Here is a 57,671-nt window from a genome sequence, read left to right on the forward strand (position 1 = left end):
ATCCTTTTACGTGGTTTTTCGCAAATTCTATTGTAAAAGGATGCTTTTATTTTGTAAAGATTTATTTCAAAATTTCCAGTAAAAATAGGAATTTATTGATTTCTACCTTATCTTAATCTAATCTTGTGAATCCAAGGGCTATCGCCCATTAAAATTTTTGAGATGCGAAACTTCTGATATCTACACACTACACTTCAAAATTAACATTTATTTCATGGGTTAATGAAATACTATCTTTTTTTACACTACATACTAGGGCCTTTATAATGACTCCTTCATTATAAGCCTTTACTAGTGCCTGGGAAAATTCTTTATCCATGTCCCAGTTAGGCATAAAAGTATTAGCATCCTGTCTCTGTATAACAAATATAACACCTGTATTTATTCCTTTTCTATTTGCATGTATTAATTCATTAATATGTTTTGTTCCCCTCTTTGTTGGGGCATCGGGAAACTTGGCAACACCATTTTCTACTAAAGTTACACACTTTGCCTCAATAAGTGTATTCCCATTTTTTCCTATAAGTCCAATGTCAATTCTACTGTTTCCATATGTAACCTCTTTTTTAACTATATCATAATTTCCCCAAAATTTTAAGTCCCTTTCTTTAAAACCTTGATAAAGAAGATAATTGGGTAACTTAGAATCTATGGAAACTAATATGTTATTATGATATACCATAAGAAGGTCATACTTAGTTTTTCTCTTTATATCGTCAACAAGTCTAACAAGTACTTTTACTCCCTTTACTAGTAACTCTTTCATTCTACCTGTATTGGGAACGTGACTAATTTCTATTTTACCATTGACTTCAATTTCAGCCACAAATCTATTAATCCTTTTTACAAAATAGGCTTCTAGTATATGTCCTTTTATGTCCATAAATTATCACTCCACAGATTAGATACCCAATTTATTAATAAATTATCAAATAATTTCTTCAGCTATTGCCTCATATGCTGCAACTACATCATCAAACTCCGATTGGTCCTCAATATTAACAAGTATTGGTTCTCCATTGTCATCTGATTCAATCCTTAGGATATATGCTTCTTCATCATTTTCATCTACTGGAAATAATACAGCATAGTCCCTATCGTCTACTTCAAATGTAGCCATAACTTCAAACTCCTGCTCTTTTCCATTTTCATCTATCAATAATATTATATCTTCATTTTTAGCCATAACTTACCACTCCTAATCGATTTTTTCTAAATAAGACTGCAATATATATGTTGCAGCCACTTTGTCTACAACCTGTTTTCTTTTTTTTCTACTCATATCGGCATCTATCAATGCCCTTTGGGCTGAAACTGTTGTCAACCTTTCATCTTGTAGATTAATTTCTAACTTAAAAGCTTCTTTTAACTGATCAACAAACTTTAATACTTTTTCTCCCTGGGGACCTATTGTGTTATTCATATTTTTCGGTAACCCCACTACTATAGTATTAACTTCATAACTATTTATTATCTCTTCTAATTGTTCTAAATCGTATTTTAATCCCTTACGTCTTATTGTAGTTATTCCTTGAGCTGTTAATCCTAAGGGATCACTGATAGCCACTCCTATTGTTTTATCTCCTACATCTAAACCCATAATTCTTTCCATAGTTACCTCCATTTAAATTACCTTTATACAAAATTCTGGACAACTTTTAGCACAATAACCACAAAAAACACATTTATCATATACTGGCTTGGCCTTATTGCCTAGTATTTGTATGCCTCCGTGGTTACAAACATCAACACATTGACCACAACCTATGCACCAATCAGCTATATGTAGTGATCTTTTTTTAGTTCCTATACGCTTTTTAATATTATCTGGTATTTTTCCTGTATTTATTAAACTTATATTACCATCTATTTCATCAAAGGATTGCATACCTATAGCTATGGAATGAATATATGGTATATCCCTTACAAAATTAAAGGCTTCTTCTACACTATTTATAAGGTGTCCTCCCCCTAAAGGTTTCATACCATATATCCCCTTGCCTTTATTATATGCTACTTTAATAGCCTCTAACATTTCATTTATATTTCCATCCTGTATTCCCAGTCCAGACTTATTTACTATTGGATGAATAATTTCAATTTCATTATATTTATTAGCAGCCTCTACTCCTTCTATTTTATGAGTAGATATTCCCAATGCTCTTATTATTCCCTTTTCCTTAGCTTTTAAAAAATATTCTATCGCTTCATAATGACCTTTTATTGTATGTTGACTTTCCTGTTCATGTAATAGAAATATATCTATATAATCAGTATCTAACTCTGTTAGCGCTTTCTCTAAACTTTTCTTTGCTGTTTCTTCTGAATAGGAATAGGATTTTGTAGCTATAACAAACTCTTTTCTTTTTATTTCCCTAAGAGCATGATTAATATGTATATAATTATTATAAAGTTCGGCGGTATCTATAAAGTTAATCCCTTTATCAAAGGCATACTTAATTAATTTGGCCCCGTCAATTGGGGATAAATTTGCTTGCAATGGACTTAAGGTCAAAGATCCAAAACATAACCTAGAGACTTCAATACCTGTATTTCCCATTATTTCAGTTTTCAATGTATCACATCCTTAGCTAAATGACTCTATTTCTATCACACATTATAACATATATTATGCTAGTTGTTATAAAAACATTTGCTATAGATGATAAAACAATTCCAGAGTCATTAACCAATAGTCCTACTAAACTCCCTAGCACACCACTTATTAATCCTATTGCTAAATATTTTTTTACCATTAATAACTTTTTAATTTTATCTTTAAATACAAATAATAATGTTGACATAGTTAAAATCAAAAAATATAAGGTATTAGACCACATAGATACCTTTATAAGTCTTATGTTCACTTTCATTTTTCTAATCATTATATTTATAATGTAAAAAATGCCTTTTTCTTTAATCATCAATATGGTTCTCCCTAAATGGGAAGGACTATTATTGTTTATATATATATCAACAACAACCATTAAATTTAAAATAATAAATACTATTGCTACTCCAAGTATTATTTTTTTTCCACTTATTTTAATATTTAAAGCTTTAATAGTAAATATCAATCCACAGAAGGTAATAGAAATGGTCCCACCAAGATTTGCCCCTAATCTGGGGCTTGCAACTATAACTACTGTTATGAATAATAATATTAATGAATATATAACTCTATTTAACTTATCTATAAGAATACCACATACTAAGGGCAATGTCCCCAATAATACACCTACAAGTTCATTTCCAATTCCAAAATATCTAGCTCCAATTATGGGATCATAACCCAATACAGAAAACTTTATCATATCCCCTGATAATATTATATCTAAAATTATTAATAACAAACTAATAGATAGAGTTAATAATAGTTGCTCTTTTATCTTTAAAATATGTAAAAGGACTAAATATCCAAAAAGGATTAATAAAGTATATATAATAAAGTAAAACTTGTTAGGTACCTCTAGTAACCCATTAACTAATAATATACTGGGCAAAGATAATATAACTAATAAAAACATTTTATAGTATTTTATCATTTTATTTTTATATAATTTCTTATTAACTAAAATTATAATACCTATTGTAATAAAAATCATAACTAGCATAGTATAACCTCTTAAAATTTTTCCCCTTAGATTTGAAACTATGTTAGTTCTGGCATTTAACTTTTTTATATATTGAAGATTATTAACTTTATCAACATCATAAATACTCCGTCCAACAAAATGTTTATCAGATGCTCTCAAATATCCAGTTATAGTAGGTCCAATATCCATATTGGAAACTAAGCCTTCCCGTCTTGTAGTACTAGATGTCAAAATCCCCCTATCTATTTTATCGCCGAAAATAATTAATGGGGACAATTTACTAACATCTATTTCACTACTGGGTCTATTGGGACTTACTATGAAAACCAATGAGTTACTTTTATCAATTTTTTTTATAAAATTCCCTATAAAATTATCAATATCATTAATTATTTTTTTACGATATTCTAGAAACTCTTTAGTTGTTAACCTCTTACTATATGTATGTAACCTATTTAAATCACCACTTTCAATAACTGAAAGTGACACCTTATTTTTATATTTTTCAATTTCAGAAAGTAACTTATTATAATTTGTTTTTAACTTATAAGGATAATTAAAATTATTTTCTAAAATATTATCGATTTCTCCATAATCTATAAATCCATTTTCATCCATTGCAATTAAGCAATTAGTTCTAACAATAAGGTCAGCAGTATCTGAATTACCAAATACTGCTGTTTTATATCCACTATCATGAAGATTTTTACCTAAAGCACCTATAAAAGAGGTGTAATCAGACTTATTATTTAATAGTATTAACTTGTTAAACTTTATATTTACTATATTTCCCTCTATATCATCCAAATTCTTATTATTAAGCTCAATAAACTTCATAGTATCATCATTTACCAGTGATTTATTTGAAGTGTTTATAGTAATATAACCATCTTTTTTATCATATCCTAGCACACCTCTAGTATTCATTAGTCCTATAGAACCCTTGTTTATAATTTTTTTTAGATTATTCATGTAATCTATATCCTTTAGACTAAGACCATTGGCAATTATCATATATACTTTTTTATCTTTTAAAGCATCACTAGCAAATCCTTTTGAACCTATAAAGGGAAATAATAACATAAATAGTATCATTACTATTATACTTCGTTTAACAAGTTTCAACTATACCTCTCCTATTCTTGTGTTTTTAAATAATTTTTTAGTAATTCTTCTAATAGCTCATCTCTTTCTAGCTTTCTAATCAAGCTTCTAGCATTATTATAGCTTGTTATATATGTAGGGTCCCCTGATAGTATATATCCTATCATTTGATTAATGGGGTTATACCCCTTTTCCTCTAAAGATTTGTAAACATTAAATATTATTTCCTTAGCCTCATTTACATTTTCTTTCTCCACTTTAAACTTCATAGTTTCATTTGAAACACCAGACATTAAAATACCCCCTATTATATTAAATATTAATTGATTGGGGGATTATAGCTCCCCCAACAACTTATTTTATTTGAGATTTAATCAAACCATCTACTTTTGAAAGTGCCTCTTCTATCTTTGATGGATCTTTACCTCCTGCTTGGGCCATATCTGGTCGGCCGCCGCCACCACCACCAGTTATCTTAGCCACTTCTCTTATTATATTTCCTGCATGGATACCTTTAGTAACTAAGTCCTTTGTTGCCATAGTTACAAAGTTTACTTTATTTCCGTTTTGGGTACCCAAAACAATTAATACAGAATCCATGGCATCCTTTAACTTATCACCCAACTGTCTTAATCCATTTACATCAATTCCATCAACTTTTTTTGATATAACATTTACACCCTCTACTACGTACTTCTCTTTTATTATATCATCTAATTTCGATGATGCTAATTTTGATTTTAATTTTTCTATATCTTTTTGTAGTTTTTTATTATCATCACTTAAAGATTTAACTTTATCAACCACATCTTTTTTATTAGACTTTAAGGTATCCGAAATATTCTCAATCTGCTTTTCCATATTTAACATATGCTTATATACTTCTCCTCCAGTTATAGCTTCGATTCTTCTAACCCCTGAAGCGATTCCAGACTCACTTACTATTTTAAATAAGCCAATATTACTTGAATTTGGTACATGGGTACCCCCACAAAGTTCCTTACTATAATCTCCTATTTTTACTACCCTTACATTATCTCCGTATTTTTCATCAAATAATGCAGTAGCACCTATTTTTTTAGCCTCATCTATATTTGTTTCTATAGTCTCAACTTTAAGTCCCAATAAAATCATATCATTTACTCTTTTTTCTACTTTTTTTATTTCATCCTTTGTTAGCCCTTCAAAATGAGTAAAGTCAAACCTTAATTTGTCGGGTAAGACAAGGGACCCTGCCTGATTAACATGTTCTCCTACTATCTCCTTTAAAGCTTTATGGATTAGATGGGTAGCTGAGTGATTTCTAGCAATAGCCATCCTTTTATTATCATTTACTATAGCATTAACTTTTTCCCCTATTTTAATACTACCTTCCAAGACCTTTATAAAGTGAAGTATTATATTATTACCGGTTTTCTTAGTATCAAGAACTTCTCCTTTGAAACTTTCATTATTTATCGTTCCAGTATCTCCAACTTGCCCTCCACTTTCACCATAAAATGGAGTCTTATCTAATATTACTATTCCCTCATCACCTTCATATATTTCATCTACTTTATTATCATTTTTGATTATAGTCAAAACTTTAGAGTTTACTTCTAATGTATTATATCCCCTAAACTCTACTTTTTCATTAATATGGATATCTAAAATACTATCCTTATTCCATGCACTATTATCTCCCTCTTGTCTTGCCCTTCTAGCCCTTTGCCTTTGCTTTTCCATTTCGTTATTAAATTCCTCTTCATTAACATCTAGCTGTTGCTCTTTTATTATCTCCTTAGTTAAATCAAGGGGAAAACCATAGGTGTCATAAAGTTTAAATGCCTTAACTCCCGATAAAACTTTACTGTCATTTTTTTTCATATCTTCAATATATTCATCTAATATATTAATACCTTGATCTATAGTTTCTTGGAATTTCTCCTCTTCTACCTTTATAACTTTCTTTATTTGTTTCTTTCGTTCTTCTATTTCAGGATACACTTCTTTCCACAGCTCTATTACTTTTTCAGATAATTTATTTAAAAAGTGTCCCTTTACCCCTAACAATTTACCATGCCTAGCTGCTCTTCTAATAAGTCTTCTAAGTACATATCCTCTACCTTCGTTGCTAGGTATTACTCCATCCGACACTAAAAATGTGGTAGCCCTAACATGGTCTGTTATTACCCTTATGGACATATCATCTTTATCATTATTTTTATATTCTTTACCGCTTATACTCTCAACTTCTTCTAATATAGATTTAATAGGTTCTATTTCAAATATATTTTCAGTCCCCTGTAGCACGGTAGCTATTCTTTCAAGTCCCATTCCTGTATCAATATTTGGTTTAGGAAGAGGAGAATAATTACCTTCCTTATCCTTATCATACTGGGAGAAAACTAAGTTCCAGACTTCTACATATCTCTCACAATCGTCACATCCCGGTAGACAATCTTCTTTTTCACATCCATATTTTTCTCCTCTATCAATATATATTTCAGAGCAAGGTCCACATGGTCCAACCTCTAGACCCCAGAAGTTGTCTTCTTTACCCAGTCTAACTATTCTATCCTTATTTATTTTTATATTATCTTTCCATATATTATATGCCTCATCATCATCTTTATATACGGTAACCCAAAGCTTATCCTCTGGTATATCTAGCCTTTCTGTCATAAACTCCCAAGCCCATGCTATAGCTTCTTCTTTAAAGTAATCTCCAAAGGAAAAATTTCCTAACATTTCAAAAAATGTACCGTGCCTTGAGGTTACACCTACATTTTCTATATCCCCTGTCCTAACACATTTTTGACATGTAGACATTCTATCCTTTGGTGGAGTCTCTGTACCAATAAAATATGGTTTTAAAGGGGCCATACCTGCATTTATTAATAATAAGCTTTTATCATTTGCAGGAACTAATGAATAACTTGGTGCCACTAGATGGTCTTTCTCCTTAAAAAAATCAAGAAATTCCTTTCTTATTTCATGTAATCCTAATTTCTTCATCTTAAATCACTCCTTATATATAAATAAATTAATTTTAAATACAAAAAACCCGCCCCAAAAGGTTAGGGACGAGTTTTACCGCGGTACCACCCTATTTACAAAATAGTCTCTCTTAAATATAACGGATTATCCGTGAATCTCTACTAACTTTTCAAGATTCAAGCTCGAGGACTGCTTCAATATACTCCTCTAAGTATCTTCCAGCCTAGGATACTCTCTCTGTAAGATTATATATATTTACTATTTCCCTTCATAGCGTTTAAGTTATTCAATTAATAATATATATATGGATTATATTTAAAATTTTATAACTTGTCAATATTCTATACCTTAGTTAATTTTTCAACAACAAAGGAAGTTATAATTCTTATTATAGCCGCCACTGGCACGGCTAATAGCATTCCTAATATACCTAGTACATTTCCTCCTATTATCAACGATATTATGACAATAACTGGATGCAATCCAACACTCTCTCCAACTATTTTAGGTGATAATATATTTGATTCTATTTGCTGTACCAGTATAAACAATAATATAACCCATATTCCCTTTATTGGATCATCCAATAAGGCAAAGGTTAATGCGGGAAATATACCTATTATAGGTCCAAAATAAGGTATTACATTTGCCATTCCAGCTATTAATCCTATTGTTAAAGCAAAGTCTACTCCTATAATCAAAAGACCAATAGCAGTATTTATTCCTACAAATGTAGCTACTATTAATTGTCCCCTTATAAACTTTCCTAACACTCCATCTATTTCCCTTGATATTCTTATGGTTTCATTTCTCATATTTTTAGGTATAGTTAATATAATTTTCTTTTTAAAGAAATCCTTATCTTTAAGAAAATAAAATGTTAGTACAGGTATTATTATAAAGCTAATTATCTTCGAGAACATATTTATAATAGATGACGTTATAGATTTAAATGACGAAACTAAATAGTTTTGTAATCTATCAAAATTTTCTCTTATTACTTCATTTATACTTTGGAACTCTTCTGGTAACTTATCTAGATTTTTAGAATAATCTTCGTATATATTTTTAAAGAAAACAGACATATCTTCAAAATAATCAGGTAACATCTTAATAAGATTTTGCAACTCACCAGCTACTTTAGGAAATATGGATACTGATATCAGTATTATTGCCACTATTAAAATAACATAAACCAATAAAACTCCCCATAGTCTTTTTAAACCTTTGTTTTCTAAAAAATTAATTAAAGGATTTAATAAATAAGCAAAAACGATAGATGTTATCACCGGTCCCATTATTTCACTCATTATGGAAGAGGCAAAGAATAAATAGTAAAAAGTGGCTAGTCCTAATAATGTTAATAAAAAATATGTAATATGTTTTTTAGTTATTCTAAACTTCTTTTCCTCATCTAAAAATTTATTCCCGATATTAACAAGAAAATAAATTAATAAACCAAGTAAACTCACTATAAATATAATTTTTAAGTATGATAATAAATTAATAAAATACTCCATTATTTACCCCCTTTCTCTTATTATAATGGTTGGGGGATTAAGAATCCCCCAACAACTAATAAATGAATTAATAATCCTTAATAAATGAATTAATAATCCCTAATAAATGGCTTGAGAATCCCAAATGGCTAATAAATAAATTGGAAATTCATCAATAATTAATAAATAGATTAGAGATTCATCAATAGCTAATAGATTGTAAATTTTTTAGTAATTAATCACGAATATATTAGTAATTTGTAAAATCTAGCATTGCTGCCTATTAAAATAAACCTATACCATCCACAACATTGTCTAACATTCTTCTACTGGTTTTCATAACCTTTCTTCGTTGTCTTGGACTCATTCTAGACGCAGCATACATTCCAGCTGTTATTCCAATTAAACTACCTGTTACTATTCCAGACATAAACCTACTTCTCATTATATTCACTCCTTTTTTGATGTCTATACTACTATTGTGTTTATTTTTTCCTATTCTAATTCTAGAAGTTTTTTGAAGTTTTCCTTATTTCTATCAAATTGACCCTTTATATTATCATCAATTATTAAGGCTTCATCTCCAAATTTTATTCCTTTAATATATGGAAGAACGTTTCTACCGTCTTTAATATCTTGAATTATCCCATCGGTTAACATAAATCCAAATATTTTTCCACTATCATGGTCAAACACTATATCTTGAATCCAACCTATGCTTTCACCGTTTTCTGTTAAAACCTGTTCTCCCATTATTTCTTGTTTGTTTTTGAGGAGTGTATCTATCTCTGGAATAGTATCTGCTTTAATAATTATATTTCTTGAACTCACCATAACAGCATCTATTCCTATTTTATCAATATTTTTATATTCAATTATTTTAGCTTCTTTAAAGAAGGAGCTCTCTTCAACTAAAAAAGCTAAAATCCTAAATTTGTTTTTTGAATAAATAACTTTCTTAATAGTAGCTATTTTACTGCCATCTAGTTTATTGATTACTGGAAGACCAACAACTTCACTTTCCCTTTTCACATTTAAAACTCTCCTTTTTGTTATAGTTGACAGTGGACAATTGAGAATTGACAGTTAAGGCGATTTTATTCACTTTGTTGATATGCTAAAATAAAACTATATATATATTATTATTTCACTTATTTTTATTAATATAAACTATTTTTTTATTATAGTTCCTCCACCGACTAAGATATCATTATCATAAAATACCACCGATTGTCCTGGAGTAACTGCTCTAACTGGTTTATCAAAAACAACTTCAACTTCATTATCATTTATAGGATATACAGTTGCAGGTTGTTCAGTAAAATTATACCTTATTTTCCCTTTAATTTTTATGGGTTCTGTGAGTTTTTCTATCGATATTAAGTTAATATCATTGGCTATTAATTTTTTTTGAAACACTTCATCATTATCTCCAACAACTACTATATTTTTCTTCGGATCTATATCTACAACATACACTGGCTTTCCTAAAGCTAGTCCTAATCCCTTTCTTTGCCCAATGGTATAATTAGTTATTCCCTTATGCTTCCCTACAATATTACCCTTTGTGTCTACAAAGTTACCAGGTCTAATGTCATAGGTTGCCTTTTCTTCTATAAACTTTCCGTAATTATTATCTTCAACAAAACAAATTTCTTGGCTATCAGGCTTATCAGCAACAATAAGATCTAGTTTTTTTGCAATATCCCTTACCTCTTCCTTAGTATCAAAGTTACTAAGGGGCATTAATGTATGTTTTAATTGCTCCTGTGTCATATTATACAGTGCATATGTCTGATCCTTACCTACTGTTTCAGATTTTTTAAGTAAATATCTACCATTTTTTTCATTATAGATTATTTTTGCATAGTGTCCAGTGGATACATAATAGGCGCCTAACATATTGGCCCTTCTTAATAATTCTTCAAACTTTATATATCTATTACATGCTATACATGGATTTGGTGTTCTACCTACTCCATATTCATCTATAAAATAATCTACAACTTTCTTTTTAAAGATATCTTTAAAATTCATTACATAATGGGGAATATCTAATTTATTAGCCACCATTCTAGCGTCATCAACAGCTGATAAAGAACAGCAACCGCCTTCCCGTTCTTTTCTATTTGGATCTTTTTCCTCCCAAATCTGCATTGTAACTCCAATTACATCATAACCTTGTTCCTTTAGTAGATAAGCAGCTACAGAACTATCCACTCCTCCGCTCATTCCAATTACAACTTTTCTTTTGTCCATATTTTCACCTCTAAACTTCTTTAATATATTTAATTTATCACTATTTTATTAGTTTTTCAATTAATAATTTTAGAGAATAGGAGTGTCTTTGGCACTTCCATGCTCTGTGCCGGAATTTTATAACACAATAATATACGTAGGGATTCAATATATTGAATCTTTTAAGTCTTCTTCTAGAAGACCTATTGTGCAAAATACTATACTTTTCAATAAGCTGTGGGATTACGAATCCCCCAGCAACTAAATTTTATTATCGTTCTATACTATATGCTTTAAAACTAGCCTGAATATATTTAGGCCCTACATAAAATATACATAGTTGATATGAATTTTTTATAAAAATCAACTTCCTTCCACAACAAAAGCTACTGTAAAACAGTAGCTTAAATAGCACCGGACAGGGCATGCCCTGTCCTTACACATAGGGAAGCCCAGCTTACCTATATTTTTTCTTCTTTCTTCTTTAATTTAAAGTAGCTTCGACTTCAGTCGAAGGTCACTTTATCTATTCTTTATTCTCTATTATTTATTCTTTGATTTTAAGTGGATTAATGTTCGTGAACATCTTCATTTGGATCAAAGTCTTCTAAGCCTTCAATCTCTATGTTATTCTTTTTAGCATAGTCATATAAAGCTGATTTAACTGCCTGTTCTGCAAGTACTGAACAGTGCATTTTTATTGCTGGTAATCCATCTAGAGCTTCTGCAACAGCTTTATTTGTAACTGCTAAAGCCTCATCAATAGTCTTGCCCTTTATCATCTCTGTTGCCATACTTGATGATGCTATAGCCGAACCACATCCAAATGTCTTAAATTTCACATCGGTAATAATATTATCATCTATTTTTAAATATATCTTCATTATATCTCCACATTTGGCATTACCTACTTGACCCACACCATCGGCATTTTCAATTTCTCCAACATTTCTTGGATTAGTAAAATGATCCATAACCTTTTCAGAATACATATTATTTCTCCTCCTTTACATTTTCATATAGTGGTGACATTTGCCTTAATCTATCAACTATTGTGATAAGGTTTTCCACTACATAATCTACTTCTTCCTCTGTATTAAAATCACTTAGAGAAAGTCTTAAAGAGCCATGGGCTATTCCATGGGGTAGTCCTATTGCCAGTAATACATGGGAAGGATCCAGTGATCCAGATGTACAAGCAGACCCACTTGATCCAGCTATACCTACCATATCTAAACTCAATAATAGGGCCTCTCCCTCTATAAACTCAAAGGAAAAGTTTACATTTCCCGGCAATCTCTTTTGTGAATGGCCATTTAATCTAACATGACTAATTTTATCCATTACATCTTTTATTAGTTTATCCCTTAGTCTCATAACATGATTATTATGTTCTTCTAAATTTTCATATGCTAACTCAATAGCTTTAGCCATACCTACTATTGATGCAACATTTTCAGTCCCTGCTCTTCTATTTTTTTCTTGAGCCCCTCCATGGATATAAGGATGTATCTTAACTCCTTTTCTTATATATAAAGCCCCTACTCCCTTTGGTCCATGGAATTTATGAGCTGAAATCGATAACAAGTCCACATTTAAATCTTTAACGTCTATCTCAATATTTCCTATTGCTTGAACAGCATCGGTATGGAAATATATATTATTTTCTTTGGCTATTTCACCTATTTCATTTATAGGTTGTATAGTTCCTATTTCATTATTTGCATACATTATCGTAATTAAAATAGTTTGATCCGTTATTGCACCTTTCAACTCATCTAGATTAATAAGTCCATCTTCATCTACATCTAAATAAGTAACCTCAAAACCATTTTTTTCTAAATATTCACAGGCATGTAGTACTGCATGGTGCTCTATCTTTGTAGTAATAATATGATTTCCTTTATTTCTATTTGCTAAAGCAACACCCTTTATTGCCCAGTTGTCAGCTTCACTTCCGCCTGATGTAAAGTACAATTCCTTTGGATCTGCACCTAATATATTAGCAATTTTATTCCTTGATTGATCTAAAGCCTTTTTCGATTCCCTTCCTAATCTATAGATGCTAGAAGCATTCCCATACTTCTCTGTAAAAAAAGGTATCATTTCATCTAATACTTCTTTTTTAACTGCAGTGGTAGCAGCATTATCCATATAAACATTCATTATTGGTTTCCCTCCTCATTATAACAATATATTTAAATATAATACATATAGCCTCTATCATTATTAAGTCTTTCATGATCATCAACCATATCTTGAAGAGTTATAGAGTCTATAACTTCATTTATACTGTCTCTAATCTTCTCCCAAACTATTTTTGTAACGCACTGCTTCTCTCTGTTACAGGTCAAATCTTCATCATCAGCAACACAGTCTGATGGAGCTATGGACCCTTCCAAAACTCTTATTATTTGTCCCACTGTGATATTGTCAGGTTTTTCACTTAACATATACCCTCCTTGGGCACCTCTTACACTATTTACTAAGCCATTTTTCCTTAATGTAGCTATTAATTGCTCTAAGTAGTGTTCCGAGATTCTCTGACTATCTGCTATATTTTTTAATGGTATTGGACCTTTGCCATAGTGAAGGGCCAATTCAAACATGGCCTTGAGACCGTATCGCCCTTTAGTAGACAGTTTCATTTTATCACCTCTTTACAATCCCTACTAAAATAGTTGGTTTTCAATCTTAAGTATAATATACCCTAGTATTCCTGTCAACATTCAATATAATTTTATATTTATAATTTTTCTATCAATATTATGTCCATAGTACTACTAATAAACTCCTTTATCAGTAAATATTACATAAAGGTTTTAACAAATTTTTATTGAATTTAAATATTTGTAACATATTATTTAACAGGGAGATGATTATATTGACAAATAAAAAGAAAATATTAGGTTTAATCACGGGATCGTTGGTGTTAATATCCTCAAATACCATAGCCTTAGCCGACATAGTTATAGATAATAATGACTATTCAAATTCCTATGGGTATAGTATTAAAAGAAACACTACTATTGAAAACTCTATAAATGAAGATAACAATAAAAATACAATAATAGAAGACACCAATAAAAAAGAAAATAAAGTTACTATCCCAAATAATAATCAGAATATAAACTCTAACTCCTATTATATAAAGTCCTATAACCCCTACAGCTATGGTTCTAAAAGCTATTCCCTAAATGATGCTAAAAATAAATCCTATAGCATAAGTCCCGACGGGGAATCTAATGCTAATAATAACAATGAAATCAACCAAGATTCCCAGTTACAAATATCAACTAAAGAACGTATTTTATTAGATTTGATTAATCAAGAAAGGGAAAAAAGAGGACTAAATCCTCTAAAGATAGACAAAACTTTATTTGAAGTGGCACAAACAAAATCTGAAGATATGTATAACAATAACTATTTCTCCCACACTTCCCCTACCTTTGGAAAAACATATTCCTTAATTAGAGAAAAAGGGGTAAAATACATACGTTCTGGAGAGAACATAGGGAGAACTTATAGTGTATATAGAGCCCATAATGGCTTTATGAACTCAGAAGGCCATAGAGCTAATATTTTAAACCCTAATTTCACTCATATTGGGATAGGTATTAAAGGAAACTATTACACTGAAGTCTTTATTCAAAAATAGCAAGAAAGAGGGGTTTTCCCCTCTTTCTATTATTCTGGATAAATATCTTCAAATTGTGGTGGGAAGAAATCTGGAAACTCTTGATACTCAAATTCTTCACACACATCTCCATCAGGACTAAATTCTTCGCATGCCGGTGGAGTTGGGCAGAATCCAAATGCTGGTATTAGTAGTTGAACCCTTCCTACTACTTTAACTATAATAAATACTCCTACTGGGAAATTAACTATACAATTACTTTGAATAGGATCAGTTAAAACTTCTGAGCTTGTTTCCACTACTATTCTAAAGTCAAATTCATCTCTTGCTGGTGGTATAAACAATACTATATCTTTAAGTATATCCGGTAAGAACCCCTCTATAACGTCCCCTTCACTGGTTGTAATTTCAAATGGTATTCTTAATGTAAACCTAACCCTTTTAAAGTTTGGTCTATTGGTAATATCTGTAACATTCAGTGTTCCATCAACTATAAATCCTTCTTTAAATCTTATGCTATCTCTATTTACAGTTCCGCAGTCAGCTCCTAAGTCCACTTGTATATCTGTAAAACACTCACGCTGCTGACAATGAGCATATACTTTATCAGTTATTATACAAACTGATTCTGTTATATAGCTTAAATCTTCAGGTGTAAAAGGTTCGCCTGGACTTGGATCATTATATCCATTGTTCATAATATTTCCCCCTCTTTTTAATTAATATTATAAAAATATCTTTACTTTTATCTTATGAAGAAGTTTCTATTTGGTGAAAAAATTTTTAAAATTTATATAAATATATAAATGACCTATATTTTCTATCAAGTCGTTATAATATGCCTCTATACATCATAATATGGAATATAGGTGTTTTTGTGAACTGTTGTGGGAGGTGTGCTTATGAGTATCTATTCAAAACAAAGTTATCTAATTAGAATTTCTGATGGTAATTACTATAGATTTCACTTATCTGGTAACAATAAATTGACTTACAGTCTTTATGATTCCACTGGACATCAAAAAGAAGTCCGTAACTTCGGAGAATATGTTTTGGATTTTTCTATTGATATTGATACTAAAGATAGAATTCATATAATATTTATTTCCAAAGAAGGAAACCTTATTTATGGTATTTACTCCAATAAAAATTGGGTAAAGAAGGAATTAACTAAATTAAATATAAAGTCAAACTCTTATAAATACTTAACCTTAAAAATAATAAACAAAACCATTCATATATTCTATAGTTATTGTAATTTTCTCAATAAAAATATTTGGACTATAGACCATATTTGTAACCTAAAGGAAAAATGGCAAAAAAGAAATGTAATAACCCTAACTCCCGGACAATTTATGAGTCCTTTTTACGTAGAAAATGATAAAAATGAAAATATACATATGGTTTATAAAAGCAAATCCTATGATGAAGAAGATATATACCACATAAAATTTAATTCTTTTATACGCAAATGGGATAAATCTCCAAAACAAATATCGGATTCTAAAAATAGTAATCTACATCCCTATTTCTTTATCGATAACAAAGAAAATGCCCATTTAGTTTGGTCCATATTAAACAATAGCAATCTAAAACTTGTATACAAAAAATTACACTATATAACAAACGGTAAATCAAAATGGCAGAATATAAGTCTCCCTAATTTTAATGGTAATAACAGCCATCCTATTATTTTTGAAAACCAAGGAACTCTAAAAATATTATTCAGACAAAACAATATTTTAAAATGTTTGTCTTCCCACGATTATGGTGATAACTGGAATAAAGAAGATATCTCTAGTAACATATCTATAGATAATTCTAATTTTATACGATATATTTCTAATTTTACTGGAGATAGGATGAGGGCAAAAGTAAGACATTTATATGGTAATATAGAGAAAAAAATAACACTATATAATTTTTTTTCACAATTACCCCATACTTCAAATATAGAGTCTAGTGATTTACATATGGGGCCTTTTTCTCAGAAAAATAATAACCCATCTTCTCCACCAGATGACTTTTATCCAAAGGATACCTTTATTTTAAATAATGTAAGAAATAATATAAATAAAAACTCTACAGAAGAAAACATTGACGGATATAATAATACTACTTCTGTATCCTTTTACACTAATGATGAGCCTGCATATAGTTCTGACGATATATCAATAGTTGATAAATTTAGTAATATTAATGACAGTAATATTAAAAATTTTATTGAAAATATAGAGTCTGATCTCGAAGGAATATTATTAGAGCATAAAAACATGGAGCTTTTAAAGAAACAAATATACAATTCAATTTATAGAAACTCAAAAACTCTAGAGGAAAGTATATTTAATAATAAAAATTCACTTAACGAAATAACTAATCAACTAAACACATTGGAGGACTTGATATCTCAATATAATGATAAAACAGTTGAATTTTCAACATTATTATCACAATTAAAACAGCAACACAGCGATGAAAAACTGGACTTATCTAATATACAAGACTATATTGACCAAATGAAAAAAGAGATTGAAACCAATTCTAAAAAAAATATTATACAGCGTATAATTAATATGTTTAAATAATCTCTTCTATTTCTTTTATGTGATTTTTGCCGTCTTTTCTTTCTACAAAGTAGATGCTACCTATGGGTGTTTTATAATTATTTGTTTCCACCTTTAATTGTTCTAAATCTTTAAGGTTATTAAATTTTATTGAATAACTGCAACCACCTTTTATTTTACATGGTGTAGATACCAACAAAAAATTGTTATAACCCTTTTTTTCAAGCTTATAATATAATAATATAGCATGATTTTTAGAATTAAATACAGCCAAATAATATTGTTTATTATTAAAAGCTTTATACTTCACCCTATCTCCTCCCTTTTAACTCTTTATATCAATATATTATAAATAAAAAAAAATGTTACACATAATTATGTGTAACATTTTTCTATTGTTTAGAAATATTGATTTTTTATAAATTAATAAATATATTGAACCCCTACATATATCATTATTATCCTCCGTTACATATATTTATAGTATCAACAAATAAATACAATAACCTTATCTACCAATGAAAGGAGGAAATATCTTGCCTTTAGAATTCTACAAAAATAATATGATCAAAAACCCGGTAAATAAATCTATTAGTGGCACTTCAAAACTAAAATACTCTAAAGGACAATATAAAAGATCAAATTTTAGACCTAATGGTGTTTCAATAATTACTTGTACCAATAGACTTGACTATATGGAAAATATATTAAATAATTATAAAAGCCAAATATATAATAGTAAGGAATTAATAATAGTACTAAATAAAAACTCTTTAGAACTAGAACGATGGAAAGATTACTTTAAAGATATAGAAGAATTCAAAATATTTAAACTAGATGAAAATATTTCATTAGGTGAATGCTTAAACTTTGGAATTAAAGAATCTGAGTATAATATAATAGCCAAATTTGATGATGATGATTATTATTCTCCAAAATATTTATCTGAATCTATCAAGGTCTTTGAGTATACCGATGCCGATGTTATTGGGAAATCCACCACATATGTCTACTTTAAAAAAAATAAAAAACTAGCAATAAGAAATCCTCGCCGGGAAAATAAATATGTCTATAGAGTAGAAGGACCTACACTAATTATGAAAAAACGTATATTGGATAAAATAAAATTTAGTAATAAATCTCTAGGAGAAGATGTGCAATTTTGTAAAGATTGTTATGATAATGGAATAAAAATCTATTCCACCGATAAATACAATCATGTATATATAAGACATGGCTCAACCCATAACCATACCTGGGGTATAACCGATGATTACTATATGAAATTATGTGATGTCATAGGAAAAATAGAAAATTACAAAAACTACGTCACAAAATAGCAATAGACTTTGATATGCAAATTCTTAATGCCTAGTTACCATCTTCCTGAAAGGAGGTAAAATTTTGCCCAGTAAAGATATTATTATAAAAAAAGAAATCCCATTTAATACTAACCCCCTTTATTCTTCAAAGCCTAAAGACGTAAGACCTCCAGTAAATAAAACTTATAAAAAATATACTAAGAAAAAAAGATCTAGTACTAGTAATGAAAAAAAGGATACCAATGGTGTATCAATTATAACTTGTACAAAAAAAGATTGGTTTATAAATAATGTTTTTAATAATTTCACTAGACAAAAAATTGAAAAAAAAGAATTAATTATAGTGCTAAACACAAATAAAATTGATATCAATAAATGGAAAGAAAGGGCTAAATCCTATGATAATATCAAGATTTTTCAGTTAAGTGCAAACAAGTCTTTAGGAGAATGTCTGAATTATGGAATCAATAAGTCCAAATATAATATAATAGCAAAGTTTGATGATGATGATTACTATTCTCCCGATTACTTAATCGAATCAATAGATGCACTTAAGAAAAAAAACTGCCACGTAGTGGGAAAAGGTACCACTATTGTATATTTTAAAAGTAGTAAAATATTAGCTCTTAGAACACCTGGTCTTGAACATCGCTTTGTTAAGTTTATTAATGGTTCAACACTAGTCTTTAATAAAGAAATATTTAATAATATTAAGTTCCATAATGTGAATACTGCTGAAGATGTTAAATTCTGCAGAGACTGTAATAGACGGGGAATAAAAATATATTCTACAAGTAAATATAATCATGTGTATATAAGATATCAATCTAAAACTACACATACTTGGAGAATAAGTGATAAACAATTGTTACAAAAACATTGTAGTATTATTACAAACACTGATGATTATATATCCTATGCTGATAATAATAATTTATAGACTAGCTATCTTAAGTTTATAATATAGGTTTATTGCCTGGGTAATAGTCAAATAGCGACATTGATAATGTTTATTGTCTTTTTAAATAGTTTTATGTTATTAAATGTAAGAACAATGGTCCCTTTGACATTTCTTTGTTCTGTACAGAGTGCTGGAAAAAGTACACACAAAAAGCGACCAGATTAAAACTGGTCGCTTATAATTTATTTACCTAATTTAATTTTTAATTTTTCAAGCATATCCTTAGTCATGGCATCTAGGTCATACTTAGGATTCCAGTTCCACTCTTTTCTTGCAGCACTGTCATCTAATGCATCTGGCCATGAATCTGCTATATTTTGTAATGTATCATTTACATCATAAGTCATTTCAAAGTCAGGCATTTGCTTTTTAATTGATGCAAATATATCTTCTGGTGTGAAGCTCATAGCTGTAACATTAAAGGCATTTCTATGTTCAAGTTTTGATCCATCTGCTTCTGCTAAGTTAATAATAGCATCAAGGGCATCTGGCATATACATCATGTCCATTCTAGTATCTTTGCTTAATGGACAAACAAACTTTCCTTCCTCTATAGCCTTGTAATAAATTTCTACTGCATAGTCAGTAGTTCCTCCACCGGGAAGAGTTTCGTAAGAGATAAGACCTGGGAAACGTACTCCCCTTGTATCAACCCCAAATTTTTGATGGTAATAATCACAAAGAATTTCTCCAGAAACTTTCGTTACACCATACATAGTTGTTGGTCTTTGAATAGTATCCTGTGGAGTGTTAATCTTAGGAGTGTTTGGACCAAAAGCAGCTATTGAACTTGGTGTAAATACTGCCGTATTAAATTCCCTTGCAACCTCTAGTATGTTGACAAGACCTCCCATATTTACATCCCATGCTAGATTTGGCTTTGATTCTCCAACGGCAGATAAAATAGCAGCTAAGTTTATAACTGTGTCTATTTTATGCTTTTTAACTGCATCAGCTATTTGTTGTGGATTTGTAACATCTACAATTTCAAAAGGTCCTGCCTTAACCACCTTTTCTGATCCATCTTTAGCACTTCTACTACTAGCTATTACATTATCATTACCATATATATCTCTCATTTTCATTGTTAATTCTGAGCCTATCTGTCCTAATGCCCCTGTTATAAGTATTTTTTTCATACCTGCACCTCCAAATTTTATTTTATAAATAAAAACTTATTATGTACAACAATAATTGAGATTTCAAGGATGCAAACATTTTCAAACTCCTATTAGAAACCTACTAATTATTATAACACATTTTTAGAACTTTAAAAACGAAAACAAATATTTATTAAATAAAGTTTAAATTTCTACTAAATAAGCGACCCTTATGGGGTCGCCTTTATATCTACATATTCTTTTACTCGATTTAATAACGTTGCCATTTGTCCCCTTGTTATTTCTTTTTCTGGTTTAAAGGTATTATCTGGATAGCCTTTATAAATTTCATTTGATGTCATATTTTCAATAGCTTCATATGACCATCTATCATTGCTAATATCAGTGAAGTTAATATGAGCCTGTTGATTTTCTATGTCAATTATTCTATTTAATATTGTTGCCATCTCTTCTCTACTTATTGGTTTATCCGGGATAAAGTTATTATCACCTATACCTTCGATAATCTTATGCTCTTTGGCTATAATTATGGAATCATAAGCCCAATAATTCCTCTTCACATCACTAAATTGTTCTATGTTGTTCTTCTTCTCCAAGTCTAGTATACGAACAATTGCAGTTGCTGCTTGAGCTCTAGTTAATGACTTAGATGGTCTAAACTCCCTGTCATTAACACCTATCATTAGACCTTCCTTATAAACTTCTAATATATCCTTCTTAGCCCAATGATTATTAATATCATCAAAATAATTATCATCTATCCATTGATTAAAAAATTCCCAAGTGTTGGGAAGTTCTTGCCCTAAGCTCCAAGTAGCCGTTCCCCTTATATCATATTTTTCTGCCAATTGTAGTTTGCTTTTTATTGAACGTTTATCTTCATACCACATTTCATATTTACCAGATTTTAATTCATTTCCAAAAACATAAAATGGTTTATCCTCTGTTATGGTAAATGTGGCTTTAGGGGACATCTTTTCTTGATCAAACTCTATAATCCCATCATACTCTTCTATTATGTCTTTTACACTAGTCAAATGTATTCCCCTACCACCTACTGTATCATTCTCTCTCCAGTATCTTCCATAAAGAGGTATCCCTAGTATTATTTTTTCCCTAGGAACATTATCAAGGGCATATCTAATTGATTTTTCTACAAAACTATAACTTGCTATAGCCCCTGGTTCTGAACCATAATAACTTTCATCATATGCCATAATAACAATAAAGTCTGCATACTCTCCAAGTTTTTCATAGTCATATGAACCATGCCATCCCACTTTTAACCCATTGGGATTAGCTGCAACTGCTACCGATAATTCCTTGCCTTCAGGTAAATGTTTTTTTACTAACTTAGTGAACTCCAGATATTCATCCCTATCAGCACCTGTTAAATTTTCTAAATCAATATTTACTCCATCTAAATCATAATCTCTAATAGCTTGACCTATTTCCTTAGCTAGTTTTTCTTTATCTTCTAAAGCTTTTCTTCCCAACTCTCTATCCCAATGATTACTTAAAAAAGGGATAACTTTAATATTTCTGTCATGCATCTCTTTTATAAAATCTTCTTCTAATTTTTCTGTGATTTTCAAACTGCCATCACTATTTAGATCAAAATAACTGGGAGATATAACTTTAACAGCACCATCTGTAACCTCTACTTTATCGATATAATTATCAGGACTACCAAAATATAAGTAAGACATATTAAATTTTTGTGCCTTAGCTTCAATTTTTCTCGGTTGGTTTAAAGTTATAATTATAGTTAAAACTATTATTGCTAAAAATATCTTAGTTACCATACTATATTTCTTCACATAAAATCCCCCTTCCTTATTAGATTAAGGGATTTTATGTGCCTTTTCAACGAACAATATATGGGAACATTACCTATTATGAATTATTCTATTATTTATTTTTTAGATAAGTCTGTACTGATAGATCGGGAGATTCATATTGTATTCTTTTAATAGTTATACCAGGCTCTTTCATAAGGTCAATATCTAATTGTTCTATCCTAGTAGCTTTCTGTCTTATAACCCTAACCTTTGGTCTTAATGGAAAGTCAGGGACAACACTATCTACAACCCCATAATCTCCATTACTAAGTTTCACCAAAGTGCCCACAGGATAAGGTATTACCCGTTTCATAAATGCCTTTATGATATTATATTCAAAGTATACTCCACTATAGGCCATCATATATTCTAAAGCATCATTAGGAGAGATTCCTGGTCTATTTGGTGTATGGGATGTTAGAGTATCATAGGTATCTGCAACGGCTACTATTTTTGATAACTGGTTTATTTGTTCATTTTTTAATTTATTTGGATATCCCGTTCCATTTAGTTTTTCATGATGTTGCAATACTATAATCCGAGACACGGCATTTATATTTATACTATCCTTTAAATATTCATATCCATTTATAGTATGATGTTTAATTATTTCATTTTCTTCTTCAGTAAGTTCTTCCCTATTCTTCATAACTATATCTTTTGATATAAGAACTTTGCCCACATCATGTAACATTGTTCCCACAGCTAGGTTAAATAGTTTATCCCTATCTAAATTAAGTTCTATTCCTATGGCTAGTGCTAATGTTGTTACATTTACAGAGTGTTCATATATATAATTATCATAACTCTTTATATCCACTAAATTTATAAAAAGATCTTTATTATTAAACATATCATCTAAAATATGATTAACAGATACTTTTATTTGCTCCATAGACTTGTATTTGGTTTCTATAGCTTTTTTTCTATTTAAATTTTTCTTCTTAGAATCTACGATTCCTTTAAAATTATCCTTTGTGACTTTTATTGCTCTTTGGCGTATTTCTGGTTTAATAACATCTTCTATTTCACTATCACTATATTCATCATTTATATATATAGACATTATTCCATTTTCTCTTATTTTATTAATTAATCCTTCTGTTAACTTCACATCCTTTGATAATAAAACCCTACCTTCTATATTGTAAATTGTTTTTCCTAATCTAGTTCCCTCTCTTACACAATTAATGGGCACTAATCTCATACCTTCACTACCTTCCAATGCTATAATCTCTAGTCAATACATTACTTAAGTACTATAATTATATAGTACAATTATACTATATAACTAATTTTAAAGCCATAGTTTATTATTTTCGACATTTTATTTATTGTAGTATTACAATATTCTTAACGTATAAAGAATGTAGTTAAAGAAATAGTTGGAGGATCAGGTAGCCTCCAACTGTTTTTATTTATATTCTTACATCCACTTTTTTCCCAAGTATAAATATGGTTGTTATTAATGCCACAATTGAAATCGGCAGTACTAAATAAATAGATAACCCAAATCCTGCTGGTATATATCCGAATAATATAGTAATAATTCCCACTGTAATAGCATAATACATTTGGGTCTTTGTATGTTCTATGTGATCACAGGCAGTTCCCATAGACGATAATATAGTTGTATCAGAAATTGGAGAACAATGGTCTCCAAAAATAGCGCCGGTTAACACCCCACTGGCAACCACTATTACATAGCCGTTTTCCGGAGAAATGGCATATGCAAGTGGGATAGCTAAGGGCATTAATATCCCCATTGTTCCAAATGATGTTCCCGTTGAAAAAGATATAACAGATGCTAATATAAATATAATGGATGGTAGTATAAATTTAGGTATAGTTTCAGATAAAATAGACACCAGATAATCAGCGGTTCCTAGCTCTGTTATAACACTACTTAGTGACCATGCTAATAATAAAATAACCGCTGTTATTATTAGTGATTTTACTCCCTGCATCCAATAGTCTATAGCCTCCTGTAGTGTAAATATTTTCTGAACTACCCCCATTATTATGGAAACTATTCCAGCCAGTAATGCCGATTGAAACAATACAATACTAGCATCTGCTACTCCAAAAGTAACCCTTAATGCTTCAAATGAGTAGGGATTATTTTTTAATAATTCAATTAGCCTGCTATTATCTCCATTTAATATTGCATTATACCCATTGTAATAAAAACCTATTAATGCTCCAAATATTAATACAGAAACGGGTATAATAGCATTCCAAATATTTAATTTTATTCCTTCTTTAGGTTCCACTTCTGTCATTTCAGAGGATGCCATTGGACTAGCTTTCTTAGATAACACTTCTCCCGTTTTTTGAGCTCTTCTTTGGGCCCTTAACATTGGTCCAAATTCCCTTAATGTTAAGGATGTAACAACGATAAAGATTAACATTAATATATTATAGAATCTAAATGGTATTGTTTCAATAAATATGTTATAAGCATTAACATCTTGTCCTATAATATCATATCCTTCTTTTATCAAACTAACCTCATACCCAATCCAAGTGGATATAAGTGCTAATCCTGCTATTGGTGCTGCAGTTCCATCTACAATAAAAGCTAGCCTTTCCCTAGAAATTTTCAACTTGTCTGTAACTGGCCTCATAATAGGACCCACTATTAAAGAATTGGCATAATCATCAAAAAACACCAGTAGCCCTAAAAGCCAAGTTATTATCTGAGCACTTCTTGGTCCCTTTGCCCGTTTTGATAATTTTTCTGTTATAGCCTTTGCTCCTCCCATTTTAGTTATTAGAGTGATTACTCCACCTATAGCAAGACATTGTAGTATTATACCAGCATTCCAAGGATCTGATAAAGATCCTATTAATTTGTCTATTATCAATAAAAAACTATCCACTATAATAATAAGTATATTAGAATTACCTAAACTTAATAAAATAGCTCCTGTAAATATTCCTATAAATAAAGATATTATAACATTTTTTGTTATAAACGCAAGTAATATAGCTATAAGGGGTGGCAAAATAGTTAAAATTCCAAACCTTTCTGCGGTTTCCTCTACTCCATCTGCTGCGACAGCTATTCCTGTACTTGAAATAAACATTAATAAGACTAAAACTAAAATAATTTTTTTATTCATAACTTCTCCTCCTCTTCTTTTTATGAGAAGAGTCAACCACAGTATTGCTTATTTTAATAAGTGCATATAGTTTTATATATCTAAATTTAACAACAAAAAAGACCCTGAGCATTATCAAGGTCTAAAATACAAAATAACTATATTTTAATACAATGGTAGCTCTCCACAAAACATCTTGTGACAGTTCTGCATATATTTTATACAGAACCAGATATACACCCTTAAAGCATCAGATGTATCCTTCGGCAATCTTTCCTTTCCTATTACTTCACAGCGCTTACCTCCATAATAGTACTGATAAATATTGCACCTCTACATTTTTATTTAATTATTATCGTAGGATATTATACAACATATATTTCTTTAAGTCAATAGATTATTCGGTTTTATAAGGCCAGTCAATAATACCTCCCAAATCATAAACATTATTATATCCTAGTTCAAGTAAAATATTGGCAGCCTTTTTACTTCTTCGCCCCGACCTACAATAAACGATAATCTCCTTGTTTTTATCTTTGACTACTTCATCTATTTTTTCTTCTAAAACATCCAATGGAACCAATATACTACCCTCTATATGTTTTTCATTATATTCTTCCTTAGTTCTAACATCAATAAGGAACACATCATCATTTTTTTCTAACATTTTCTTTGCGTCCTCTGGAGTTATTTTTTGATAATTTCTATCCTTTCCATTGATTGTGGCTAAGGATATTATTAATATTAATACTAGAGCTATTGCTATAATAATTAATCTTTTCATAAACAGTCTCCTCTCCTATTATTAATATATCCTTTATACCCATAATATATAATATATAAACAATTAATAGTGTACATGAACTAACCAAAACTTTATCCCCTTATTACTCCACCCTAAGTCCCAAGGAACCCTGTATCTATCTGTATTATGGGAGTTAACTAAAGTATACCCCTTAGAGTCAGCTCCCGATACTACAGATATATGGGTTACCTTACCATTTTTGCCATAGGCGACAAAATCTCCTGGAAGTAGCTTATAGGCAGCCTTATATACTTTTTCATATGAACCACTGGCCACTACAGAAGCCCTACCACTATAAATCATATAACTTTTAAATCCATGGGCATTTACCCAGGCTTTACTTCCCCCTCCATCATATTTCCAAGTATAATTCTTTTTAAAACCCCCACCTTCATATAACATTTGGGATGCAAAGTTAGCACAATCGCCACCTAGAGGGTTGTAGTCCTTATACTTTTTGTTATATTTATAACCGTACTCTTCATCACTGGCAGCACCACAGTATTTATCAATATATTCTAATGCCTTTTTCCTCCTATTATTTATATTTGATAAATCCCTTGATTTATGATTAACTATATATTCTTTTATTTTTTCAGCTTTGATATCATTCAAATTTAATGAATCTGCAAATGGGTCTGTGTACCACTCTCTAGTTATAACCCATTTATCCTCTTGTTTTTCTAAATCTATAGAATGGTATGTTCCAATCCGAAACATATTCTCAGTATCTTTTTCATTTATATAAAAATATTTATACTCAGTTGATGCTAGAAAGTTAATTCTATATCCACTTTTTCTTTTAGTTATATTCCTTATTACAACATCAGAGTCAATATCTGAAAAACTTATATTTTGTTTATCGGACCATATTTTAATATATTTTAATTTTTTCATCTCATGTTCGTATGCCCAAATTCCATATTTTTTTTCCCTATCATATAGATACTTTAATGAATCCACATCCCCCTTAAGTAAAGCTTTGTTTCTTATATCAAATATTTCATCAACAGTACTCTGAACGTCATCATCCAATGAAACTACATGTATTACTTCATCATAATTTAGTAAAATTAAACTTAAAAATATTAAAACAATTGATAATACAAATATTCTAATTACGTTCTTCTTTTTTATTAATATAATCATTTCTCTACCCCCAAACAATTCTCATAAAATTATATGTATTATATTAATAAAATAGACGAAAAAAAGAGACCATTTTTGGTCTCTTAGTTTACCTTTTCAAGTATCTTTAGACAAAGTAAGCAAAATGATCTCTACTATTTTGATAGCTCAACTGCCAATTTAGAACCTACCGCCGCATTATTATATACTAATTGGATATTAGATTCTAAACTTTTACCTTTAGTTACAGTCTTGATTTTGTCTAATAAGAATGGAGTGGCCTCTTTACCACCTATCCCCTTTTCGTCAGCTTCTTTAACTGCTTTTTCTATTGCATTGTTTATAGTATCATAATCCATCTGATATTCTTCTGGAATAGGATTACCTATTACTAAACCACCATTAAGCCCTAAATCCCATTTAGCATTAATAATGTTAGCTAGTTCCTTTTCATTTTCTACTTTAAAATCAACATTAAAACCACTTTTTCTAGTAAAAAATGCTGGAAACTCATCGGTTCCAAATCCCACTACAGGAACACCATTGGTTTCTAAATATTCCAATGTAAGCCCTATATCAAGTATTGACTTGGCTCCTGCACAAACCACAGCTACATTAGTTTTAGCAAGTTCCTGTAAGTCTGCTGATATATCAAAGGTTTCAGTAGCTCCCCTATGTACACCACCTATACCCCCTGTTGCAAATACCTTTATACCAGCTAAAGCTGAAATAATCATAGTTGATGCAACAGTAGTGGCACCATTTAAGCCATTAGCAACCACATAGGGTAAATCCCTTCTACTAGTTTTTAAAATATCAGTTCCTTTACCTAAATATTCAAGTTCCTCCTCACTAATACCAACCTTCAATTTACCATCCAATATAGCTATAGTGGCAGGAACTGCGCCATTTTCTCTAACTATTTCTTCTACTTTCTTTGCTGTTTTAACATTCTGTGGATAGGGCATACCATGGGATATTATTGTTGATTCCAAAGCAACAACTGGTTTCCCTCCATCTATAGCCTCTTTTATATGGGGTTTAATATCTAAATATTTTTCTAACATATTCTCAACTCCTTAATTTTTTTATTAATATTTTCAACACTTATATTGGGATTTATTGTATCTTCATGGGACAAAGCTAGTATCGATGATGTCATAGAAAATACAGAACTATAATGGATATTATAATTATTTATATAACTATATATTAACCCCGCCATAAATGCATCCCCTGCTCCTGTGGCATTAACTACATTTATTTTTGGCGACCTAATAATTCCCTTTGTATTTTCATCACCATAAAACACACCATCTTCTCCCAAACTAATAAATACTTTTTTCACACCTTTTTGTAAAAAATAGTCTAAGGCTTTATTTAAATCCTCTTCCTTATTAATTTTGATACCTGACAATGCTTCAGCTTCTATCTTATTAGGTTTAATTGTATGAAACTTCCCAATTAGATCTTTTACTTTTTTGCATTTTGTAGTAGATACGGCATCAAGAAAAAACACTTTATCATTAAAATTTGATAAAATATATTCAATAACTTCATAATCTATATTGGTATCTATAACAACTATCTTAGATTTATTTATAATACTGTTCTTTTGCTTAATATAATCCACATTCATCTGAGAGAAATTATCCATATCAGATATGGCAACCTTCATATCTCTATTTTCATCTAAAATTGATAAATAAGTAGATGTATTTCCATTGATCACGAGACAGTTATCCATATCAATACCTGCCATTCTACACTCCTTAAGGATTCTCTTTCCATATAAATCATTCCCTAAGACAGATATTAACTTTGTCTTTATTCCTAATTTAGTTGTATTTTCCGCTATATTTCTCCCAACACCACCTAATGAAGTCTTTACACTTCCAGGATTGGAATCATTTAATATTAATTTATTACCTGTAAATCCCTGTATATCAATATTAGTTCCACCTATAACGGTTATATATCTTTCTTCATTTAAGATATACCCTTTTCCTTTTATATGGCCTTTTTTTATAAGATTACCTATATGGACAGCTACAGATGATCGTGTTATACCAAGTTCTTTGGCCAATTGTTGTTGAGATATAAGTGGATTGCTTCGTAAAATATTTAATATTTCTTTTTCTCTACTCGTCATAAAATCACCAACTTTTGTTTAATTAATAAACTTATGTTTATATTATACCCCAATGGTTTAAATTTTGCAAGAAAAAAATCGGGATAAACTATAAAATAGTTTATCCCGATTTTCTTTGAGTAATTCTATCTACTGACTAATTCTTTTAATTTCTCTTCTATATATTCTTTTATTTCAATTTCCCCTATATATGTATTATCATCGGTAAAACTTGGCCTTACCCTAAAGAAATTTATTACAAGTTTATTATCCTTTATTACATACTCTTGTTTATGAAGGGGCGCAAATATTACTTCTAACTCTTCATACTTATCACTATCAATTTTGTCAACTAAATCTTCTAAATTCAATTTTTTTATAGGCTGTACCATTGAATTAGTGTACTCTAAATCCTCCATCATCCAAAGATTGTTATTCCAGAATTTACTTTCTTTTTTATTTTTGCTTGATAGAAGTTCTCTATTGGTTACAGCACTTAACACCTTTCTTACTGATTCAGCATCAAATTCATCATCATATGTAATAGTCAAACCTTCCATGTTTGCTATATCAGTAAGATATTTTTCTGAAACTTTTTGTCTTTCACTTGTTGATTGCCAAAAAAACAGCATAGCTTCTACTACTTCTAAGTTTGTTTTAATGCTCTGTACCATCTAAAACAGCTCCTTTCAATTTATAATCCCAAAGTAATTCTATCATATTTATACCAATATATTAATTATTAATTCGTAACAAAATAAAATTTCAATATCTAAATTTCTGTCTAGTATAAATAAAATTAGATCTATGGATGTGTATAGATAGTATATCTACCTCTGGATGGTTTTCTGAAGTAAAAGGTATGTTATTTCCTAAAGCTAAGTTACCGCCAGCATATAAACCTGAATAATTCACAAAAGCTTCATCTAATAGTTTTTCCTCCATTAAATAATAGAATATTGTGGGAGATTCCACAGCTAGATTATCTATCCCCATATCCTTTAAAGCCTTCATTCCTTTTTTTATATCAATTTTATAGTTGTCCCCTGAAACTATTATTATAACTTCATTCTTTCTTTTATCTATAGTACTCTGAATATTACCTTCCCCCGCTAAAACTTTAATATAAGACCTATTTATATTTTCTTTAATATATTTAAAACCTTCACCGGTTGTCATGATACAAATAGGTATTTCTTTTCTTTCGAATAATACATGGTCAAATGGTATCATTCTTCCCCGTCTAGAGATTATAATATTCCACGGTATAGGCTTTTTATTTAAAATATCCCCTCTAGCTTTAACTAAATCTAGGTCGTATACATGTCCTGATATGTTTTCTTCCACATTTAAAGTTCTTGTACCTAAAACTACACCATCTGAATATGTCCTTAATAAATTGACCATCCAAAGGTCCGCTAAGCCCCCATATGGATCTCCTTTATTCCCTTTTGATATAAGGGTACTTTTTAAACCATTATTAAATCCCAGTTTGCCATCCATGGTTAATACAATGCTACTGTACACATATGGTCTATGCCCTAAACTATTAGGAAAATAAATTGAGCCATATACTTCAGAAATCTTCTTAGGAATTTTAATATTAGATGCCCATTTATCTAATATTTTATTATTAGTATATATTCTATTTAATTTAATTTTTTCTTTTGGAAATTCTATATGTGGTAATTTCATAAACATCATCCCTTAAATATATTAAAAAACAGACTCAAAATGAATATACCCGTTGAGTCTGTTTTCTATTCATATTAACTTTTTATAATAAATTCATCAAATTTGTATTTTTCTAAAGGACTAAGCTTCACATTAATAAGATTATCTTTATGTACATATGCTAACTTTGTATATGATATTAATATCCAAGGCATATCAGCCATAATTTTTTTCTCAATATGTTTATATGCTTCAATTCGTTTTCTAGGATTTATAATTTTTTTTGCATCCTCTAGTAAACTTAACACTTCTTCATTTTTATATTTTCCAAAATTAGTGAAATTTTCAGGGTTAACAAGGGGTTGTAGGAAATTATCAGGATCTCCTGTATCTGCAATCCAACCTATGGAATAAATATCACATCTATTAATATTATCTACAGAAATATAATCTCCCTCTGCAACAATACATTCCACTTCAATGCCTATATCTTTCAAATCCTTTATCACATAATCTATATGTTTACCGTTATTCCCCTTATATGTTAGAACCTTTAATTTTTCCTTATTTTTATAATACCCTTCTTCTTTTAATATTTTTTTTGCCCTATTTTTATTATAGGATAAGTTAGGTAATCGATCATTGTCAATTATTTCAGGTGGAAATATTCCTTTAGCTTCTATACCCATTCCCCTATAGGCTTCATCTATTATTTTAATTCTATTTATCCCATAATTAATTGCTTTTCTTATATTTTTATTTCTTGAAAATATAGTATTTCTTTTAAAATTAAATCCCCAAAAATTAGTTGCCATCATAGTTTTAGTTTTTATTTTTCCCCTATAACTCTTTGATTTAACTTCTTCTAATTGTTTACCGTTTATTTTTCCAAAGTCATATTTCCCATTTAAATATCCCTCAGTTACATTATCATCTTTATATATTATGTTTATTCTATCAATATAAGGTTGTCCTCCAAAGTAATCTTTATAAGCTCTTAATATATATTTTTCATTATCCTCGTCTGTTATCATATACGGACCACAACCTATAAAGTCACCTTTTCTTAAAGCTTCTTTACTCAGTATTGAACAGCTACTTTGAGCTAAATTTAATAGGAATCCACTATAGGGGTTTGCTAATTTTATTGCTATTCTATATTTGTCTAATATTTTAATTCCTACTACATCTTTAGTTTTTCCATTATTATACTCTTTAGCTCCCTCTATCTCCATCAAAAACCAACTATTGGGAGAATCGAGTTTTTGATCTAAAATCCTTTCTAGAGAAAATTTCACATCATCAGCTGTTATCTCTATACCATTATGAAATTTAGCTCCCTTTCTTAAATTAAAAAACCAAGTTAAATTATCCTCTTTTAAGTACCAACTTTTAGCTACCCCAGGTAATATTTCTCCGAAATTCCCCATAAGTAATAGTCCACTGTTTATATTATTTAATATTGTACATGTATCCGTATCAAAAGCCATGGCTGGATCCTTTGTTTTCATTTTTTCAGCTATTACAGTTGTTATATTTTTGTCAGATTTAGTTGCATTGTAGCTTATTTCTTTGGTAGACTCTATATCTTTAGAAACTTCTTCTAAATTTTCCACTGTCATAGCCAACAAATTTATTGACGAATTAATTTGCTCTGTATTCATTGTCATTATTTCAATCATTGTCATTATTTTTTCCGCTACTTCATTTAGTTCATCTGTAGAGTATATAACTTCTTCTAAACTAGTTGTTTGCTCATTTATGGCACTATTGATTTCTTGGGTTAACTCTACTGTTTTTGTTATAGAATCTATTATCTGATTAAAAACTAAATTAGTATTATTTGCTATCTTTACTCCTTCTTCAACTTTAGCAGTACTTTTTTCCATGGCATTTAAAGTATTGTTAATGCTTTCATTTATTTTTTTTATTGTAGTAGATATCTTGCCTGCTGATCTATCACTTTCTATGGCAAGCTTCCTTACCTCATCTGCAACCACAGCAAATCCTCTACCATGTTCCCCGGCTCTAGCAGCTTCTATAGCTGCATTTAATGATAATAAATTAGTTTGAGCAGATATATCTTTAATGACACTAAGTATATTATTAATTTCAAATGCATGTCCACTTAAGGCGGTTACCTCTTCCTTGACATAATCCACCGATTCTTCAATTTCCGTAATGGCATCAATAGACTCGTCTACAGCCTTGTTACCCGCCTTAGCCATTTTAAGGGTATCCTCTACTATTTGTTCAGAATTAGCTGTACTGGCCACAACCTCCTCTGCTAGTGCTGAATGACTTTGAATTTTATCCATTACATTATCAATAAATTTGATCTGATTATTTACACTGTCTGAAACATAGTTAATATTATAAATTATATTCCCGGTTGCAAAATCCGACTCTTTAATTCTTTTTTTAAGCCTTTTTATGATTAGCCTTTGATTCTCTAATAATAATGCTGATTTGTTTATTTTTTCTTCTTGTAATGACACTTTATTATTTTGACCCGGCTGTTTTTGTTCTTTAATACTTTTTCCCCTTATCTTTTCTAATAACTTCAATTTTATTGCCCCCTAAATTAAATTACCCCACTATAATATTTAAAATATTAACACTTCACATTTAATTATATCATTTTTTGTAGTATTTAAAAACATTATTGTCTTAAAATGTAATTTGCCAGTTAAATTTTTACATTGACCTTTAATATATCACCTTGTTCTATAAAAAATAATAAAAAATAACTAAAGTTATTGAACCTGTAAAAATAAATATATCCCCAAGATTAAATATAGGGCATCTCTTAAAATTAAATCTAATAAAATCCACCACATATCCCAATCTAATTCTATCTATATAATTTCCCAAAGCCCCACCTAACATTAATATTAGAGGTAATACAAACATTTTATATTCTACATATTCATTAAAAACAAATATTAAAATGGAAATCATTATAATAGTAATCCCATTAATAATTTTTAAAAATAATCTTTTATTCTTTAATATCCCAAATGCCGCTCCATAATTTCTGGCTATTACTATTTTTATAAATCTTTTTTTAATAAATACCAAATCATTTTTCTTCATATAATGACAAATAGCTTTTTTTGTGAATTGATCTATTGATGTTATCATAAATATAAACAAGACATAATATATTATTTCCATCTAAACATTCTCCTCTCCATAATACTTTTTGACGAATTATAAAGGATTATTTAAAAATTAGTAGAATACTTATATTGTTCGATTATAATTTGGAGGTGATTATTTATGTTCAATACTCAAATATTGGGCTTTAGTTTATATAATATAGTTTATTATTTCTTAGTCTACTCATTTTTAGGCTGGTGTTTAGAAACAACTTATGTTACTTATATAGACGGCAAATTTACAAATAGAGGCTTTTTAAATGGTCCTTTCTGTCCAATATATGGTTTCGGTGCTACTTTAATTATAGTGTTATTAAATCCTATTGACAATGTTATTATTTTATTTATTGCAGCAATCATATTGACTACTATATTGGAGTATATAACAGGTTATGTTTTGGAAAAACTTTTTAATACGGTATGGTGGGACTATAGTGAAAGATTTCTTAATATAAAAGGGAGAGTCTGCTTATATTTTTCTTTAATCTGGGGTTTTTTATCTTTATTTCTTATTGTTATAATCCATCCTATTACTAAAAATTTTTTAAGACTAATACCTACATCATATGGAAGTATATTCATTTACATAATATCATTATATTTTTTAATAGATTTATCAATTACTATAACTTCTATAGTTGAACTAAATCTAAAACTAAAAAAACTAAATGTTTTATCTAATGAAATAAAAACAAAATTACATCATCTTAAAGATGTAACCGATGACAAAGAGGAGAGTATTGAAGCTAAAATTAAAGAACTTAGAAGAAGGTATAATAATGTAATTAGTAAAAGGATAAATCTTCATGCTAGATTGATAAAGGCCTTCCCAAATATAAGGTCTAATAAATTTAATCATATTTTAAAGGATGTAAAAAAGCATATAGAAAGGCTATATAAATAAAAAAACAACTATAAAGTATCGACAAAGTAAGCAAAAATGTCCGCCAGTCCTCGGATTTGGAAAATATAAAGAAACGGTCGAAAATAGAATTCCAAACTCGCTACGCTCAAACAATGGAATTTAAACGATTTTCTCCCTTATTCTATATTTTCACAAATCCTGCGTTATGCTACCATTTTTGCTTACTTTGTCTACATATATCTTATTAATACATTGATAAGTTGTAACTCTATTATTTAATTAATTGCTCTTTAAGTTTTAATGTTGCATTATAGGGATCATCTGAAGACATTATATATGACATTACGGCTATGCCGTCGGCTCCTGCATCTATTACTTCTTTAGCATTTAAATGGGATATACCCCCAAGTCCTATCACTGGAATATTAACTTTATTTTTTATTTCTTTTAAAAAGCTAAGTCCCTTTGGCTTAAGCCCTTTTTTACAATTGGTTTCATATATGTGGCTAGCCAACAAATAGTCAGCTTCTTTTTCACAAGCCATTATACTTTCTTCAACTTTATGAACAGAAACACCAACTAAGCCATTGTAATTAGTTTTTTTCTTAACAAAATCTTTATAGGTAAGATGTATCCCCTCTGCACTAACTTTTTTTGCAACTTCTATATTGCCATTTATAATAAGCTTTGTATCTGTATCTTTTATAATCTCTTTTATAGATAGTGCTATATTAAGAAGTTCTTTATCATTCAAATCCTTTTCCCTTAATATTATTACATCTACACCGACCATAACAGAATCTCTGATAACATCTAGATAATCTTTATTTGATATTTTTCTATTTGTTATCAAGTAAAGCATTAGTCATCTTCCCTTAAAATATTAATATTTTTCCCTTCCATTACTTTATTCATATTTCTCATTGAACACATTTTACCGCACATTGTACAACTATCTTCGTGTTCAGGAGTTGATTCGGCTCTATATCTTTTAGCCTTTTCAGGATCTATCGATAGTTCAAACATTTTATTCCAGTCAAGATTTTGTCGAGCTTTACTCATTTCATTATCCCATTTTCTAGCTCCATTTACTCCTTTAGCTATATCAGCGGCATGGGCAGCAATTTTAGATGCTATAATTCCCTCTTTCATATCATCAAGAGTTGGTAGTCTAAGGTGCTCAGCAGGTGTTACATAGCATAAAAAGTCTGCTCCATGACTTGCTGCAATGGCACCACCTATGGCACTGGTAATATGATCATAACCTGGAGCTATATCTGTAACAATAGGTCCTAATACATAAAATGGCGCTCCATGACATAATTTTTTCTCCATTACCATATTTGCTTCTATTTCATTTAAAGCCATATGTCCCGGACCTTCTATCATAACTTGAACATTTCTTTCCCAAGCTTTAAGGGTTAACTCCCCTAGTACCATTAATTCATGGATTTGACATGGATCTGACGAGTCATCTATACATCCTGGTCTACATGCATCCCCTAGACTCAATGTTATATCATATTTTTCACATATATCTAATAACTCATCATAATACTCAAAGAACGGATTTTCTTTATTGTTTAATTCCATCCAAGCATACATTAATGACCCGCCTCTAGATACTATATTTGTTATTCTATTATTTCTCTTAAAAACATCTGCCGTTTCCCTATTTATCCCAGCATGTATTGTTACAAAGTCAACCCCGTCCTTACCATGTTTCTCAACTACTTTTAAAAATTCTTCTGCCGTTATATCCTTTAATTCCTTATCATAAAACCCTACCGCATCATATATAGGAACTGTACCTATCATAGCAGTTGACATATCAACAAGTCTTTTTCTAAACTCTTCAGTTTTACCATATGAACTTAAATCCATTATGGCTTCTGCTTTCATATCTATTGCCTTTTGTACCTTATCAAGCTCCACATCTATATTACAACAGTCTTTAGATATACCTAAATTAACATTTATTTTAGTCCTTAAACCTTCACCTACACCTTCAGGACTTAAGGTTTTATGATTTTTATTCACTGGAATTACTATTTTCCCATCGGCAATTAAGTCTCTTATTTTTTTTGCATCGGTCATTTCTTTTTGAGCTACTATTTCCATTTCTTTAGTGATAATGCCTTTTTTAGCAGCATCCATTTGAGTTGTATAATTCATTTTATCTAACCCCTTTATATTTTATTTAAATTCTCATCCAATCTTTATATACAGGATGATAGCCTCTTTCATATATTGCTTCTCTTACTTCCTCAACAGTCCTTTTGTCTGATATTTCAAACTGACTTGTATCTTTATCAGATGATGTATGTCCTCCAACTGCAGTAGTAACCCCTGCAGACATTTTTGTGACCCCTAGTGGAATTAAGTTGTTTCTAAACTCTTCTTTTTCCCTTGTGGATATATTAATCCCTATATTATGTATAAATAATCTTGTCGCTAACATTATCTGAACTATATCCTTATCTGTAACTTTATACACATCATCAAAAACTCCCACATGGGGTCTTATCCTAGGAAGAGAGATACTTACATCTACATCTGAATATTTACCTTGTAAATATTTAGCATGTAACCCTGTCATGAAAGCTTCTTTTCTAAAGTCATTAAGCCCTAACAATGCCCCTATATTCACCCTTCGTATTTTACCTTTACATGCCCTCTCTGGTGCATCTAGTCTAAATCTATGTTTTTTCTTAGGCCCTGCTAAATGGACCTTATCATATACCTCTTCATCATATACCTCTTGATAAATTGTTAATCCATCAACCCCTGCCTCTATTACTTCTTTGTATTCACCCTCCGTTAAGGGATATATTTCAATAGTTACAGAGTGAAAATATTTTTTTAATATTTTAACAGCTTCTACTATATAAGAAACAGGAGTATGTTTCTTTGATTCTCCAGTTAAGAGTAATATATGCTTTAAGCCAGTTCTAGATATAGACTTTGCTTCTTCTTCTATTTCTTCCATGGTTAGTTTTTTTCTCTTAATCTCATTATCAATATTAAAGCCACAATAAGCACATTTATTCACACAGTAGTTGGCTATATACATAGGTGTATATAAAACTATAGCCTTTCCATGATGTTTTAATGCCAGTCCCCTAGCCCTATTAGCCATTTCTTCTATATATTTACTTGCTTTATTAGATAATAAAGTTAGGAAATCGTATTCATCAAGCTTATGCTTATTTAGTATTTTTTCAATATCATTATCTGTAATGTTTTCTGTTACTTTTTTGAAATCTATATCTTTGTATTTAGTATATACTTCATAAAACCCCATTACTTATCACCTTCGTTTAGAAAGCCTGTTAGTGGTGATGATGCCTTGGCTAATTTACTGCTCTCCCCTAACTTTGCCTGATATGCAATCCTTCCTGCTTTAACTGCATAGGAAAATGCCTTAGCCATATTTATCGGATCTTCTGAAGTAGCTATAGCTGTATTTACCAATACTGCATCGGCTCCCATTTCCATAGCCAAGGAAGCATCGGAGGGTCTTCCTATTCCAGCATCAACTATAATAGGAACTTCATTTATCTCATCAATAATTATTTGTACTAATTCCTTAGTCCTTATACCCCTATTAGTACCTATAGGAGATCCCAATGGCATAACCGCTGCTGCTCCAGCTTCAACCATTCTTTTAGCCGCCATCAAATCGGGACTCATATATGGAAGTACTATAAAACCTTCCTTTGCCAATACTTCCGTTGCTTTAATAGTCTCTTGATTGTCGGGTAATAAATACTTATTATCGGATATAACTTCAATTTTTACCCAATTTCCACATCCCATAGCCTTGGCAAGCCTAGCTATTCTAATAGCTTCCTCTGCATTCCTTGCTCCTGAAGTGTTTGGTAATAAAGTACATTCCTTAGGAATATATTCTAAAATATTTTCCTCTTTAGATTCTAGATCAACCCTTCTTAATGCCATAGTTACTACCTTAGTTCCACATGATTCTATTACCCTTGGTAAAATATCATGACTTGGAAACTTTCCAGTTCCTATTAATAATCTACTATCTAATTCATAACCTCCTATTGTTAATTTTTTCATATTATCATCTCCTATTAAACATCTTTTTCATCTAATATAAGTCTTAAAACCATATTAGCCTGATGATTGGCAGCAATTGAAACCCTAGGTGCCATTAATCCGCATCCTGGCTTTGCCTCTGATGTAAAGTCTCCAACCATATAAAATCTATCATTAACCTTTTTTGTTTTTATTGTATTATTGGAAAAATAGCCTGCAACTCCAGAAGCTCCCACGATATATTTATTTGGCAATTGGGATAAAACTGTATTAACAATCTCAGCCTTACATTTAGGATTATCAAAGGCTTCCACCACTATATCTACTTTCTGAAATACTGACTTTATATTACTTTGATCTAAATAAGCATTTTTAGTTTCCACTTCTATAAAGGGATTAATTTTATTTAGCTGATCCTTTAAGGCATCGGTTTTATACATCCCTATATGTTCAATATAATATTGTTGTCTATTAAGATTACTAGGCTCGACCACATCAAAATCTACCAATAATAATTTACCTACTCCTAATCTTGCAAGGGAAATAGCTATATTAGAACCTAATCCTCCTAGACCAGCCACTGCAACATATGCATTCTTAACCTTTTCATGAACTCCCGGAGTATGTCTTGAAACCATTAACCCCTCCAGCTCTTCATGGGATGGTTTTTCACCCCTTTTTATTAATGATATTTTATCCCCTTCTTTAACCTCTGTATCTTCTTTTATAATAAATCCATTTAATATTACAATATCAGCATCTGACTTATATTTGTCCCTAATACTAAAAGCCGTCATACCCCTATAAAATTCAATATTCTTTTCATTTACTATAATTTTCATCTTAACCCCCTCCCACAAAACTAACTATCTCTATTTCATCTTCGTGGATAATTATTCTCTCTGAATATTGCTCTTTTTTTACTATTTCATAATTTAATTCCACAACAACCTTATCTTCATCTAAATTTAACTTCCTAAGCATTTCAGATATTGTTATTCCAGCTTCCATATCTGATTTTTTTCCATTAATAATCATCTTTCTACCTCCCCACCAACAAAAGTGCTTACACTTTTGAATTTTAAATTGTAAATTATAAATTTTAAATTAAAAGCATATTAGCTTTTAGTATTTTTCTTACAACTTAATAGATAACCTTTCTCTTTAAATGAAATATACGTTTTTTAAACCGACATAAAAAAAGAGCTTACTTAAAGGTAAGCTCTATATACGCCAAGTATAGATTAAAGCTTCCCTTCGGTAGTATTAACTACATCAGGTTCAAAGGGTCAGGATATTATCCTTCTCAGCCACTTGGCCCCCCTAGCTACATATTCAATTGTTAACTTGACTCTATTATAACACTAAATAAATAATTGTAAAGTCATAATTTAATTATTTTTCCCAGTTTTAAAATAAATATACCTTTTTTTACTCCCTACCATGTAGTTTTTCTAATCTATCTTTTATTTCCTTTTCATATCCATTTTCAGTGGGATTATAATACTTAACTCCCTCAAACTCTTTAGGCAAATACTGTTGTTTAACAAAATTATCGGGATAACTATGGGAATATTTATAGCCCTTACCATGACCAAGTTTCTTTGAGTCTTTATAGGAAGCATCCCTAAGATGCATCGGCACAGGTCCAGTTTTTTTGTTTTCCACATCACTAAGGGCTTTATTTATTCCAGCATATGATGCATTACTCTTAGGGGCCCCTGCCACATATACTGCTGCTTGGGCTAAAGGTATTCTCCCTTCGGGCATACCTATAATATTTACTGCCTCAAAGGCAGAAATTGCTACTTGTAGTGCATTGGGATCGGCATTTCCCACATCTTCAGATGCACATATTATTATTCTTCTTGCAATATATTTAGGATCCTCTCCAGCATATATCATTTTACCAAGCCAATACAGTGTTGCGTCGGGATCAGAACCCCTCATACTTTTTATAAAAGCAGAAATAGTATCATAATGCTCATCACCATTTTTCTCATATTTTAAAGCCCTTTTTTGAACACAATCCTGTATTATATCAGTGGTAATTTTTATGACCCCTTCCCCATCTGGGTCTGTTGTCAAAACTGCAAGTTCCAATCCATTTAATGCTATTCTAGCATCTCCATTACTTACATTAACTAAATGAGACAATGCATCATCAGATATAATGGCATTAAACATCCCTAGTCCATCACTTTTATCTTCTAAAGCTCTTTTTATTATTTTTTCAATTTGAATATCATTTAAAGGCTCTAGTTTAAATACCATAGATCTTGATATTAGTGCCTTATTCACTTCGAAGTAAGGGTTTTCAGTGGTGGCTCCGATCAATATAATCGTACCATTTTCCACATGGGGTAATAATGCATCCTGTTGTGATTTATTAAATCTATGGATCTCATCTATAAATAAAATAGTCCTTTTATTATACATACCTAAGCTATCTTTTGCTTTTTTTATCACTTGTCTTATGTCCTTTACTCCAGAGGTTACTGCATTTAGCTGTTCGAAATCTTTTTTAGTTGTATTAGCTATGATCCTTGCCAATGTGGTTTTCCCAGTACCTGGAGGTCCAAAAAATATTACAGAACTTAGTTTATCCGCTTTTATAGCCCTATACAATAGTTTCCCTCTGCCAATTATATGCTCCTGTCCAACAAAATCATTAATAGTTTTAGGTCGCATTCTATCAGCAACGGGAGCAGATTTTTTCAAGTTATTTTCGGCACTTAATGTGAATAAATCCAACTTATCTCCTCCAATTTAACTTAATATTTCATTTATAACCTTTATAGAATAATCTATATCCTCTTTACTTATATGTCTGTGGGTTACAAATCTAATTATCTCATCTGTTACTTCCGATGTAAGTATTCCCCTATCCTTCATTTTTGCTACTAATTCATTTGATTTATAACCAGTATTTTTAACATTTATCATTAAAATATTTGTATTAATTGTTTCTTCATCTATTTCTATTCCGTCTATGTTGCCAAGTCCTTGGGATAAAAGTTTAATATTTTTATGATCTTCATAAAGTCTTTTAGTCATTCCTTCTATTGCTATTATACCAGCTGCAGCTAATATTCCAGCTTGTCTCATTCCTCCACCTAACATTTTTCTAAATCTTCTAGCCCTTTCTATAAATTCCTTATTCCCTGCCAATATAGATCCCACAGGAGCAGATAGTCCCTTTGATAAACAGCACATCAAGCTATCAGTATATTGAGTTATTTCTTTAACATCACAATCTAAGTATGTAGCGGCATTAAATACCCTAGCTCCATCTAAATGTACCGGTATATTATTGCCTTTAGCAAGATCATATATTTCTTTCATTTTCTCAGGGGGTACAACCACTCCACCTGCCATATTATGGGTGTTTTCCAGACAAATAAGTCCCGTCTGAGGATGATGTATATCCATATCTTTACATATAGCATCCTTTACATCATTTACGTTCATTATGCCATTATGACCTTTAATTGTTTTAGCCTGAAGTCCTGAAAGAAAAGATAATCCAGCTACTTCATATCTGTATATATGGGCCCAATCTTCCAGTATTATTTCTTCCCCCCTATTTGTATGACATAATAATGCCAGCTGATTACCCATAGTTCCAGTGGGTACAAATAGTGCTGCCTCTTTCCCTAACTTTTCAGCTGCTATTTTTTCTAATTTATTTATGGTTGGATCTTCACCATATACATCATCTCCCACCTCTGCTTCATACATAGCCTTTCGCATCTCTTCGGTGGGCTTTGTTAATGTATCACTTCTAAATTCTATTATTCTCATTGTAACAACTCCTTATATAGTATTCTATATTCAATTATATAACAAGTATTTAGAGTTAGTAAATAAATTCAGTATAGAAATTATAACTTTAACAGGCCAATTTAGCCATTAGAACTTTAGTATTATTCTTAAGTATGGTAAAATGTATTAGATTGATAGATTATTTATAAGGAGGATTTTTTATGGGGATTTTTGATAGACTAAAGAAAGTCGTTAAAGCCAATAAAAATGCTAATGTTAAACCTCAAGATGAAAGGAACATTTTCAATCTTAAAGTTGGAGATATTGTAAGTATTGAAGATGTTGATTATGAAGTTAAGGGGGTAATGAAACTTAATGATAGCGGTTGGAAATGGACAGAATATAAAATTAAAGATGCTAGGCAAACTTATTGGTTAAGTGTTGAAGAAGATGATGAAATAGAGATTAGCCTTAGTCATAAAGTCACTGCTATTACTACAGAACCCCCTAAGAAATATGAATATGAAGGTGTTACATATTATATGCAAGAGGGTAGCGAAGCTGTTGTAGAAGACGTTTCTGGAAAAATAAATGTTTCAAAGGGAGATAGGGTTGATTACTATGAGTATAGCGATAGTGATGATGAAAAACTATTGTCTATTGAAATATGGGACGGACAAGTGGAGATGAGCAAGGGAAGATGGATTGAAACTTTCGAAATAGAAATCTTCCCTGGAAGTTAATAATTTAAATACTTTTAGATACAGGAGGGTTAAAAATTGATCACCGTTTTACTACATTCCATTAAGGCCCTACATATATCTTTGGAAAGAAATAATATATATAAGTTATTAATTATAGGATTTTTAAGCTTAATAATATGTTCATCCGCCTTTTATTATTTTGAAAGTACTGCTAATCCTGAACTTACTTTTTCCAATGCCCTATGGTGGGGATTTGTCACTATCACAACTGTAGGTTATGGTGACTATTATCCAGTGACTCCGGCAGGTCAAATAATAGCTGTCATCTTAATGGTACTGGGGATTAGTGCCTTTGGCTTTATTACTGCTGCTGTGGCATCGGCTTTTGTTGAAAATAAATTGAAGGAAGGAATGGGTCTTATGGATATAAAGTTTGAAGATCATATAGTCATAATCGGCTGGAACAATAAGAGTGAAATTATACTAAAGGAACTTATTGAGGATAATCCCGATTCTAAAATTGTAATAATAGATAAAAGGGAAAAGCTTATATTAGATGAAAAGAACGTATTCTTCGTTCATGGTGATCCAACTAAAGATGAAACCTTAAGAAAAGCAAATATAGAAAAGGCCCACACTGTAATTGTAGTGGCCGATGAAAACCTAGAAGATGATAGAACTGCCGATGCTAGATCAGTTTTAATCTGTCTAGCAGTTGATAAACTTAATACAAATATTCATCTTATAGCAGAAGTATTAAATAAAGAAAATATTTCTCACTTTGAAAGGGCAAATGTGGATGACGTAATAATAAGTAGCGAAATGAGTAGTAGAGTAATGGTTAGGAGCGCTCTATATAAAAATGTAAGCCATGCTCTAAAGGAACTATTAACTAGTACCTATGGAAATGAAATTTATGAAACTAAAGTTAGCCCTGAAAATGTGGGTATGCCCTTTAAGAACTTAGTTTATAACTATGTGGATAAATACAATGCTGTTATAGTTGGAATAGCCAATAATGGAGTATTTTTAAATCCTAATAAAGATAGAATCACTGAGAAGGATGATATCATCATCTATATTTCAAAGGACAAACTATAAATGAAATGTATTTTATAATTATAACTTGATTATAGAGTATAATTACAAAAAGTAAGAAAAAATGGGAGCTATCCCTCAGGATTTGTGAAAATATAGAATAAGGGAGAAAATCGTTTAGAATTCCACTGTCTGAGCGGAGCGAGTTTGGAATTCTATTTTCCTCCGTTTCTATATATTTTCCAAATCCGAGGACTGGCGACCATTTTTCTTACTTTTTGTCTATTTACCCGTAAATATGAATATCCATAGTTTTTATTACTCTTTATCTTTAGCCATTTTAGCTTTTAATGCAGCTAATTCATCCATTGCTTCACTATTGTCTTCTTTTTCTAAATCTTCAAATTGTTTTTCTAAGTCGTCTCCTGACATCATTTCATTAAGTTCTTCCTCAGCATCTGCTTCATTTTCTATTCTGTCTACCTTTTCACTCATTCTATCAAAGGCATCAAATGCACCTTTGTCATTTAAACTTCCCATAGTTTTTTGGATAGACTTCTGAGCCTCTGCCCTTTTTGCTCTAGCAACTAAAATACCTTTTTTACGTTTAGCCTCTTCTATTTTATTACTTAATTCTCTTAATTTGTTTTTTAGCTTGTCAGTTGCAGCTTTTTGTGATTCCCATTGAGTTCTATATTGAGCTGCTAATTCTTCATGCTCTTTTTTACGGTTTAATGCAGATAATGCAAGGTTATCATCACCTTTAGATACAGCTAGTTCTGCCTTTTTAGCCCATTTATTTACTTGTAGTTCCTGTTCCTGTAATGCACCCTTTAATTTCTTTTCATCGGCTATTGCAGATGCAACTTCTTTTTTTGCATTATTATATTGTTCTGTCATATCAATAATTAATTGATTAAGCATCTTTTGTGGATCTTCTGCTTTAGAGATCATATCATTTACATTTGATTTTACAACTGTTTTGAACCTGCTAAAAATTCCCATCTATATTCCTCCTTAATTTAAGTATTATAAAATTATTCACTATATTTTGATAACTGTTTATAGTGATCCATAAGGGCCATTTCTATACTTTCAATAGTTGCCCTAAATTCATTTATATCTAAATTTTCGCTTTGTAATGTATCAACTATTACAACACTATCTTCTTCTATTGCATAGGCTCCATGAACTAATTCAGATGCATTTAATTCAAGTAGTTTTTTATAAAATTCTTCTCTGTTATTCTGTGGTACAGTCATTATTTTAACTCTAAACAATACAATAGGTTCTAGTAATTTAACCACAATGTTATCTATATGAGCTATATCATCTTCTATTAACCAAGTGCCATCATCAACTTCTTTAAAAACTAAATCCATATCAATCATGTAATTTTCAATAGTATCTTTAATGTTCATCCTAATACCCCCTCGTATATATTTAATACTAATCTTAATTATTATTAGTATATACCTTAATAGTTATAATTTCAATGGAATTTTATAATAAAGGTGGCTAAATCCCCACCTTCATTGGTGCAGGGTGCAAGGAACAGAGAGCAGGGATTTGTTCCATAAAAACTGGACTAGGCATGCCCAGTCCATACAATGAATCTATATATTTAATTTTTATTGAGTAATTTTATAAAGTTTTTTGATATAATTTACCTCATTTTTTATCCCCTTATATATATCGGTTTTCTTATCTAATTTTATTATTTCATCTAATTTCTTTACATTGGCATGGGTTATTAATTGCTCTTCTTCCACTGGTTCAATATAGTTTATTTTTGCTTTTTTATTTAACACCTCTTCTATTATTTTAATTGAATTATTGACAGTTAAAGTTTGTCCTTTTCCTATATTAAGTATTTCTTCCTTTACATCTTGATCTACAATCTCTAATATAACTTTACAAATGTCATCAACATATACAAAATCCCTTTTCTGCTCTCCATCGCCGTATACTTTTATTTCTTTATCTAGTAAAATATTTTTTATAAAGTGATGAAAGGCCATATCTGGTCTTTGTCTTGGCCCATATACTGTAAAAAGTCTAAGTATATCTATGTCCATATCATATATTTTTCCGTAGTAATGACATAGTTTTTCTCCTGCAAGTTTTGTAACCCCATAAAGAGATATAGGTTTCGTGTTCTGTAATTCTGACATTGAAACTTCTCCTCCGTCCCCATATACTGTGGATGAGGATGCATATATCAACTTCTTTATTCCTTTGTTTTTAATAGCCTCAAGTAAGCGTTGGGTAGATGTTATATTATATTTTATATATTCATCAAAATTAATTTCACTACACGTAGTAACTCCCGGAATGTCCGCCAGATGAATTATTGCCTTAATATTTAATCCTTCGATAAGTTTACTTATATCTGGATTTAGAATATTATTTTCTAAAAAAGTGAAGTCTGGATTCCCCTTACAATATCTCAAATTGAATCTTTTTATTTCTTCTGAATAATTATTATAAAAACAGTCTACCCCCAATACTTTATAACCTTTATTTAATAGTGTTTCACATATATTACTACCTAAAAAACCCGCAGCTCCTGTAACTAAAATCATAAAAATGCCCCCTTTTAAACATATATATTATTAATATATGTAAAAAGGGGACATTTTGATTATATTTATTCTGGGATATTAGGAAGTGTTGTATATTCACCCCTATGATTTCTAAGTTTGTACTCTTTATCGTCTTTATCTATAATGTAATAATCGGGCATAAGGGGTATTTTCCCTACATTTGTTGCTATTACATACATAGGCTGTGCTAACCCTGTTGTATGTCCCCTTAATCCATCTCTAATAAGTTCTGCTCCCCTTTCTACAGGAGTTCTAAAATGATCAATCCCTGGTGCAGGTTCACAATAAAATAAATAATAAGGCCTTATGCGAGTAGCTAAAAGTTTCTGATGTAGCTCTCTAAAGGTTTCTACATCATCATTTATTCCTTTTAATAACACCGCTTGATTTCCTACATTTACTCCACTGGATAAAAGTCTATATACTGCTTTAGAAGTTTCTTCTGTAATTTCTTTTGAATGATTACATTGGGTATTAATCCAAATAGGCACTTCATGATAGCCCCCTAACACCTCTAAAAGACCTTCATCTATTCTTTGGGGCAATACTATTGGAGTTCTACTCCCTATTCTTATCATCTCTACATGGGGAATCTCTCTCAATTTAGTAATTATATATTCTAATTTTTCATTTGGTAATAATAATGGATCTCCCCCTGTAACTAGAACATCCCTCACTTCTTCGTGTTCTTTAATCCATTCTAATCCTTCATCTACATCAAATCTTAAATTAATATCATGATTTACAACCACCTCTTTTCTAAAACAATGGCGACAATATATTCCACATTGATCAAGAACAGTAAAAGCTACCCTATCATGATATTGTCTTGCAATGGTATCTGGTCTTTCTTCCTCATTATCTCTATTCTCTTTCCATATCAAATAATCTTCAATACCGTATACATTTTCTTTTTCCTTAAGTGAAGGTACTACTTGTTTCCGGATAGGACAATTTGGATCATCAGTATCCATTAAAGAGGCAAAATAAGGTGTTGTCCCCCATTTTGTATCAAGTGTTTTAATAGCTTTCCTTTCATCTTCGGTTACATTAATAAACTCCTCAAGCCTCTCTAATGTGTTAACAGCATCTTCCAATTGTTCTTTCCATGAATCCATCTAACCTCTCCTTTATTAATTAATATTTAAAAAGACAGAAAATATATATGAATATTATTTTCTGCCTCTTATATTATTATTTCTATATAAGGCTTAAAATTCCTTTTTTTCCTTTTATGTCAATTCGCTAATCCACTTCGAGCCAACTCTCCCCTGTAAGTTTTATTCCAATTGCCCCCAATGGTGCAGTTATTATAATAGATAAAACTGCAATTGCAAGTATTAATTCTCCCGCCTGTACTCCTGCAGTTAATGGTACTGCTCCTATGGCTGCTTGTACTGTAGCCTTTGGAATATATGATATTACACAAAATATTCTTTCTTTCCAGTTTAGATTTGTGCCTGCTACTGAAATTAAAACCCCTATTGTTCTAGCTATTAAACCCACTGCAATAATAAGTAATCCAAGGGCACCTGAATCTATTGCAACATAAATATTTACCTGAGCCCCCACTAAAACAAAAAGTATAATTTCTGCAAGAACCCATATTTTATTAAATTTACTAGATAATTTAGTAGCTACATTTTCATTTTTCTCTAATAAAACAAAGCCAATGGTCATTACTCCAAGTAAACTGGCCATTGGTACTATATCTTTCAAATAATCTTCCAAGCTTGTGAAAAGAATAGCTACTCCCATTAAGATAAGTACTTTTTTCGTGTCAACCATATTAAAGTTTTTAAAAATCTTTAGGATAATGATTGCAATTATTACCCCTATTAAAATCCCCAGTACTATTGATATTGGTATTCCCAGTAATTTAGTAGTAACATTTATATTTCCTCCATATAAACCTAAAAACGTTGTAAATAATGTTATTGCCACAACATCATCTATTGATGCCCCTGCCAAAATCAATGTAGGTATGCCCTTTTTATGACCTAATCTTCTATCAATAAAATTAAGCATTTGAGGGACAACAACAGCTGGAGATACTGCTGCTACTATAAATGCCAACATTCCAGCCTCTATTTTAGATATTTCAAATATGTAACTGGATAAAAATAAAATTGTAAATCCTTCTAATAGCCCTGGTAAAAAACTCATTTTTATTGCAGGAATACCAACTTTTTTGAGAGTATCTTTTTTAATTCCTAAACCTGCCCTTAATAAAATTATAATTAATGCTATTTTTCTTAAATCTGGAGATATATTTAACATATCCTCACTAATAATATTAAATCCATAAGGTCCAATAGTAATTCCTAATATTAACATACCTAGAAGTCCTGGTAACTTCATTTTTTTAAAGATACTGCTGGCTATAATTCCTAAAATAATAATAATTCCTAAACTTAATGCCATGATTATCACTCCTCTTTTTTTAGTTAATAGTTAACAGTTAATAGTTAATAGTCGGGGGTGTTTTTTAGTTTTGGTTGTGTTTATTAGTGTTTGGCTTACTAGGGATTTTATGTCGGTTTGTTTTTTCAAACCATAGATCTTTAAATTTAATTTCCTATTCAATATAAACCTCAATTGTAGGGTCTCAATATATTGAGACCCTTAGGTCTTGCTATGCAAGACCTAACTTACCAAAAACAAAAAACTCCTATTCGATATATAATATAGCTTATATCTCAAATAGGAGTCATCAATTGCCTTTGCAATATTTAATGGCGAACTCCATCGCCTTTTTAATTTTTTAATAAAATCTTTATTTATTATATCATATTTTTTAGATTTTGTATTAATTTTTTTATACCGGAGGATGAATTCGAAGCTACTAAAATTAATGTATAAAAAGTTATATGCTACATAAAGAATATATGCATAAACAGTGCTGCAAAGGGCATTGCAATAAATGTTCTCTGGAAAAATATAATAATCAATTCCCTAAACTTAAGGGGTATTCCCGTAGTCATTATAACAACCACTGTTTCTGCTAAAAATATTATTTGAACCATAGATACCGCTGATACAAAATATCTAGCTCCTTCATGTAATAAATCCACTTGTTCTGATATAACTAATACTGGTAAAAACATCTCTGTTATACCTGCTGGTATAGCTGGTGCTATGGCAGCTGCGTCTGGAACTCCTAATAACTTTACAAACGGTAAAAAGATTAGACCTAGCATATCGAAAAATGGAGTATATTGGGCCAAAATCATACCTATTATACCTATTGAACATAATAAAGTTATTACCTTAGGTACCACAACTATTCCACCAAGTAAACTATCCTTTATCTTATAAAGAATATTTCCCGATGTATAAGCTCTTTTTACTGCTCTATCTACACCTCTTTTAAGTATTCTTGGATTAAGTTCTAATTTAGCTTCTTTTTTAATTTCTCCTTTTGTTTGAGTCTTGCCATTATAATATAAATCCCTTTTTCTTGAAATAGGTGGAATTCTTGATACTATTATGGCTATAATAAATGCTAATGCAAAGGAAGAAAAATATACTTTTAAAAAATGTTCCTTTAATCCTGCAGTACTTATTACTAATACCGCGTATCCAACACTTACAGCACTAAAACATGTTGAAACTATACTGGATTCTTTTTCTGTATAAGCACTTGATTTATACATTCTGCTTGTTATTATTACCGCCATTGATGATGACCCAACAAATGATGCTACCGCATCAACTGCACTTTTTCCTGGAGTCTTAAAAAGGGGTCTCATAAGGGGTTCTAATATAACTCCAAAGAAGTCTATACAACCATACTCGGTTAAAAATGGAATAAAGAACGCTCCCACCGGTATGATCCATGCAACGCCAACAACTATGGGAGGTATAACCATTCCTCCTGTTTTAGCCCCTATTATTATTTCTGGCATTGGTAGCCCTAGGGTTGCATTAAGGGAATACATAACTGCAAAAATACCACCTAATAAATATAAAACAGGATGTATTATTGAGTCTCCTGAATAATATTCATGCAACTTACTACCTTCTTTAGCTTTAAATTTACCATAAAAACTTAATATACCATTACCGGCAACTACTAGTGTTACTAACCAAAGTCCAAAATTACCTAAAATTTTGATAATACCGTTGTAGATAACACCAAATAAAATTTGACCTGACTCTCCATTGATAGTAAAAGGAATAAAGAAAACTAAAATAGCTATTGCTGTAAATAAAACCGATAATGTTAATCCCCTCATATAATCAGTTTTATTAAGCTTAATGGAATCCATGACCTTTGAGTCATTTAAATCAAGTTCTTCTACATTAATATCTTTTTGTGTACTTAGATTAATAGCTTCCATTTTTATGCCTCCTTCTTTTTATTTTGTTTGATTATTTATACTGCAAAGGCCATGCCAAAAGTCTTTGATTTTTGAAATTTCTATGATTTCGTAAATATAAGCATCCCTTTTATCAACTATTATCGAATCTCCTTTGTCCATTTTTCTGTTGTTGAGGGATTCGTAATCCCCTAAGTCCACTTCCCGTTGTTGGGGGATTCGTAATCCCCCAACTTACTATCTTTCTCAAATAGAAAAATACTACCCCTATTAAGCAAAAGTCCAATATACCCTTCCCCATAATAAAAAATAGTCTGCAAAATTTGCACACTTGCAAATTTTGCAGACTATTTTTTACCATATTCCTTAAGTTTATAATGAAGACTCCGTTCACTTATCCCTAGACACTCCGCTGTTCTTCTTTTATTCCCATTAAAATATTTCAATGTATTTTCGATGGATATTTGTTCTATCTCTTTAAATGTAGCTCCTAATTTAATTATAATATTTTCATCACTATTCACTAAAGGAGTATTCCCCTTATATTTTTCTGGAATATCATCTAAACCTATATATTCTTCATCAGAAAGGGCTACTAACCTTTCCACAAGATTTTCCAATTCTCTGATGTTTCCAGGAAATTTGTAGTTTTTAAGTTCTTTTATTGCCTTTTTATCTAGTCCTTTAATACTCTTCTTTAACTTTTTATTATGTATATTTAAAAAGTAATTTATAAGCAACGGAATATCCTCTACCCTTTCCCTAAGTGATGGGAGTTTTAATGTTATTACATTTAATCTATAATATAAATCTTCTCTAAAATTACCTTTTTGAACCTCTTCTTCTAGGTTCTTGTTTGTGGCTGCTATTATTCTAATATCAACCTTTACGCCTTTTTCTCCTCCAACTGGAGTAACAGTCATATCCTCTACTACCCTCAGTATTTTAGATTGAAGTTGAAGGTCCATCTCTCCTATTTCATCTAAAAATAAAGTACCTTTATGAGCCAATTGGATTTTACCTAATTTCTTTTTGTTGGCACCAGTGAAAGCTCCTTTTTCGTATCCAAATAATTCACTTTCCAATAAGTCTCCAGGTATAGCGGCACAGTTTATTATTTCTAGATTTTCATCTTTTCTTTTGCTATTAAAGTGTAAAGCCTTAGCTATTAAGTCTTTTCCCGTTCCGCTTTCACCTGTTATCAATACAGTAGTATCTAAGTCTTTTATCTTATTTACTTGTTTTAAAACCGAATAAAGGGCCTCGGATTTACCAATTATCCCCTCTACTCCATAATCTCTATCCACAACTTGTTTTAAATTTTTTAAAGAACCACTTATCCTTTTATGTTCTAAAGCCTTTTTTATAAATACAAAGAGCTCCTCCACATCTATTGGTTTAGTTACATAATGACTGGCTCCTTCCTTTATAGCCTTAACCGATGACTCTATGCTTCCAAATGCCGTTATTATTATAACTTGTATCTCTTCATCTATACTTTTTATTTCTTTCAATACATCTATACCGCTTACACTGCCTATTTTAAGGTCTAACAATACCACATCTATATTATTTATCTCTAATATATCCTTAACCTCATTTGGGTCCTGTGTAGATATAACTTCATAATCATCTTCAAGAGCAAACGTAAGGGAATCACATATGGATTTTTCGTCATCAATTATAAGAATTTTTTCCAATATAGATTCCTCCTAACTAAATTTTTTTTTAAATACTAAATCTATTTTTGTACCTTGTCCCTTTTTACTATGTATTTTTATTTCCCCATTGTTTTCTTTTATATATTTATAAGATATAAATAAACCTAAGCCTGTCCCATTTGATTTAGTTGTATAAAAAGGGTCAAATATATTCTTTACATCCTTTTCTTCTATTCCTTTTCCATTGTCTTGTATAGTTATCATAACTAAGTTATCCCTTTGTTTTGCCTCTAATTTTATCTCTCCCCCACTTCCTATAGCTTCAGCACTATTTATAAGTAAATTTATTAGTATTTGTTTCATTTGTTGTTTATATCCGTAAATACTTATATCATCTATACTATAAGTGAACTTTATATCCTTCCGACTTAATTCTCCTACAAACAATTCTTTTATTCCCTCTATCAAATACTTCAACCCTATATTTTCCATCTTCATTCTTTTAGGTTTAGAATAATCCAAGAGTTCTGTAAGCAAACTATTTAATCTATCTATTTCCTTTGGCACCTGATTAGTTATCTTTTTTCTAAATTTCTCATTATCATATTTCATAGGTAATAAATCTATATATGTTTTAATTGCTGTAAGGGGGTTTCTTATCTCATGGGCTATCCCCGATACCAACCTACCTATGGACTGCATCTTATCTTTTTGGTTTAACTTTTTTTCGTATACAATAACATCCGTTATGTCCCTAAAGGTAAGTACCGCCCCCATATGATCATTGTCCCCATATAATGGCCATAGAGTATAGGAAAAAGTTATTTCTTCATGATTATCTACAAAAGTTTTTTCACTAAGTCTATATTTCTTACCATCATTTATACAACTTTCTATCTTATCTATATCAAAATATTTATGTGAATTCCCTTTTGAATATTTACTTCCAATCAAGTCCTTACCTATTCCTATAAGCTCTTCACACCTTCTATTTATAGTAGTTAAGCATCCATCTTTATCAAATGTTATGAGACCTATACCAAGATTATCCAAAACCTGCTTTTTAAACCTATAATTATCTTCTATTATCTTTTGTTTCCTTTCAAGTTCTATATTTTTTACATTTAATTCTTTAGTTCTTTTTTCCACTTCTTTTTTAAGTATCTTATTAATTCTATATATAATTAAAAATATGGCTAAAATAGCTATAAATACTGCTGATAGAATATATATTGCATATTTAAAATCTTGTAGTTTGATTACTTCTTTTTCTCCAAACCACTTTTCATATATCTTTTCATACACTCCATCTTCTTTTAGTTCCTTTAATGCATTATTAAATTTATTTCTTAATTTATAATTCCCATTTTTAAAAGCAATACAATAAGGAGTTTGATTAAACTCATATCCCACCATTTTTATATCATCTATAAGATCTTTTTTCCTTATTATATGGGAACCTACTAATTTACTCCCTAAAACAATGTCAACTTCATTATTCATAAGCTTTTGTAAGGCCCCTTCTAGGTCTGAAAACAATAATATATCAACATTATCCACTTCAGATACAACATGTTCTGCTAAATCATTTCTTTGTATAGCAACTTTTTTTCCTTCCAAATCACTTATATCAAATACAAAAGGAGCTTCCTTTCTTACAAAATATATAAGAGAGTTTTCCAAATATTTATCAGAGAACTCATACTTTTCATTCCTAACTTTATTATAACTCATTCCCTGTATTGCATCTATATCTCCACTTTCTAAAGCTTTTAAAGCCTGTTGCCAATCCATAGGTTTAAACCTTATATCTATACCCATTTCTATAGCTAAAGCTCTCATAATATCTACATTAAATCCTCTATAATCTCCATTCTCATCAACAAACTCATAGGGAGGATAGTTTCTATCTCCCCCTATTGTTATTATATCTTTGTCTTCAGCAAAAGAGGGCTTGGACAAAAATAATATTAGTATAATTAAAATAACTTTGTTTATATCTTTCAAGTGATCCAGCCCCTTACTTAAAACTAAATTTTTTAACTCCTAATACAAATTATAGATATTTCTTCAACTTATATCTTGGTATATTTCTACAAAATTTCATATAATATTTATCATTACCAGCTGTCAATCCTAGAAAGGTCTAAAATCATAATTATAAAAAATATAATTACCAGTATAATCGTAAAAACACTACCAAACTTCATCATATCAATCATAAATTCACTGGGCTCAACATCCCTATCCTTATATCTCCATTGTTCTGACATTCTAAACATTTCCTCAGGATGCTTTAAAGTGTATATACTTAATAAACATATGGGAACAGCAAAAGCCATAAAAACTATTATTATAAAAATTTTAATTAGCAAGTTTATTCCCCCTTACAAGCAAAATCATTTTATTGAAAACATATATCCTATATTTATCTTATGTTTTCTTCTATATAACTTCTCAATCCCTAATAATACTATCAAACCTATTAATTCTCCAGTAAAATTTAAAATAAAGTCATCAATATCACTTATTCCAGTGCCAGTTATATATTGAATCACTTCTATTAATACAGGTAAGATTATTAAAACTAATATATTCATATATCTTTTCTTTAATAGGATCCCCACTACAAATCCAATAGGTATAAATAGTACTATATTTCCTAGTATATTAATTACTACTATATTAATACCTACGTCTATTGTGTTTGATAAATATTGGGAGATAGTTCTAAAGGGAATCATATTGATTTCTCTAACAGACATTTGACCTCTACCATAAAAAAATAAAGCATTAGACATTAAGATAAAGTAAGCTACAACAAAGTAAATACATAGATATTTTAAGTAACCACTTATGTTTAGCTTTTTTCCCTTTATATATTTCTTCATAAAGCAAAATAAATTAATACTAAAAAAGCTTACTAAAAAAATAATTATCACTTCATAGCTCATATATGTATCAGACAAAAAAATAGATGTATATACAATATACACCACATAAACTATACTGGATAATATGGTTATGATTAGATTATTTATAGTATCTTCAGTTTTTTTATAAACTGCCATTCCAACAATAAAATCTAAGACTAATATAATAAATATCCCCATATACAAATCTAATTTTTCAATAATAAAAAAGTTTATAAATAATAGGATTATTCCAATGGGAATATATAATATTTTATTTATATATATATTTCTAATCAATCTTCGCACCCTTTTCTAAAAATTTAATTTTATCTCATAGTACTCTTCCCTATTATCTTCTGATACTTTATAAAACCCTACAGATTTAAATAAATTCTTTGACCTTTCATTATATTTATATATTCCTTTTAATTTAATAGTTGATAAACCAATATTTTTGGCTCTCTCTAATAGTTTTTTTATTACTTTTTTGCCAATACCCCTTCCCCAGTAGTTGCTATCTCCTAATACTATGGGCATAGTCCTCTGTGACAATGTTACATCTCCTATAGGAATCCACTCATTGCTTTTTAAGGCTTCTATAAAATATAGCTCACCGATATTACTTAAATAGCTATACATTCTTTTTATTGTTTCCATATCATATGTTTTATCGGTAATGCCCTCTGAATAGTATAATACCTCTGAATTTTTGTACCACGGTAAAGCACAGTTCCATTCATTTTCATTAGATTTCCTTAACCTTAAACCCTCTTCTATTTTTAAAATATTTGGTTGAATAATATTGTCTATCATTGTTATTTCTCCTCTTTTTACTAAACTATACTTCTTTCTTCAAGCTCTTTTTTAA

At 30.2% G+C, this 57,671-nt stretch carries 55 protein-coding genes, 3 riboswitches and 1 other annotated feature; of the genes, 7 read left to right on the forward strand and 48 right to left on the reverse strand.

The features are described from left to right. Positions 1 to 187 precede the first annotated feature (187 nt). The 14 genes from sfsA to V6137_RS06915 all read right to left on the reverse strand — a co-directional run bounded on the left by sfsA (position 188) and on the right by V6137_RS06915 (position 14,064). Entirely contained in the window at positions 188 to 883 is a 696-nt protein-coding gene (sfsA, locus tag V6137_RS06850; protein WP_425447155.1) for a DNA/RNA nuclease SfsA, read from the reverse strand. 45 nt (positions 884 to 928) lie between these two features. Further along, complete coding sequence (locus V6137_RS06855) at positions 929 to 1,186, reverse strand: DUF1292 domain-containing protein (RefSeq protein ID WP_425447156.1); 258 nt, start codon at positions 1,184 to 1,186, stop codon at positions 929 to 931. Positions 1,187 to 1,198: 12 nt separating this feature from the next. After that, on the reverse strand, positions 1,199 to 1,612 hold the full coding sequence (ruvX, locus tag V6137_RS06860) for a Holliday junction resolvase RuvX (RefSeq protein ID WP_425447157.1): 414 nt from the start codon (positions 1,610 to 1,612) through the stop codon (positions 1,199 to 1,201). 12 nt (positions 1,613 to 1,624) lie between these two features. Further along, a complete protein-coding gene (locus V6137_RS06865) occupies positions 1,625 to 2,575 on the reverse strand; it encodes an aldo/keto reductase (RefSeq protein ID WP_425447158.1) in 951 nt (316 codons plus the stop codon). 16 nt (positions 2,576 to 2,591) lie between these two features. Next, positions 2,592 to 4,721 carry an alkaline phosphatase family protein gene (locus V6137_RS06870; protein ID WP_425447159.1) on the reverse strand — a complete coding sequence of 710 codons (2,130 nt, stop codon included), beginning with the start codon at positions 4,719 to 4,721 and terminating at the stop codon, positions 2,592 to 2,594. Positions 4,722 to 4,732: 11 nt separating this feature from the next. After that, on the reverse strand, positions 4,733 to 4,993 hold the full coding sequence (locus V6137_RS06875) for an IreB family regulatory phosphoprotein (RefSeq protein ID WP_425447160.1): 261 nt from the start codon (positions 4,991 to 4,993) through the stop codon (positions 4,733 to 4,735). Between the two features lie 61 nt (positions 4,994 to 5,054). After that, positions 5,055 to 7,697 (reverse strand): alanine--tRNA ligase, encoded by a 2,643-nt coding sequence (gene alaS, locus V6137_RS06880; RefSeq protein ID WP_425447161.1) that lies wholly within the window; start codon positions 7,695 to 7,697, stop codon positions 5,055 to 5,057. Between the two features lie 61 nt (positions 7,698 to 7,758). Next, positions 7,759 to 7,960 (reverse strand) — a binding site (T-box leader). A 60-nt stretch (positions 7,961 to 8,020) separates the two neighbouring features. Then, complete coding sequence (locus V6137_RS06885; protein WP_425447162.1) at positions 8,021 to 9,199, reverse strand: AI-2E family transporter; 1,179 nt, start codon at positions 9,197 to 9,199, stop codon at positions 8,021 to 8,023. A gap of 262 nt (positions 9,200 to 9,461) precedes the next feature. Further along, positions 9,462 to 9,623 (reverse strand): hypothetical protein, encoded by a 162-nt coding sequence (locus V6137_RS06890; protein WP_425447163.1) that lies wholly within the window; start codon positions 9,621 to 9,623, stop codon positions 9,462 to 9,464. Between the two features lie 50 nt (positions 9,624 to 9,673). Further along, entirely contained in the window at positions 9,674 to 10,210 is a 537-nt protein-coding gene (locus tag V6137_RS06895) for a PRC-barrel domain-containing protein (protein ID WP_425447164.1), read from the reverse strand. Positions 10,211 to 10,348: 138 nt separating this feature from the next. After that, on the reverse strand, positions 10,349 to 11,437 hold the full coding sequence (mnmA, locus tag V6137_RS06900; protein ID WP_425447165.1) for a tRNA 2-thiouridine(34) synthase MnmA: 1,089 nt from the start codon (positions 11,435 to 11,437) through the stop codon (positions 10,349 to 10,351). Positions 11,438 to 11,985: 548 nt separating this feature from the next. Beyond that, positions 11,986 to 12,408: a Fe-S cluster assembly scaffold protein NifU gene (gene nifU / locus V6137_RS06905; protein ID WP_425447166.1), complete on the reverse strand. Its 423-nt coding sequence runs from the start codon at positions 12,406 to 12,408 to the stop codon at positions 11,986 to 11,988. 1 nt (position 12,409) lies between these two features. Then, on the reverse strand, positions 12,410 to 13,582 hold the full coding sequence (nifS, locus tag V6137_RS06910; RefSeq protein ID WP_425447167.1) for a cysteine desulfurase NifS: 1,173 nt from the start codon (positions 13,580 to 13,582) through the stop codon (positions 12,410 to 12,412). Positions 13,583 to 13,614: 32 nt separating this feature from the next. Next, the gene (locus V6137_RS06915) at positions 13,615 to 14,064 is read right to left on the reverse strand and encodes an RrF2 family transcriptional regulator (RefSeq protein ID WP_425447168.1); all 450 of its coding nucleotides are present in this window, start codon (positions 14,062 to 14,064) and stop codon (positions 13,615 to 13,617) included. Between the two features lie 236 nt (positions 14,065 to 14,300). Between V6137_RS06915 and V6137_RS06920 the strand changes: the two genes are divergently transcribed. Next, positions 14,301 to 15,074 carry a CAP domain-containing protein gene (locus V6137_RS06920; RefSeq protein WP_425447169.1) on the forward strand — a complete coding sequence of 258 codons (774 nt, stop codon included), beginning with the start codon at positions 14,301 to 14,303 and terminating at the stop codon, positions 15,072 to 15,074. 29 nt (positions 15,075 to 15,103) lie between these two features. On the opposite strand, the gene V6137_RS06925 is transcribed toward V6137_RS06920, so the two are convergent. Further along, positions 15,104 to 15,751, reverse strand: coding sequence for a hypothetical protein (locus tag V6137_RS06925; RefSeq protein ID WP_425447170.1), 648 nt, complete (start codon positions 15,749 to 15,751; stop codon positions 15,104 to 15,106). A 204-nt stretch (positions 15,752 to 15,955) separates the two neighbouring features. Between V6137_RS06925 and V6137_RS06930 the strand changes: the two genes are divergently transcribed. Further along, positions 15,956 to 17,638: a hypothetical protein gene (locus V6137_RS06930; protein WP_425447171.1), complete on the forward strand. Its 1,683-nt coding sequence runs from the start codon at positions 15,956 to 15,958 to the stop codon at positions 17,636 to 17,638. Here the strand turns inward: V6137_RS06930 and V6137_RS06935 are convergent. Then, complete coding sequence (locus tag V6137_RS06935) at positions 17,631 to 17,927, reverse strand: putative Se/S carrier protein (protein WP_425447172.1); 297 nt, start codon at positions 17,925 to 17,927, stop codon at positions 17,631 to 17,633. The two genes, V6137_RS06930 and V6137_RS06935, sit on opposite strands and share 8 nt — an antisense overlap. Positions 17,928 to 18,153: 226 nt before the next feature. Between V6137_RS06935 and V6137_RS06940 the strand changes: the two genes are divergently transcribed. Continuing rightward, positions 18,154 to 18,957 carry a glycosyltransferase family 2 protein gene (locus tag V6137_RS06940; protein ID WP_425447173.1) on the forward strand — a complete coding sequence of 268 codons (804 nt, stop codon included), beginning with the start codon at positions 18,154 to 18,156 and terminating at the stop codon, positions 18,955 to 18,957. Positions 18,958 to 19,021: 64 nt separating this feature from the next. Beyond that, positions 19,022 to 19,879 (forward strand): glycosyltransferase, encoded by an 858-nt coding sequence (locus tag V6137_RS06945; RefSeq protein WP_425447174.1) that lies wholly within the window; start codon positions 19,022 to 19,024, stop codon positions 19,877 to 19,879. Positions 19,880 to 20,082: 203 nt separating this feature from the next. On the opposite strand, the gene V6137_RS06950 is transcribed toward V6137_RS06945, so the two are convergent. From V6137_RS06950 to lspA, 12 genes are all read right to left on the reverse strand, one after another. Next, positions 20,083 to 21,039 carry an L-threonine 3-dehydrogenase gene (locus tag V6137_RS06950; protein WP_425447175.1) on the reverse strand — a complete coding sequence of 319 codons (957 nt, stop codon included), beginning with the start codon at positions 21,037 to 21,039 and terminating at the stop codon, positions 20,083 to 20,085. A gap of 191 nt (positions 21,040 to 21,230) precedes the next feature. Further along, on the reverse strand, positions 21,231 to 22,841 hold the full coding sequence (locus tag V6137_RS06955) for an S-layer homology domain-containing protein (RefSeq protein ID WP_425447176.1): 1,611 nt from the start codon (positions 22,839 to 22,841) through the stop codon (positions 21,231 to 21,233). A gap of 91 nt (positions 22,842 to 22,932) precedes the next feature. Continuing rightward, entirely contained in the window at positions 22,933 to 24,087 is a 1,155-nt protein-coding gene (locus tag V6137_RS06960) for an HD-GYP domain-containing protein (protein WP_425447177.1), read from the reverse strand. A 193-nt stretch (positions 24,088 to 24,280) separates the two neighbouring features. Then, positions 24,281 to 25,987 carry a Na+/H+ antiporter NhaC family protein gene (locus V6137_RS06965; RefSeq protein WP_425447178.1) on the reverse strand — a complete coding sequence of 569 codons (1,707 nt, stop codon included), beginning with the start codon at positions 25,985 to 25,987 and terminating at the stop codon, positions 24,281 to 24,283. Positions 25,988 to 26,135: 148 nt separating this feature from the next. Next, a riboswitch (Lysine riboswitch) is annotated at positions 26,136 to 26,310 on the reverse strand. A gap of 53 nt (positions 26,311 to 26,363) precedes the next feature. After that, a complete protein-coding gene (locus tag V6137_RS06970) occupies positions 26,364 to 26,750 on the reverse strand; it encodes a rhodanese-like domain-containing protein (RefSeq protein ID WP_425447179.1) in 387 nt (128 codons plus the stop codon). Positions 26,751 to 26,813: 63 nt separating this feature from the next. Beyond that, a complete protein-coding gene (locus tag V6137_RS06975) occupies positions 26,814 to 27,920 on the reverse strand; it encodes an amidase domain-containing protein (protein WP_425447180.1) in 1,107 nt (368 codons plus the stop codon). A 134-nt stretch (positions 27,921 to 28,054) separates the two neighbouring features. After that, positions 28,055 to 28,966 carry a pseudouridine-5'-phosphate glycosidase gene (locus tag V6137_RS06980; RefSeq protein WP_425447181.1) on the reverse strand — a complete coding sequence of 304 codons (912 nt, stop codon included), beginning with the start codon at positions 28,964 to 28,966 and terminating at the stop codon, positions 28,055 to 28,057. Beyond that, on the reverse strand, positions 28,960 to 30,051 hold the full coding sequence (locus V6137_RS06985; protein WP_425447182.1) for a PfkB family carbohydrate kinase: 1,092 nt from the start codon (positions 30,049 to 30,051) through the stop codon (positions 28,960 to 28,962). Before V6137_RS06985 ends, V6137_RS06980 begins: the two co-directional genes overlap by 7 nt. A gap of 125 nt (positions 30,052 to 30,176) precedes the next feature. Beyond that, complete coding sequence (locus V6137_RS06990) at positions 30,177 to 30,704, reverse strand: TDE2712 family protein (RefSeq protein ID WP_425447183.1); 528 nt, start codon at positions 30,702 to 30,704, stop codon at positions 30,177 to 30,179. 91 nt (positions 30,705 to 30,795) lie between these two features. Continuing rightward, on the reverse strand, positions 30,796 to 31,725 hold the full coding sequence (locus V6137_RS06995; protein ID WP_425447184.1) for a RibD family protein: 930 nt from the start codon (positions 31,723 to 31,725) through the stop codon (positions 30,796 to 30,798). A gap of 74 nt (positions 31,726 to 31,799) precedes the next feature. Beyond that, positions 31,800 to 34,271, reverse strand: coding sequence for an ABC transporter substrate-binding protein (locus V6137_RS07000; protein WP_425447185.1), 2,472 nt, complete (start codon positions 34,269 to 34,271; stop codon positions 31,800 to 31,802). A gap of 160 nt (positions 34,272 to 34,431) precedes the next feature. Next, positions 34,432 to 34,881: a signal peptidase II gene (gene lspA / locus V6137_RS07005; RefSeq protein ID WP_425447186.1), complete on the reverse strand. Its 450-nt coding sequence runs from the start codon at positions 34,879 to 34,881 to the stop codon at positions 34,432 to 34,434. 105 nt (positions 34,882 to 34,986) lie between these two features. On the opposite strand from lspA, the gene V6137_RS07010 reads away from it, so the two are divergent. Then, the gene (locus V6137_RS07010) at positions 34,987 to 35,769 is read left to right on the forward strand and encodes a putative ABC transporter permease (RefSeq protein ID WP_425447187.1); all 783 of its coding nucleotides are present in this window, start codon (positions 34,987 to 34,989) and stop codon (positions 35,767 to 35,769) included. Positions 35,770 to 36,001: 232 nt separating this feature from the next. Here the strand turns inward: V6137_RS07010 and V6137_RS07015 are convergent, their stop codons facing one another. The 8 genes from V6137_RS07015 to ltaE form a co-directional block, all read right to left on the reverse strand. Beyond that, positions 36,002 to 36,592: a thiamine phosphate synthase gene (locus tag V6137_RS07015; RefSeq protein WP_425447188.1), complete on the reverse strand. Its 591-nt coding sequence runs from the start codon at positions 36,590 to 36,592 to the stop codon at positions 36,002 to 36,004. After that, the gene (gene thiC / locus V6137_RS07020) at positions 36,592 to 37,905 is read right to left on the reverse strand and encodes a phosphomethylpyrimidine synthase ThiC (protein ID WP_425447189.1); all 1,314 of its coding nucleotides are present in this window, start codon (positions 37,903 to 37,905) and stop codon (positions 36,592 to 36,594) included. Before thiC ends, V6137_RS07015 begins: the two co-directional genes overlap by 1 nt. Before the next feature lie 25 nt (positions 37,906 to 37,930). Next, positions 37,931 to 39,034 (reverse strand): 2-iminoacetate synthase ThiH, encoded by a 1,104-nt coding sequence (gene thiH / locus V6137_RS07025; protein WP_425447190.1) that lies wholly within the window; start codon positions 39,032 to 39,034, stop codon positions 37,931 to 37,933. Next, positions 39,034 to 39,813: a thiazole synthase gene (locus V6137_RS07030; RefSeq protein WP_425447191.1), complete on the reverse strand. Its 780-nt coding sequence runs from the start codon at positions 39,811 to 39,813 to the stop codon at positions 39,034 to 39,036. Before V6137_RS07030 ends, thiH begins: the two co-directional genes overlap by 1 nt. A 14-nt stretch (positions 39,814 to 39,827) precedes the next feature. Further along, a complete protein-coding gene (gene thiF, locus V6137_RS07035) occupies positions 39,828 to 40,634 on the reverse strand; it encodes a sulfur carrier protein ThiS adenylyltransferase ThiF (protein ID WP_425447192.1) in 807 nt (268 codons plus the stop codon). A gap of 1 nt (position 40,635) precedes the next feature. Continuing rightward, on the reverse strand, positions 40,636 to 40,830 hold the full coding sequence (gene thiS / locus V6137_RS07040) for a sulfur carrier protein ThiS (RefSeq protein ID WP_425447193.1): 195 nt from the start codon (positions 40,828 to 40,830) through the stop codon (positions 40,636 to 40,638). A 197-nt stretch (positions 40,831 to 41,027) separates the two neighbouring features. Beyond that, positions 41,028 to 41,127: riboswitch (TPP riboswitch) on the reverse strand. Between the two features lie 96 nt (positions 41,128 to 41,223). After that, complete coding sequence (locus V6137_RS07045; RefSeq protein ID WP_425447194.1) at positions 41,224 to 42,546, reverse strand: AAA family ATPase; 1,323 nt, start codon at positions 42,544 to 42,546, stop codon at positions 41,224 to 41,226. A 15-nt stretch (positions 42,547 to 42,561) separates the two neighbouring features. Next, complete coding sequence (ltaE, locus tag V6137_RS07050) at positions 42,562 to 43,596, reverse strand: low-specificity L-threonine aldolase (RefSeq protein WP_425447195.1); 1,035 nt, start codon at positions 43,594 to 43,596, stop codon at positions 42,562 to 42,564. A 182-nt stretch (positions 43,597 to 43,778) separates the two neighbouring features. Here ltaE and V6137_RS07055 point away from each other — a divergent pair, with 182 nt between their 5' ends. Together V6137_RS07055 and V6137_RS07060 are read left to right on the forward strand one after the other, a co-directional pair. Continuing rightward, complete coding sequence (locus tag V6137_RS07055; RefSeq protein WP_425447196.1) at positions 43,779 to 44,300, forward strand: DUF4178 domain-containing protein; 522 nt, start codon at positions 43,779 to 43,781, stop codon at positions 44,298 to 44,300. Positions 44,301 to 44,336: 36 nt separating this feature from the next. Beyond that, positions 44,337 to 45,362 carry a potassium channel family protein gene (locus tag V6137_RS07060; protein ID WP_425447197.1) on the forward strand — a complete coding sequence of 342 codons (1,026 nt, stop codon included), beginning with the start codon at positions 44,337 to 44,339 and terminating at the stop codon, positions 45,360 to 45,362. 255 nt (positions 45,363 to 45,617) lie between these two features. Here V6137_RS07060 and V6137_RS07065 read toward each other — a convergent pair whose 3' ends face one another. The 12 genes from V6137_RS07065 to V6137_RS07120 all read right to left on the reverse strand — a co-directional run bounded on the left by V6137_RS07065 (position 45,618) and on the right by V6137_RS07120 (position 57,616). Next, a complete protein-coding gene (locus tag V6137_RS07065; protein ID WP_425447198.1) occupies positions 45,618 to 46,304 on the reverse strand; it encodes a PspA/IM30 family protein in 687 nt (228 codons plus the stop codon). Positions 46,305 to 46,336: 32 nt separating this feature from the next. Then, positions 46,337 to 46,720 carry a type III secretion system chaperone family protein gene (locus V6137_RS07070; RefSeq protein WP_425447199.1) on the reverse strand — a complete coding sequence of 128 codons (384 nt, stop codon included), beginning with the start codon at positions 46,718 to 46,720 and terminating at the stop codon, positions 46,337 to 46,339. A gap of 210 nt (positions 46,721 to 46,930) precedes the next feature. After that, on the reverse strand, positions 46,931 to 47,884 hold the full coding sequence (locus V6137_RS07075) for an NAD-dependent epimerase/dehydratase family protein (RefSeq protein ID WP_425447200.1): 954 nt from the start codon (positions 47,882 to 47,884) through the stop codon (positions 46,931 to 46,933). Positions 47,885 to 47,949: 65 nt separating this feature from the next. Next, positions 47,950 to 49,023: a KamA family radical SAM protein gene (locus tag V6137_RS07080; protein ID WP_425447201.1), complete on the reverse strand. Its 1,074-nt coding sequence runs from the start codon at positions 49,021 to 49,023 to the stop codon at positions 47,950 to 47,952. A gap of 127 nt (positions 49,024 to 49,150) precedes the next feature. Next, the gene (locus tag V6137_RS07085) at positions 49,151 to 50,329 is read right to left on the reverse strand and encodes a cation:proton antiporter domain-containing protein (RefSeq protein WP_425447202.1); all 1,179 of its coding nucleotides are present in this window, start codon (positions 50,327 to 50,329) and stop codon (positions 49,151 to 49,153) included. A gap of 273 nt (positions 50,330 to 50,602) precedes the next feature. Continuing rightward, a riboswitch (Fluoride riboswitch) is annotated at positions 50,603 to 50,667 on the reverse strand. Positions 50,668 to 50,778: 111 nt separating this feature from the next. After that, complete coding sequence (locus tag V6137_RS07090) at positions 50,779 to 52,248, reverse strand: YjiH family protein (protein WP_425447203.1); 1,470 nt, start codon at positions 52,246 to 52,248, stop codon at positions 50,779 to 50,781. Between the two features lie 18 nt (positions 52,249 to 52,266). Then, complete coding sequence (locus tag V6137_RS07095; RefSeq protein WP_425447204.1) at positions 52,267 to 52,428, reverse strand: hypothetical protein; 162 nt, start codon at positions 52,426 to 52,428, stop codon at positions 52,267 to 52,269. A gap of 146 nt (positions 52,429 to 52,574) precedes the next feature. Continuing rightward, positions 52,575 to 53,927, reverse strand: a complete 1,353-nt coding sequence (locus tag V6137_RS07100; RefSeq protein ID WP_425447205.1) for a sigma-54-dependent transcriptional regulator — start codon at positions 53,925 to 53,927, stop codon at positions 52,575 to 52,577. A gap of 12 nt (positions 53,928 to 53,939) precedes the next feature. Next, the gene (locus V6137_RS07105) at positions 53,940 to 55,895 is read right to left on the reverse strand and encodes a transporter substrate-binding domain-containing protein (RefSeq protein WP_425447206.1); all 1,956 of its coding nucleotides are present in this window, start codon (positions 55,893 to 55,895) and stop codon (positions 53,940 to 53,942) included. Between the two features lie 113 nt (positions 55,896 to 56,008). After that, positions 56,009 to 56,263, reverse strand: coding sequence for a DUF6199 family natural product biosynthesis protein (locus V6137_RS07110; protein ID WP_425447207.1), 255 nt, complete (start codon positions 56,261 to 56,263; stop codon positions 56,009 to 56,011). 24 nt (positions 56,264 to 56,287) lie between these two features. Then, a complete protein-coding gene (locus V6137_RS07115) occupies positions 56,288 to 57,100 on the reverse strand; it encodes a VanZ family protein (protein ID WP_425447208.1) in 813 nt (270 codons plus the stop codon). A 15-nt stretch (positions 57,101 to 57,115) separates the two neighbouring features. Then, complete coding sequence (locus tag V6137_RS07120) at positions 57,116 to 57,616, reverse strand: GNAT family N-acetyltransferase (protein WP_425447209.1); 501 nt, start codon at positions 57,614 to 57,616, stop codon at positions 57,116 to 57,118. Positions 57,617 to 57,671: the final 55 nt, after the last annotated feature.

Source organism: Dethiothermospora halolimnae, assembly GCF_037577855.1.
Lineage (GTDB): Bacteria > Bacillota > Clostridia > Tissierellales > VENL01 > Dethiothermospora > Dethiothermospora halolimnae.

Bases quoted from the DNA above. Each gene is read 5' to 3' on its own strand.
- sfsA (WP_425447155.1), bottom strand. From the start codon at position 883: ATGGACATAAAAGGACATATACTAGAAGCCTATTTTGTAAAAAGGATT.
- V6137_RS06855 (WP_425447156.1), bottom strand. From the start codon at position 1,186: ATGGCTAAAAATGAAGATATAATATTATTGATAGATGAAAATGGAAAA.
- ruvX (WP_425447157.1), bottom strand. From the start codon at position 1,612: ATGGAAAGAATTATGGGTTTAGATGTAGGAGATAAAACAATAGGAGTG.
- V6137_RS06875 (WP_425447160.1), bottom strand. From the start codon at position 4,993: ATGTCTGGTGTTTCAAATGAAACTATGAAGTTTAAAGTGGAGAAAGAA.
- alaS (WP_425447161.1), bottom strand. From the start codon at position 7,697: ATGAAGAAATTAGGATTACATGAAATAAGAAAGGAATTTCTTGATTTT.
- V6137_RS06885 (WP_425447162.1), bottom strand. From the start codon at position 9,199: ATGGAGTATTTTATTAATTTATTATCATACTTAAAAATTATATTTATA.
- V6137_RS06890 (WP_425447163.1), bottom strand. From the start codon at position 9,623: ATGAGAAGTAGGTTTATGTCTGGAATAGTAACAGGTAGTTTAATTGGA.
- mnmA (WP_425447165.1), bottom strand. From the start codon at position 11,437: ATGGACAAAAGAAAAGTTGTAATTGGAATGAGCGGAGGAGTGGATAGT.
- nifU (WP_425447166.1), bottom strand. From the start codon at position 12,408: ATGTATTCTGAAAAGGTTATGGATCATTTTACTAATCCAAGAAATGTT.
- nifS (WP_425447167.1), bottom strand. From the start codon at position 13,582: ATGAATGTTTATATGGATAATGCTGCTACCACTGCAGTTAAAAAAGAA.
- V6137_RS06915 (WP_425447168.1), bottom strand. From the start codon at position 14,064: ATGAAACTGTCTACTAAAGGGCGATACGGTCTCAAGGCCATGTTTGAA.
- V6137_RS06925 (WP_425447170.1), bottom strand. From the start codon at position 15,751: ATGAACAATGGATATAATGATCCAAGTCCAGGCGAACCTTTTACACCT.
- V6137_RS06930 (WP_425447171.1), top strand. From the start codon at position 15,956: ATGAGTATCTATTCAAAACAAAGTTATCTAATTAGAATTTCTGATGGT.
- V6137_RS06950 (WP_425447175.1), bottom strand. From the start codon at position 21,039: ATGAAAAAAATACTTATAACAGGGGCATTAGGACAGATAGGCTCAGAA.
- V6137_RS06965 (WP_425447178.1), bottom strand. From the start codon at position 25,987: ATGAATAAAAAAATTATTTTAGTTTTAGTCTTATTAATGTTTATTTCA.
- V6137_RS06970 (WP_425447179.1), bottom strand. From the start codon at position 26,750: ATGAAAAGATTAATTATTATAGCAATAGCTCTAGTATTAATATTAATA.
- V6137_RS06975 (WP_425447180.1), bottom strand. From the start codon at position 27,920: ATGATTATATTAATAAAAAAGAAGAACGTAATTAGAATATTTGTATTA.
- V6137_RS06980 (WP_425447181.1), bottom strand. From the start codon at position 28,966: ATGTTAGAAAAATATTTAGATATTAAACCCCATATAAAAGAGGCTATA.
- V6137_RS06985 (WP_425447182.1), bottom strand. From the start codon at position 30,051: ATGACGAGTAGAGAAAAAGAAATATTAAATATTTTACGAAGCAATCCA.
- V6137_RS06990 (WP_425447183.1), bottom strand. From the start codon at position 30,704: ATGGTACAGAGCATTAAAACAAACTTAGAAGTAGTAGAAGCTATGCTG.
- V6137_RS06995 (WP_425447184.1), bottom strand. From the start codon at position 31,725: ATGAAATTACCACATATAGAATTTCCAAAAGAAAAAATTAAATTAAAT.
- lspA (WP_425447186.1), bottom strand. From the start codon at position 34,881: ATGGAAATAATATATTATGTCTTGTTTATATTTATGATAACATCAATA.
- V6137_RS07010 (WP_425447187.1), top strand. From the start codon at position 34,987: ATGTTCAATACTCAAATATTGGGCTTTAGTTTATATAATATAGTTTAT.
- V6137_RS07015 (WP_425447188.1), bottom strand. From the start codon at position 36,592: ATGCTTTACTTGATAACAAATAGAAAAATATCAAATAAAGATTATCTA.
- thiC (WP_425447189.1), bottom strand. From the start codon at position 37,905: ATGAATTATACAACTCAAATGGATGCTGCTAAAAAAGGCATTATCACT.
- thiH (WP_425447190.1), bottom strand. From the start codon at position 39,034: ATGGGGTTTTATGAAGTATATACTAAATACAAAGATATAGATTTCAAA.
- V6137_RS07030 (WP_425447191.1), bottom strand. From the start codon at position 39,813: ATGAAAAAATTAACAATAGGAGGTTATGAATTAGATAGTAGATTATTA.
- thiF (WP_425447192.1), bottom strand. From the start codon at position 40,634: ATGAAAATTATAGTAAATGAAAAGAATATTGAATTTTATAGGGGTATG.
- thiS (WP_425447193.1), bottom strand. From the start codon at position 40,830: ATGATTATTAATGGAAAAAAATCAGATATGGAAGCTGGAATAACAATA.
- ltaE (WP_425447195.1), bottom strand. From the start codon at position 43,596: ATGAGAATAATAGAATTTAGAAGTGATACATTAACAAAGCCCACCGAA.
- V6137_RS07055 (WP_425447196.1), top strand. From the start codon at position 43,779: ATGGGGATTTTTGATAGACTAAAGAAAGTCGTTAAAGCCAATAAAAAT.
- V6137_RS07065 (WP_425447198.1), bottom strand. From the start codon at position 46,304: ATGGGAATTTTTAGCAGGTTCAAAACAGTTGTAAAATCAAATGTAAAT.
- V6137_RS07070 (WP_425447199.1), bottom strand. From the start codon at position 46,720: ATGAACATTAAAGATACTATTGAAAATTACATGATTGATATGGATTTA.
- V6137_RS07075 (WP_425447200.1), bottom strand. From the start codon at position 47,884: ATGATTTTAGTTACAGGAGCTGCGGGTTTTTTAGGTAGTAATATATGT.
- V6137_RS07080 (WP_425447201.1), bottom strand. From the start codon at position 49,023: ATGGATTCATGGAAAGAACAATTGGAAGATGCTGTTAACACATTAGAG.
- V6137_RS07085 (WP_425447202.1), bottom strand. From the start codon at position 50,329: ATGGCATTAAGTTTAGGAATTATTATTATTTTAGGAATTATAGCCAGC.
- V6137_RS07090 (WP_425447203.1), bottom strand. From the start codon at position 52,248: ATGGAAGCTATTAATCTAAGTACACAAAAAGATATTAATGTAGAAGAA.
- V6137_RS07120 (WP_425447209.1), bottom strand. From the start codon at position 57,616: ATGATAGACAATATTATTCAACCAAATATTTTAAAAATAGAAGAGGGT.